The sequence below is a fragment of the Ornithinibacillus xuwenensis genome, from assembly GCF_039614845.1.
In the GTDB taxonomy this organism is placed as follows: domain Bacteria; phylum Bacillota; class Bacilli; order Bacillales; family Amphibacillaceae; genus Ornithinibacillus; species Ornithinibacillus xuwenensis.
The window spans coordinates 115,343-173,013 of record NZ_JBDIML010000004.1; the positions used below are offsets into that span (position 1 = coordinate 115,343).

The window sequence follows — 57,671 nt, forward strand, 5'->3', positions numbered from 1 at the left end:
GGTTCTGGTGGAGACCCATCTTCTAATGAGGGTTCTGGAAGTGAAAGTGGGAGTTCCAACCAAGAAACAATTGATAATGCACTAAATGAATTAGAAAGCATGGAGCAAAATTTACTTACCCTACAAGAGCAGGTCAATGGTGTTCAAGATTCATTAGCAGATAAACAAGCAGAAGTAAATGGAATACTTTCTACTATGAAAGAACGTACCGAAGCAGTTAATAAGCAGGTTGATGCATTTGTAATCGAATATAAGGAAAGCATTGAACCAACCATTCGGGAAGAGGTAGCAGTAGCAAAGCAAACCTTATCAGATGCAAGAGGTATTTTAGCTGATATTCAATCTACGATACCGGAAGTAGAGGATATGCTATATCGTACCGAGGCTAATTTAAATGATGGCAAGGACATGCTTCAGTACATCAATAATGAGTTTCCTTATGTCAATGACAAGGTAATGGAGCTAGCAAATAAAATACGATCCGTTCAAGATGAAACGGATATTAATGAGATTATTAATCTTCTGCAAAATGACCCAGAAGCAGAACGAGGATTTTTTGCAGAACCTGTCGTTCTTAATGAGAATTCGATATTCTCCGTTCCTAATTATGGAACTGGTATGACACCATTTTATACGATTCTTGCTATTTGGGTAGGTGGATTGTTACTTATCTCCTTATTATCGACTGAAGTTCATGATAAGAAAGACTATTCAGGAAGACAAGTTTACTTTGGGAGATTATTGACATTTATTCTCATTGGTGTTTTTCAAACCATGATTGTCACGGTAGGAAATATCGTTATTCTTCACGTGGAAATAATGGAGCCATTCTGGTTTATTCTTTTTGGATTACTATGTAGTTCCGTATTTATTATGATTGTCTACACCCTGGTATCTGTTTTTGGAGATGTAGGAAAAGCGCTTGCTATCATCTTATTAGTACTTCAAATTGCCGGGTCTGGTGGGACATATCCAGTTGTATTGCTGCCTGAGTTCTTTCAAATGATTAACCCTTTCCTACCGTTTACGTATGCAATAGACCTCATGCGTGAAGCGGTTGGGGGAATTGTTTGGAATCGGGTAATTCATGATTTAATATTTATCATTCCCTTTGGAATCGTTGCCTTAATTCTAGGAGGTTTCATGAAGGAAAGCATCAATAAGCATACAGATAAACTTAAGAAGAAATCGAAGGAATCAGGATTATTTCATTAACCTTAACAAAAGGGTGCCACTCTTATTTAGAAGGGCACCCTTTCGTATGTTCAATAAAAAATGCTCCATTCTAAAGACTAATCACCTCTTGGTTGAAGCGTTCAAACTAGTAATCTATTAAAAATAAGGTATATAATAAGTTGGGAAAATGCTGACTAACATTGGAGAAAAAAATGAATGAAGAACTAATAATTTATATGCTGATGATTGTCTTTGCGGGAGCTTTAAGTTTGTTATTATGTATCTTTTCTCATATTAAATTGAAGGATACTCCAGGTGTACGACCGTATAAGATCGTTACATTATTGTCGGCAATTTTTACGTTTTCGTATGCATTTGAATTAGCAAGCGGTACGCTAGAAGAAATCAAATTCTGGTTGGGTCTGGAGTATTTAGTGATACCCTTTATCCCAGGCTTTTTATTATTAATGTGCTTGGAATATGTAGGCATATCATTAAGAAAAAAATACATAGTATTTCTATTTATTGCGCCAATCATAACGGTTTTTACCCACCATACAAATGAGCTCCATCATCTTTATTACGAGTCTGTTGCATTACAACGTGATGCCCCATTTCCAATTGTTGAGCTAACGTATGGCCCGTTCTTTTATGTGCATTCTTTCTATCTATTTCTTTGTTTGGCAATTAGTATTACCATTTTACTGATCCAGTTAAAGAAGTCGTTGTTCTGGTTTCGAATACAAATTATAACGATGGCGGCTGGATTGTTTTTACCAATTGTAGCAAATTACTTTTACTTGAATCATCATAGTCCTTACGGGATTGATCTTGGACCGGTTTCTATGAGCCTGTCCTTTATCCTCCATGGTGTGGCACTATTCTCCTTTCAAATGTTTAACATTATTCCAATAGCAAGAGACAAAGTGTTTGAAAGTATGCTTGAAGGGGTTATTGTCTTAAATCAAAACGATGCCATTGTGGATTTCAATCAAGCAATTCTACCGGTGATGCCGATGTTGAGTACAACTTCTATCGGAAAGCCGATCCGAAAGGTTCTTGCTAATAAGAAGAAGCTTTTGGAAATAATCGATAGTGGTGAACAATCGGATTATGAATGCATGGTTTGCGCGAAGCGATCACATTATCAGATTCGGTTTTCCCCAGTGATGAAGGAAAACAGGATGATTATTGGCAAAATCATTACATTTATTAATATAACAGAGAGAGTTGAGCTGCAGGAGAAGCTAACAATGCTTGCGAGCTATGATGGCTTGACACAGGTGTATAACCGAACGTATTTTATGGATCAATCGGAAAAACGATTAGCAGCTATGACAGACAAAGGAAAAGATGCAGCACTACTCCTGTTTGATATCGATCATTTTAAAAGGATAAATGATACATACGGACATGAAGCAGGAGATAAGGTCCTTTGTCATATTGCAAATATCGTGAAAAATAGCTTGCGATCAACTGATTTAATTGGGCGTTATGGTGGTGAGGAATTTATTATTTTCTTGCCAGAAACTAGCCAGGAGGATGCCGTTGATCTAGCTGAAATAATTCGAACTAGAATTTCCGAAAGTAATGTCTTTATTTATGAGAACAATATTCATGTAACTTCGAGTATAGGGATTTCGCAGATTAACACGGCATCCGATAACCATTATGAAGCAATTAAGCTTGCAGTTAGAAAGGCAGATCATGCCCTTTATGCAGCGAAGAGAAGTGGTCGGAACAACGTTCAAGTGAATGAGGAATTAGAGTTTGTTTAGTGTATTGATAAAATCGAGTATAATTTTGAAATAGGGATTTGAATGAGACCTAACTCATTAATCCCTATTTTTTTATCTAGATTCCTTCTTAACACTTACTCGTTAGAAATTTTTTCAACAAGTATTTTAAGCGCTACTTGGGGATTATATAGTGTGTGTATAAGGAGGAACAATATGTCACAGTCAAACAAAGAAGAAAAAAATATGAAATGGTGGCAATTATCTTTATTTGGGGTAGGCTGTACGATTGGTACGGGTTTCTTTTTGGGTTCAAGTGTAGGTATTCAGCAAGGCGGTCCATCACTTGTAATCGCAATTATTTTGGCTGGAGTCACTACTTATATTGTTTTTGATGCATTAGCTAGATTAACGGCGAATCATCCTGAAAAAGGAGCGTTTCGTGCCTATGCGAAGATGGCCTATGGCCACTGGGCAGGCTTTAGTGTTGGATGGATTTATTGGTTCTCTGAAATATTAATCATGGGCAGTCAGCTTACTGCGCTATCTATTTTCTCGAGGTTTTGGTTTCCGACTATGCCCTTATGGCTTCTTGCTCTAGGCTATGCGGTGCTCGGACTTTTCGTATTACTAGTAGGCGCGAAGAAATTAAGTAGTATTGAAAATATTTTTGCGGTTATGAAGCTTGCCGCTATTATCATGTTTATTGTCATCGCAGCAGCATTTGTTTTTGGACTAGTTAAAGGAGTTAATCAGCTACATACGCCAACAAGTATAAAGGAGTTCTTTCCGACAGGATTCCTTGGGTTTTGGTCGTGCTTAATTTTTGCTTTTTATGCTTTTGGAGGAATTGAGGTAATGGGTCTGATGGCAGTTCAGTTAAGGGAACCAAAAGAAGCCCCGAAATCAGGTAAGGTGATGATTCTATCACTTGTTACCATATACACCTTAGCACTTGCTTTAGCGCTTTTATTAGAACCTTGGGATGGATTTAATACAGATAAAAGTCCATTTATTACAGCATTGAAGGACTTTGATTTAGGATTTGTTCCGCATCTATTTAATGGTGCATTAATCATTGCAGGTTTTTCCACCATGGTTGCGTCTTTTTATGGGGTGACAACTATTCTGGTTTCACTTGCACAGGACGGGGATGCTCCTGCTGTATTTGCAAAAGAAGGAAGGTTGGCTGTACCTATACCTTCCTTGGTGTTACTGATTGCGGGTATTGCTGGGTCCATTATTATGTCGCTCCTACTTCCAGAGAAGATCTATACCTATATCACCACAGGTGCCGGGTTAATGCTGCTCTATAATTGGTTATTTATTATTTTATCTGCTAAAAAGCTTCAAGAAGTTAATGTGAAAGAGCAAATAAAATACTATTCCGGCATAGCACTTTTGATAGCAGGTATTAGCGGTACATTGCTTGATAAGACAAATCGTCCTGGATTTTTTATTAGTGTAGGGATTGTTGGCATAATTGGGATATTTGTGTTCTTTTTGAAGAAAAGGTGGAGCCAGGATACGCAGGCATCCTAATTGTTGGTTAATAACAAGACACCCTGCCAGCCAAAATAAACCCCAAACCCAATAAGTGCTACCCCTGAAATGACTGCGATACTTGTCAGTACGCGGTCATTTAGTATTTTACGAAATCCACTTGAAACGAGAGCCATAATAATATCCCACGTTAATAAACCGATAAAAATTGCGCAGCTATATAAAATTAAGGCACTGCTTTCATAATTAGTGGCCGTTTTAGCCAGTACGGAACCATAAATACCTAACCAAAACAGGATGGTTAATGGATTTGTTATCGACATGATAAATCCGGTGAAAAAAGACTTATATAATGGTTCAACACTCCGACGATTACTGGCTTTTATCTCCTTAGCGCTGAACATGCTTTCTATTCCGGTGTAAATTAATACAAATCCCCCGAACAGCCATAAGAACGTTTTTATAAAGGGTGTATCGATAACATGTACAACTCCTAAATATACAATTAACATATAAAATGCATCTGCTGTAACAGCGCCAAGGCCGACAAACCACGCTGGGAAAAATCCTCCTTTAATACCACGATCCAATTGGGCAGCATTTACTGGTCCAATTGGTGCTGCAAGTGATAGGCCTAATAGAATATAACTAATGAACACACCCAACTCTAACACTCCTTTAATTTTACAATGTATCTATTTATGTCTATTCAGAAGGGGAGGCTTGTACGACAAAGAATTCTTAATGTACACACGTTGTTTTGTAGATAAAATGAAATCAATTGGGCATTTTATTCAATAAAGGAGGAGGTTATGTATGATTAATCGAGACTTTGATGAGCTGGTCAAATACCAGAAGAAAGAGAAAACAGATTATCTAGGTCATGGTGAACGTGCTGAAAATTTGGATCCCAAAACAAATAATCGTAAGGTTTCCAATGAAAACCCAGGGGCAACTGGACGAGAAGTATAAGGTTTTCTTTTTTTCATAATATGATGAAGAAAGCTCACATTTTCTAAGTGAAAATGTGAGCTTTTTTGGTACATAGCTTTATTTGTTTTCCTCATTCCCAATTAAGCTAAGTTTCGTTATAATAGGAAAGTATGTATTTCTTTCAAACTGTAAAGATTGATGCTAAGTGCATTTAAATAAGAAGAGAATTCGAGGGGAGGAGCAATCATGACAACGACAAAGAAAGAGACCTATATCACAGAAATTCGTGATTTAGATAAAAGAGGCTCTGGTCGTGCAGTTGTTTGGCGTGATGTTGGACAGGTTAACCCAAGAAAATTGAAGTTAACAATCCCACAAACACTACCAGGTGAAAAAGTACGTGTAACCGTTGAACAGCCAGAGCGTAAACGTACGAAGGTAATGCCGGAAGAAATCGTGGAGGCACACCCTGAACGAGTTGGTCCTGATTGTCCACATTTTGAGCGCTGTGGAGGATGTGTATGGCAGCATTGGCAGTATTCAGGACAATTAACTGAAAAGACGAATCATGTTAAAAAAGTAATCGAAGACGAGGGCTTTGATCCGAGTTTAGTTCGCAATACAATCGGAATGGAAAACCCGTGGCATTATCGAAATAAAATGGAATTTACCTTTGCGAAGGATGGTTCACTAGGTTTACATGAGCTAGGAAACTTCCGCAAAATAATATCCTTGGAAACCTGCTTAATTGCTGGAAAGGATATGGTAGAAGCAACAATGGAGGTAGCAGATTGGGCGAAGAAACATGCTTTATCCGGATATGATAAGGATAACCATGAAGGACTTCTTCGACATTTAATGGTACGACAATCATTTGCTACTGAAGAGATAATGCTTGGACTATTTGCAACAGAAGGACCAGAAGGAGAGTTATCTTCTGCAGCACAAGATTTAGCAGAAAGAATTCGTGAGAAATTTCCTAAGGTGAAAAGCTTGCTATGGCTTGAAAACAGAGATTGGGCTGACCGTACGCAATCTGAAAACACACATGTCTTAGCAGGTCGTGATTTTATTTATGATGAGATGCTAGGTTACCGTTTTCGTATCTGGTTCGATACTTTCTTCCAAACAAACCCAACACAAGCACAAAAGCTTGTTGAACTGGCATTAGAAATGGGTAAGCCGAAGGAAACGGAAAAAATGATTGACTTATTCTGTGGAGTTGGAACATTCTCCCTACCATTTGCAAGTCGAGTAGGAAAGCTTGCTGGTATTGAGATTGTGGAAACCTCGATTGAATCAGCAAAACGTAATGCCAAGGATAATGGCATATCGAACACGTATTTCCTAGCAAAGGATGCTAGACGTGGAATTGATGAAGTATTAGAAAGCTTCGGTATACCAGAGCTTCTACTTCTTGACCCACCTCGCTCTGGAGCCGGTGGAAAGGTTATGCGTCGTATCGGTCGTTCACAGCCTGAACGAATTGTCTACGTATCTTGTAATCCTGATACATTTGCAATCGATATTAAGGAATTGGAACCGTTTGGCTATGAGTTAAAAGAAGTGCAGCCAGTAGACTTATTCCCACATACGATGCATGTGGAGTGCGTAGCTATTTTAGAGTTAAAACAAAATAATAATTAACAGTCGAGCTTGAAGCAGATAAGTATCCTGTAAAACCCTTCCTTAAGGAAAGGGTTTTTTTTGTTTTTACTATGGCATTAAATAGTTGATTCACTTTGATGGGTTGACAATTGTATGTATCTTTCATAAAATATGAATGTATTCATAAATGAATTGATTCATTTTTATTGGAGGTTTTATCATGGCGGGTTTACGTGAGGATAAGAAGAGACAAACACTTTTACGGATTATGGAGTCGGCTAAACATATATTTTCTCAAAAAGGTTTTCAACAGGCATCAATGATTGAGATTGCTAAGGAAGCGGAAGTGGGAACTGGAACAATTTATAATTACTTTCCTTCAAAAGGAGCCTTGCTACTTCGTATTTTTTCCGAAGAGGCTGAACTAATACAAAAGAATGATCAACATTTTTGGTTTACGCATCTTTCTGAAGTCGGTGTTGTTGATAAGATTATTCAATTCCTTCATCAGTTTACAGAGTTTTTTAGTCACTATCCAAAAGCGTTTTGGCGAGATCTTTTTCATGTGATGACGGAGGAAGTAGAAGAAAGTATTCGCCTACGTGATGGATTATTTGGACTTGATGAGCAGGTGATGGAACTGATCAAATCAATGATTAAAAGTGAAGAGGGAAGTTTTTTATTTCCTGTTAACGCAGAGGAAGCTTCCTATGCAATATATGGAGCAGTCTTGACAGATACAATGCTTTATATTTATAACGAGTCGATGACAAATGAACAGTATAAGGAACAAATTACACGACATATCCAATTTATTTTTGCAGGGAAAATTAACCAGAGAAATGGGGAATCGTGATGAGTAGTATTGTGAAAATAGAAGCTATAAACAAAAGCTATCAAAGTGGAAACTCTTTCTTCCAAGCATTATCAAATGTCAGTTTACAAGTGGAAAAAGGGGAGATTGTAGTTGTTTTAGGGCCATCTGGTTCAGGGAAATCAACGATGTTAAATGCTATTGGAGCAATTGATGAGGTTGACTCAGGTAAAATATGTATTGATCAGCAAGATATTACACAGTTTAACAATCATCAGCTTGTAAACTATCGAAGAGAAGAAATCGGATTTGTTTTTCAAATGTATAATCTCATTCCTAACTTAACTGTTTATGAAAATATAGAATTGACTGCGAATATTTGTAGCAATCCACTGCCAATTCAAGAGGTGATTGATGCTGTAGGATTGAATGGCATGGAGGACCGTTTTCCACGGGAACTTAGTGGTGGTCAACAACAACGTGTTTCGATTGCTCGTGCTGTCGTAAAGACTCCGAAATTATTACTTTGTGATGAACCAACTGGAGCTTTAGATTCAAATACATCAAAAGAAATCTTAAATCTAATTGAGAAGATTAACAAGGAATATAACACAACGGTACTTATTATTACTCATAATCAGGCTATAAGTGAAATGGCAAATCGGGTGGTTACGCTCAAGGACGGTAAAATTGAATCCGATGTTGTGAATGAACATATTAAATCAGCTGAAGGGATTGAGTGGTGATGCCTTTAAGGAAAAAGCTTATTCGAACGATACTAGAAAAAAAAGCCCAATTTCTATCAGCATGGCTTCTTATTGTCATGAGTTCAATTGTCTTTTATTCTTTTACTTCAGCTGGGGCTAATTTGATTGATAATCTAGATTATTTTAACAAGACGAATAGAGTGGAGGATGCTCATTTTATTGTTGAAAAGCCCCTAGCGGATTTGTCACAGTTTGAAGAACGATTTCAGGTGAAAATCGAAAAAAGATATAGAGCAGATGTCTCATTTTCAACGGATACCACGTTACGATTGCTAGATGAAACAGGGAAAATCAATCTATCTTCTGTTGTAAAAGGGGAAGCACTAGATTCTGAAGAGGATATATTAATTGATCAAGGATTTGCAAAAGCACACGAATTATCCATTGGTGAAGACATTCAGCTGAATGACAAAACCTATCATGTGACTGGATTCATGGCTATTCCTGATTACATCTATCCATTAAAAGAGGAGTCAGGATTTCTGAAAAATCCAGATGCCTTTGGTGTCGCAGTTGTAAAGGAAAGTGAGTTAGAAAACTTGAAAGAAAATCTTGTATACTATTCTGTAAGATTTTCAGAGAATAATAGAGGTCAATTTAAGGCTTTCTTAAATCAAAACAATCAACTAATAAATTGGACAGATAAAAAAGACAATAATCGTATTTCCTTCATCAGAGGTGATATAGAAGGTATTAAAAAGATGGGTGAGTTTCTTCCAATAGCTATTCTTTTTATTAGTATCGCAATTATTCTAATATTATTGTGGCGTCTAATGAAAAAGGAATATTCTCAAATTGGAACACTATATGCACTTGGATATAAAAAAAGTGAAATTATCCGTCATTATTTATCTTATGCTAGTATTCTTGCAATCTCGGGAAGTGTAGTAGGAACATTCCTCGGTTGGTTGTTTTTGCATCCATTACTCTCTGCTTTTGCCAGTTATTATAATTTACCAGTACTGGTCGTTGAGCCTCATATTGTCTTATTAATAGTTAGCTTAATGCTACCACTAGTTTTCTTTATTCCATTAACGTATTATTTAGTGATGCGTGTCTTACGCATTACGCCTGTGAGCTTAATTAAGGGTGGGGAGCTAAAAGTAAAAGTAAATCGACTTGAGCGACTACTGAAATTAGATAAACTGACTTTTAAACGAAAGTTTGTAATACGTGAGATTATACGTAATCTACCACGTGCCCTATTTTTAACCATAGGAGCTATATTTGCCACTGTACTATTATTATTCGGATTTATTAGCAAAAACTCAATGGAATATCTAGTGACGGACAATTTTAACAGTGTCTATCACTATGAGTATAACTATATTTATAGTAGTCTACAGACAACACTACCTGACTCAGGTCAAATAGGGTCATCTGCTCCTTTTACGATTAATTATAAGAATGAAAAGCAGAGTTTAACCATTAATGGTTTGGAGCCTAATAATACAGCGATTCAATTACAAGATATAGATGGAGAGAGACTTAAATATGATTCTGTCATTATTAATAAATCGCTTGCGGATAAAATTGGTCTTCAAAAAGGAGACACAATTCACGTTACCAATCAGCTATCAAATACAACATTTGATATAACGATTGATCATATAGCAAATTCATATCTTGGAGATATGATATACATGCCGTTAAATCAATTTAATCAATTAAATGGGTATCCATCTGGTAGTTACAATCAGGTTTTCACCAATAAGGAATTAGATATTTCAAAGGAAAATCTTGTTTCTGTAACCAAATCATCCGATACAGTTGATGGCTTTAAACAGATGATTAAACCTTTAAATTATGGAATAGCGGGTATCGCATTAGTCGCAGCTATTATTTCTGTCATAATTATCTATATTTTAATATCATTATTAATTGAAGAGAATTCCTTTAAAATTTCATTGATGAAAGTTATTGGGTATAACAGGGGCAGTATTAGGAAAATGATGATAGGTTATAATATCTGGTTTATTATTATTGGATTTCTAATTGGTATTCCCATTACGACATTATCAATATCGGCATTTATGAATTCTATCACAGCGGAGATGAATGTATCATTTCCTGTAAAAATAGATTGGTTTAGTATCATTATCAGCTTCAGTATTCTCATTTTGTCTTATTATATTTCGCTTTGGCTGAACAATAAAAAGCTGAAAAGCATTCCAATGACTGAAGCAATCAATAGAAGTACAGAGTAAGGAATGGATAGAGGAGGTAGAATTTCAACCAGATTGATTTTTGATTAATGCTACATGTGAATGTGCTGAACTGATGAAGCAATATTTCTTTTAAGAAACTACTTCCGCATTAGGAAGTAGTTTTTTTTTGAACTTCTTGTATATAAAAATCCATAAGAACCAAACTAAAGGCAAAATGAGCTGTATTCGGAGGATAAAAATGTCTGATAAAAAACAACCCAATCCTGACAATAGAAAAAATAACGTGGAAAGACTACATGATATGATTGAAAATACCCAACAAAAACTGCAGGATGCTGAGATGAGCTTAGAGCATGCAAGTCCTGATGAACAGGAAATAATTAAACGGAAAAACAAGAACCGTAAAAAATCCATTGAGGCAATGAAGGAAGAGATGAAGGATGAAATGGCTGCACGTAGAAAGGGTGATTGTTGATTCCATTCAGTTCCTACCGTCTACATTCTTTAACAAACATAAATATTAGAAAAAATAAAAGTATGCTTTCTTTGAGTGTTGTTTCATATCGAAATAACAAAACCTCAAAAAGCATACTTTTAAAATTATTGGATGTCACTAGTGAGCTAACATTCATATTACTTCAATGAAAGATGAGATTAATTATTTTACCCTAAATAGTTTATTGATTGCTTCGATCAGAATTCTGTCCGGAATTGTTTTCATTACTTTGTTGATTCTCTTCTTGACTTGGTTTATTCTGTTGCGCTTCTTTAGATGGATTATCATCATTTTTTTGATTTGATGCATTACCTTCCTGGTTCTTCTCCGGAACATTTTCATTTGATGGTGCCTGCTGCTTATTTGGCATTTGTTCTTCTCCTTCTTTTGAAGGGATGTCTGTACCATTTTTAGAATTTTGTTCCTTCTGTTTTAATCCTTCATTTTCTTGTGAATTGTTATTCTTCTCCGGTAAATCCTTTTGGTTTGATGAAGAATTACTTTGTTCCTTGTTTTGATTACTCGATGTATTATTTGGTTTTTCTTCTTGTTTATTAGTAGCAGCTTCTTCTTTCTGATTAGATTGCTTATCATCTGAATTAGTAGAATTTCCTCGATTTGGAACGACTGTTTCGACTGTATCATCATTATGCTCATTTTGATCTTCTACAGCATTCTTGTTGTTATTAGAGGAACGCATCATTTGTAGCTCACTTAAACTTTTTCCGTAAATTTCTTCAACATCATATACGATACCTTGTTCTTGAAGAATTTCATACTGCTTATAATAGTTAATAGTAAGTTTTTCTTTTTTGGCTTTTTCGTATTTTTCTTTGCTCTCTTTTGAAACCACAACAGAAACATTTTCATTTCCTAAACTTGTTTTAATAATTGAATCAATTTCTTCAACAGAAGTCCGAGCTTTATGTTTAATAGGAACAATTGTGGTATAGATGAGGGGATTATTTTCAAAATAACCGTCACCTTCAGCTTGTTTGACAATCTTAGATAGTGCTGTCGAGACTTCAAGATTTTTATTTTCGATGTGGAGTTCTTGTAATAAATTTTCCCCATCCTTGTTTAAGCCCGTTATCTTCGTTACTTTATCTGAACCATTAACCGTTAATTCAATACTAGGATTTATATCAATGACTAACAAATAAGATGATTGTGCAGATGAATACATCGTGTAAGAGAGAATTCCGATAAAGAGAAGTGCTGCAATGGAAAGGTATTTCCACCAATTTCTTCTGGAATCATTTTCGATGTATGAGAATGATTGTCCTATCATTGGAATAGTATCAACACGGTCAATCGGAATATTTTTAAAAGTACCACCCTTTTGAAGTAGAACAACATATTGATCTGTAACTTTTAAGACGATGCCTTGATAAGTTTTATTTTTCATACGACTTCCACATCTCCATTTCAATCATTCATAAATCTTGAGAGGTGAGTCCATTGTGGATTTAATTTGAGTAGAATAAGTGCAATTAAATATTTTCTATGCTTTTCCATTGTTTTCTTGGGATAACCAGTCTTTTTGCTAAACAATGTAATTGGCAATCGCTTTTTTACAAGAAAACTTTGCTTACATTCTGAATCTCCAATAAACTGATTTGCAACCTCATAAAGCTTTGCCCGCGTATCCGTATGTTTCGGTGAGCAATCTTCCATCTCATCAAAGGAAACCTTGTATTTTTGTAATTCTTGATCGTATTCTAGTATCTCCTCAACTAGTTCACCAGAAGCGACTTCCTTCTCGTGAATGTCCAGAGACTTTTCTATCTCGAGAGGATTTGTATGGTGCTCTTCTTCGGTACTTGAATAATTCAATGATAAATGCTGTTCGTTTCGTTCTTTTCTAAAATAATCTATTAAATCTCGTTTTATTAAAAGGTAAGCGTAGTTTAAAAAACTTCGTCCACTATTTTCTTCAAATGTATCAATCGCTCGGTTAAAAGCAATGAGTGATATACTAAATTCTTCATCACTCCAACTGATATACCTTTTACATATATGACCGGCAGTATTCAAAACGTAGGGACGATAATGGCGTATAAGTCGTTCTCTTGCTGTTTGACTACCCTGATGTGTTTGCTTCATAAGCGTAAGGAACTCATCCCTATTCATAAGAATCACCTACTTCATGTAACATTACAATTAATAGTAAGGGAGATTACTTCGCCGGTAAAGGTTATTTTACATAAAGTTAATTAGTAAAATTTAATTTTTTTGCTAAATTCTTCTATTAGGGACTGATTTGATTTGTAATTTTCTACCTTTGTCATAAAAGTAATGATCTGTGTTTTTGTTCCTTCTTTATACAGGGAGATATCAGAACGAATACTTTCTTTACGATTGGTTTGAAAAGATAATTGAGTATCACTTTCTTCTAAAACGGTAATGTCTCCTGCGCTTGTTTTTAAATCCTGCTTTAGTGTGGCAAAATCGTTATCTTCACTTATAACAGTTATAATAGCCTTAAGCGTACCATTCTCAAATACTACGTTTGAATCCTGTTCCTCGATTAACGTCCAACCACTAGCGTCCTCAACCTTGATTCCTTTCTCTTTGCTATCAAATAAAAATGTAGCTTTTTCGTCTTGTGTATTTTCTTTTTCGTTAGTTGTTGTATTCGAGCTTTCTTCGGTTCCACATGCTGCTAGTAAAAGAAAAGAAATCAATAGTATTAATTTGCGCATTCTAATCACCTAATTTCTCTAGAATTCTGATTCTTGGTTGTTTAAAATAGATTGTTGTTCTTATCAGGAATGGAATGAAAGAACCACCACTTTCATGGCAGTTCTTTTATAACTTAAGTCTATTTTTGAAAATTATTGTTCATCTGTATTAGAATCTTCGTTTTCTTCATTCTGTGCTTTCTCTCGAGCTCTTTCAGCTTCTTCTCTAGCTTTTTCTTCCGTACGTTTAGCTTCTTCTCTAGCTTTTTCTTCCGCACGTTTAGCTTCTTCTCTAGCTTTTTCTTCCGTACGTTTAGCTTCTTCTTTGGCTTTTTCTTCCGCACGTTTAGCTTCTTCTCTAGCTTTTTCTTCCGCACGTTCAGCTTCTTCTCTGGCTTTCTCTTCCGCACGTTCAGCTTCTTCTCTAGCTTTTTCTTCAGCCTTTTCTGCTTCTTCTTGAGCTTTCTCGGCAGCTTTTTCAGCTTCTTCTTCAGCCTTTTCAGCAGCTTCATTCGTGTCATCTAAATTTTCTTCGACTTCATCTTTATCCTTGCTTCCATTGTTGCTATTTCCGTTCATCATGGCTAATTCAGCTTTTTCAAGTGCCTTCGCAAAATTTTTCATTGCTCTTGCTTGATTTTCTAAAGCTTTTGTAATACCTGCTTTTGCTGTATCAGGAAGATCTTCCCTTTCCAGTAACGCTAATAAGTTCTCCTTGAGATATTTGGCGTTTTCTTCAACAATTGTTTCTAGGTTAGAAATGTCCTCATTGTCATCTACCGCATTTTCTATTGACTCTTCTATATGTTGTACTTGTTCATCATATTCATTTAATAATTCTTCAGCTGACTCCTCGTCACCGTTTTCTAGTTGTTCTACAGCCTCTAGTAGACGTTTTTCTGCATAGTCATCTTGGAGAATAATTTTCTCCTCTGGAGATTCTGTCAAGGAATATTCAGTGTCCTCCATTACACGAACTGTTTCATATAACTCCGAGTCTGCACTAATAATTTCTGGGGATGTCTCTTCTGCTGAAACAGCAGTACTTGCCACAAATAAAGACCCTAATACAATTCCTGATGCTAGTAGTTTCTTCATGCAAATCACCTTCCTAATTTTAGTAATTAATAGATTAGAAAAAAGAATAATAGAAAGGTTACCGTTTGGCAGCTGGCAAGCATAAGTCAAAGACTGTTAGCTCCTATAGCTTTGCGTCACCACTTTTCAATGGCTTTGCCTTTCACATTATTATTATTTCTTATCTTTCTATACGGTAATTGAATTCATTTTGGGAGGGTTTTTTAGATTTTTAATAGAAAATTATTTTTTCATTTCTATAACAGTATGATAGCTCATATAAAAGTAGAGGAAGGAGATACTATCGAATTTAGTAGAATACATTTTATGATTAGTAGTTGTAAGTTAGATGAATCGATTGCTTATATTTATGAGAACAGACAAGTAAGGTTAAATAAAAAAATAGCGTGTTAAGAGCACGCTATTTTTTCATGCTATTTGATCTATCTTATTTCACAAAACAATCTAGGACGAGTTCACCGTTTTTAACTTGGTTCTTATCATGGGTATCAAGCTTATTAACTTTATCCATATTGGTTATAATAACAGGGGTTATCCGAGTAAAGCTCTGACACTAGGCTGATAACCTTTTTATTGAACACCATTGATTCTTGAAAATCTCTGACAAAACCTGCTGTGGTTCCAGAGGTTAAGAATACGGTCTGACGACTATCTCGAATTCTCTTTGCAATCTCATACACCTCTCGTGTATCCATTCGTTTATCTAGCTCAATAATCATTTCGTTAATTTCTTTCGTAAGTGTTTCACGGTAGTTATCTCTTTTTGCATATCGCATATAGGATTCATACCGATCATCATAGCTTGAGAATTCATGTTTTAAATCTAAAAAATTCTCATAACCAATTGATTTGCAAAACCTTCTAACACTAGACCTTGAGACAAAGCATGCTTCTGAAACCTCATAGATATTTAAATGACTTAGCTCATGATAATGATTTAAGAAATAGTGTGCTAAAACATAATTTGTGTCGTTTTCATCGTTTTCGTTTATGACCGAAAACAACGAATGGAGAAGACTGATTCGATTTGCTTTCAAAACTGATACCCTCCTTGGTAGTGTTTTCATTATGTTCTTGCAAGCACTTTCATTATCTACTTTCATTCTAACAAGTAGATTTTTTTGAGGGGGTGCAAAATCTGACTCCTAAAAAAATACTGAAAAATAAGGAATATATAAAAGTGCTTGCTTACTAATTGATTTCATAGTTCAAGCATAATTCTATACGTATAGTATGGGTAGGGAAGTGAACTATCAAACCGGTTATTCATTCGAGCTTGAAGGATAGTTGATATTAAAGTGCAAGGCATTCATGGAACGGAAATCCATTCGAAATTTGTCGCTTGAAAAATAAAGCGTAATGAAACGACATATGGTAAAATTAACCTGTCTTAATCGTGTGAAAATTGGCGATAAGGCAATATGTTGTTATAGGAGGTTGATAGGATGAACAATGCATTCGTTGTTTTCGTAAAAAATCAAAAGGGGATAACGACTAAGTAACCTAGTTGATTAGCGTTTCCCCAAAATTCGAGAGGGGAAAATTGATTGAATCAAGCATTAGTTATTATTGATGTGCAACAGGAATTAATAGATGGAAATCAAACTGAAAGTGGAGTTTACCAAAAAGAACAGCTTATTCAAACCATAAATAGAGTAATTCATAAAGCGATAATGGAAGAAGTTCCGATTGTATTTGTACGAGATTTAGATGTTGCAGAAGGTAAGGGAAGCGGCTTTGAGATACATCAAGAAATAACAGTACCTAAGGATGTAACGATTTTTGATAAATATGCAACCAACTGCTTTCACGGAACCGGGCTTCTAGATCATTTACAAGAACAGAAAACGGAGCATATTGTCATAATGGGCTGCAAAACACAATTTTGTATTGACAGTGCAGTTAGAACAGCGACCACATGTAGGCTAGATGTAACATTAGTTGGTGATGGACACTCAACCACAGATAATGATGTTCTATTAGCAGAACAGATTATTAACCATCATAATCGGACACTTCATGGTCATGATAATGTTGAGCATTTTTCATTGGTCAGAAGCTCTGATGAGGATTTGTTTCAACCAACTCATTATCGTTATCGATAGTTTCATCAAGGCTGATATATTCTTAATGGAATGGCGTGACAAGAGCACGCCATTTTTGTTTCGAATAGATTCTAAAGGGTTGCTTTCTTCTCATGATGAGCGATAAAGGTGTAAAATAGAAATAGACTATCAAAAAAGTAGTTAGTTGTTTGGTTGTATAAGAGGGAGTGAAAGTAGATGGAAAACATCCAATGGTTAGATGAAGTTATGAAAAGAAAAGAAGATTTCATCAAAGATTTACAGGGATTACTTCAAATTAAGAGTGTGTTAGATGAAGAAGGTGCCACTCCTGATGCACCACTCGGACAAGGAATAAAAGATGCTTTAAATTACTTGTTAGAACTAGGTCAGAAAGATGGTTTTATATCCAAGAACGTTGGCAATCTTGCAGGACATCTTGAGATGGGTGAAGGAGAAGAGCTTCTTGGCATACTGGGTCATGTGGATGTCGTACCTGAAGGTGATGGCTGGAGTGTCGATCCATATAGCGGAGTAATTAAGGATGGAAAAATATATGCTCGTGGCTCAAGTGATGATAAAGGGCCAACCATAGCAGCATATTATGGTATGAAGATTGTCAAAGAATTGGGGTTACCACTAGACAAGCGAGTACGATTAATTATTGGTACAGATGAAGAAAGTGATTGGCGTTGTGTGGAACATTATTTCGAAAAAGAAGAAATGCCGAGTATAGGGTTTGTACCAGACGCAGACTTTCCAATTATTTATGCGGAAAAGGGCATTTCTGATTATGATATTGTCCAGCCTGTTCAAAAGGAACAAGAGAACTCTGAGGTAGAATTATTGTCATTCCAATCAGGACGTCGGTACAATATGGTTCCAGATTATGCAGAAGTACATATTAAAAAGCATGTAGAAGAGAGTAGTCTAGCAAAACGCTATCAAGGTTTCCTTCAGGAAAATCAATTAGAGGGAAATGTATCAGAGCGTGAGGGCCAACTAATAGTTACATTAGTTGGAATTAGTGCACATGGTGCAGAGCCACGAAATGGAAAAAATGCTGGTATCTATATGGCACAGTTTTTACAATCAGTAGCACTAGACCTAGCAGGAAAAAGATTTGTAGAAACAGTTGCTTCATTCTTTAAGCAATCAAGAGGAGAGGTATTTGACATTGCCTATCAGGATGATGTATCTGGAGATTTAACGATAAATGTAGGGGTGATGGATTATCGAAGTGAAGCTGGTGGACGTATTGGTTTGAATATGCGTTATCCAGTTACATTTGATATCGAATCAGGAAAAGAAACCATACAAGCTAAATTAGAAGAAAAAGGATTACAATTAGCCAACTTTTCTGATGCGAAGCCAGCCTATGTGAAGAAAGATGATCCACTCATTCAAACGTTACAAAAAGTTTATGAAGAACAAACTGGAGAAAACGCGGAGCTATTGGCAATTGGTGGGGGAACCTATGCACGAGCATTAGATCATGCTGTTGCATTTGGTGCTCTATTTCCAGGGCGTGAGGATGTCATGCACCAGAAGGATGAATATGCCATTGTAGATGATTTATTAAGGGCAACCGCCATTTATGCACAGGCTATTTACGAACTAGCAAAAGCAAAATAGGAAATTACATTTCCATTTATTGGTAATTTCTTTATACTATAGAAAAAGGGAGAGTGAAGTAAATGAAATATGTGGATACTTGGGATTTAGAGGCTATTTTTCCTGGAGGTACAAAGTCTGAGGAATTACAAACAAAGCTAGCGACAATACGAGAAGAACTTAAAGACTATAAGCGTTTATTAGAGGAATGGAAGAGTGATAAAGCTGTATCTGCAGCACCTTTTAAGATGATTCTGGAAAAACAAGAAACAATAGGAAAAGGCTTAGGACAATCTGCGACATTTGTGCAAATGTGGCATGATGCTTACATGAATGATGAACATGCCAATGTTGTGATGGGGCAGATTATGGATTTGTTCAGTGAAGGTCAAAAGCTTTCAAACACCTTTACGAAAAAACTTGTCGCTATTCCTAACACAGAATGGCAGAAACTATTAGAGGACAAAGCGTTAAATGAAACTGCTTTTGCATTAAATGAAATTCGTGATCAAGGAAAGCGCCTTCTATCAGAAGAAGAAGAGAAACTGATTGCGGAATTAAATAAAGACGGTTTAGCAGCATGGAGTAAATTGTATGATACGGTTGTTTCCATTATGACCATTCCATTTACCGACCAAGATGGTAAAGCAACAGCGTTATCAGTTGGACAAGCAATGAACCGGATGTATTCAGATCCAGATCCAGAAGTACGTAAGCAGCTTTTCGAAAATTGGGAAGCGGCATGGACGAAATATGCGCCAATATTTGCGGATACCATTAATCATCTAGATGGCTACCGAATCACCTTGCAAAACGCACATGGTCGCAACGGACATTTAGATGAACCATTAGAGTACAACCGCATGACTGGAGAAACACTTGATGCAATGTGGTCAGCAGTTGCGAATAATAAACAGCCGTTTATTGATTTCCTAAGCCAAAAGGCTAGTCTTTTTGGAATGGAAAAGTTAGGCTGGCAGGATGTAGATGCTCCAGTGGCATTAGGAGATGTGAAGCCAACTCGCTTTACATATGATGAAGCATGTGATTTTGTCATTGAAAATTTTGCTTCCTTTGGTCCGAAGCTAGCTGACTTTTCTAAGCACGCCCTTGAAAATCGCTGGGTCGAGGCAGAGGATCGCTCCAATAAACGTCCTGGTGGATATTGTACTGGTCTTCCGGAGTTTGGAGAATCACGAATCTTTATGACATTTACCGGTTCACCTAGTGATACGAGTACTTTAGCACATGAACTAGGCCATGCATTTCATAGTCATGTGTTGAAGGATCTACCGACATTAAATCGCCGTTATGCGATGAATGTTGCTGAAACAGCTAGTACCTTTGCTGAAACCATTATTGGGAATGCAACAGTGGCAAATGCTAAATCGAAGGAAGAAAAGATAGGACTATTAAATTCGAAAATAGAAAATGCAACAGCAATGTTCTTAAATATTCACGCACGATTCTTATTCGAAAACTCTTTTTATGAGGAGCGCGCGAAAGGGATTGTATCTGAGAAACGTTTGAATGAATTAATGGTTCAAGCGCAGAAGGAAGCTTATGGAGACAGTCTTTCTAGCTATCATCCACATTTTTGGTGTAGTAAGCTGCACTTCTTTATGGACAGTGTTCCTTTCTATAACTTCCCGTATACATTCGGTTACTTATTTAGCCTAGGTATCTATGCGGAATATTTAAAGAAACCTGAGGGCTTTGAGGATAAGTATATTGCCTTATTACAAGACACGGGCTCTATGAAAGTGGAAGAACTAGCTGAAAAGCATCTAGGAGTAGATTTAACCAAACAAGATTTCTGGGCAGCAGGAATTCAATTAATGAAAAAAGACGTGGAAGAATTCATCCGTTTAACAAATGAAGTACGCTAATCACTAAACATAATGCTTGTCCATCTTGAATAAGGTGGCAAGCATTATTTTTTAGGTTGAATAGCAACGAATTGTTAATTGTTCTTATATCAACTGCACGAGAACCAATTTAGCTTTCAACATTTCGTTTTCACTTTTGCATATAAATGGATAAGATAAATTTATAAATGGTTAAAACTATATTTATTTACCCGTATCTTTTCCTTTCCTTAAGCCGTTATAGCGGATAAGAGAGGTTTTAAAAGGAGTGAACAACAAATTGATTAGCAGAGGAAGCTTGTTTACCGATGATGAGATTCAGCTAACGGAAGAGAAGTTAAATCAACTGTACGTAGGACTTCAAAAGTATTCCTTTTTTCTTGCGCAAAACAAATGCGAAGCAGATGACTTGGTTCAGGAAACTGTCTTGAAGGCGATTCAGTATTATGGTGTCTCGGAATTGAATGCAGCCCTTTTGAAAAAAATCGCCTATCATCAATGGATTGACGTTATTAGAAAAAGAAAAAACGAAGTATTAGGGGTGCTTGAAGAGGAACTGGTAAAGGATACACCACAGCATGATGAACTCTTGGATACTGTGAAGCTTTTATTGAATAAGTTGACCCCGAAGCAGGCTGTAATCTTGGTGATGAAAGAAGCGTTTCGATTTCAAATAGTGGAGATTGCAGATCTGATGGATACGACGGAGATGGCTGTCAAATCCTTACTCCATCGAGCGAAGAAACGATTGCAAAAGGAATCCTCACTTCGAATGATAGATGACTACCTGAGTATAGAGGAACGGGAGATGCTATCTACAACCCTTTACAAAGCCCTTCAAGCGGAAGATCCTACTGTATTGATTGATTGTATAACAAGGATTCCTTCGTTGGTGCAAACTCCACAGCTGGTTAAGCAAAAGCAATCTGGTTCACCTCTCAACCTTTCTTGTATAGCAGCTTAAAGAAGGAGGAGTTATATTGAATACGATTCCATATGTAATTGAACAATCAGATCGTGGTGAACGTTCCTATGATATTTATTCTCGTCTATTGAAGGACCGCATTGTCATTATTGGGGATGAAATAAATGATCAGGTAGCGAATAGTGTTGTTGCACAGTTATTATTTCTGGAGGCTGACAACTCCGAAAAAGATATTTCAATTTATATTAATAGCCCAGGAGGCTCAACGTCAGCTGGCTTCGCTATTTTTGATACGATGGAGCATATTAAACCAGATATTAATACGATTTGTACCGGGATGGCTGCATCCTTTGGAGCACTACTATTACTAGCAGGAACAAAGGGCAAACGCTATGCACTTCCCAATAGTGAAATCATGATTCATCAACCAATTGGAGGCGCAAAGGGTCAGGCAACTGAAATAGAAATTTCAGCAAAGAGAATTCTAAAGCTAAGGAAGCATATCAATGAAATAATTGCAGATCGTACCAATCAACCAATGGAAAAAGTAGCAAATGACACGGACCGTGATTATTTTATGAGTGCAAATGAGGCTCTTGAATATGGGATTATTGATAAGATTGTCAATTAAAAGAGGAAGGGCACAAAAGCTATTTTTTGTGTCCTTCCTCCATATCGTTATTCATTACCAAACAAATTCATACTTAGGTATCGTTCTCCTGTGTCAGGTGCAATACAGACAATTTTCTTTCCTTTTCCTAATTTCTTAGCTACTTGAATTGCTGCAAATACTGCCGCGGCACCGGATGGTCCGATAAATATTCCTTCCTCATGCGCAAGTTTTCGAAGCATGGCTAATGCATCTTCATCTTCAATTTGAATGATTTCATTATAGATGCTGGTATTGAGGATGTTTGGAACAAATCCTGGACTAGTCCCAACTAGCTTATGCTTTCCGGGCTTTCCACCAGATAAGACTGGTGATCCTTTTGGCTCGACAACGGCTATGTGGATGTTTGGGAGCTTTTCTTTTAGTGCTTCACCAGTACCAGTAACTGTTCCTCCGGTTCCTGCCGTGCATACGAAAGCATCAAGGCTATTATCCATTTGCTCTAATATCTCCAGTGCTGTTGTAGTACGGTGAATATCTGGGTTTGCATGATTTTCAAACTGCTGTGGGATGAAGCTACCCGGTATTTGTTTTTGTAGTTCTAATGCTTTTTTGATGCATCCGGGCATCTTTTCCTCACTTGGTGTAAGGACAACGTCTGCACCATATGCCTTTAAAATATTCCGTCGTTCCATCGTACTATTATCAGGCATCACTAAAATGGCTTTATAGCCTCTAGCTGCTGCATTCATTGCTAAACCAATACCAGTGTTCCCGCTCGTAGGCTCAATGATAGTATCACCTGGTTTAATTAGCCCCTTCTCCTCAGCAACCTTTATCATATTAAATGCAGCACGGTCTTTAACACTCTTACTAGGGTTAAACATTTCTAATTTTACATAGACCTCTGCAGCTTGATCTGGAACAACATTATTTAATTTTACAATAGGTGTTTCACCAATTAATTCGGATATATTTTCAACTACCTTCATGTTTATCCAACTTTCTTAATATAATAGAGGACAAGTAGTATTTGTCCGCATATTTTTTTATTATTGTACCATGCTTCCGTACATAAAAGGAGAAATTGAATTGGGTACTGTTTTCATGACAATTATCACATTTATTGCAACTGGTTTAGATGAAATGATTATGTTAATCTTATTGTTTTCGCTTACGAAAAGCGATCAAGATGTAAGAAATGTTTATATTGGACAGCAGATTGGAATGAGTGTTGTACTGTGTCTTGTATTGTTAGGAGTTTATGGGATAGCACAATTCACAGGGAAGTGGATTGGTCTTTTAGGATTCATCCCAATTGTGCTCGGGGTTATGGCGTTATTCATTGGGGAGGATGATGACGATGAAGAAAGGCTATTTAACAAAACGGCATTATTTAGTAATGTCGTGATAAGGGTCATAATCCTTGCGATTGCTGGTGGTGCAGAAGAGCTAGCAATTTACATCCCTTATTTTTCGTCATTAGTGTCAACAGAAGTTATTCTTGCATCCATTACGTTTATCATCATGATTCCGATTTGGAGTAGCATTTGTAGGAAGCTAGCAGCATTTGGAATGATTCCCCACAAACTTGAAAAGTATCAGCGGTTTATTGTCCCAATCCTTTTTATTGGTATAGGTGTTCATATACTGATAGAACAACACACAATTTCGGATATCCTTACTTTCTTTCTGTAAATGGGTGATGCATATAGCAACAGTGTTCCATTTTCTTATGCTATAATGTGTTATTGGAAGTAAATAATAGTATTGTAGTAAATTGTTTATTATATAAGTATTTGACTTTATAGTAAGAACGATTGGATTTAGTTCCTGTAGGCTTGTAAACTTTTACAAGCTTTTTTGATTTCTTACATATATGAAGTGTAATACTGGTAACAATAGAACTAGCAACTAAAAGGAGAATTGAGACATGGCAGAAAGCATAGTAAAAGCGAATGAAGGCGATATGATTCAAATCACCAATGGTGATTACAAAGGGAAAAAAGGAAAGGTTTTAATTGTAAGAGAGAATTCGGTTATCGTTGAACTAGGACGTAATGTTGAGCGTGATGAGCCAATAAAAACCGTAATTAATCATAAGAATTATAAGCAAATTTAATGTATAACTTGAAAAAAGTCCATTTCGAAAGGAAGTGGACTTTTTTTGGTTATAGGAATACGCTATACGCTGATAAAAATGGTGTTCGCGCTGATAAATTCTGCTATTCGCTGATATATCGCTTGGGGCCGCTGATAAATCAGTAAGAAGCGCTGATAAAAATAGTTATTCGCTGATAAAATAATCTCCACCAATCTTACAGCTCATGCTTCACACAATAGTTGTCAACAAGCTGCTCGATTTGATCATTTTCCGGGTATTCTCCATGAAAGGAAAACGTAATTTCATCTACAAATTCCCCATTATGATAGACATGAATTGCACCGTTTTGCTCAATTACACTAAATTCTGGTTCAAAACGATATCCACTACGTTCAATCGCACCCAATTCTTTTCCACTCCTTATCAGTCCAGATTGTTTTAGTATTTCACTAGTTTGTCCAAAACAATTCATAGGATAAATAATGCTAAATCTTCATATTTATGAATGGAGGAGGTAATGAGGATGTCGGATAAACGAGATCATAATGAAAAGGATGAACAGCTAGAGATATTTCGGGTAAAGGATAAAGGAAAATACTTAACAACCAATCAAGGACTGAAAATGTCGGAGGATGAATTCTCTTTAAAAGCAGGAGAACGTGGTCCTACACTGATGGAAGATTTTCATTTTCGCGAAAAGATGACTCATTTTGATCATGAACGAATTCCGGAGAGAGTAGTTCATGCCCGCGGCTTTGCTGCACATGGCGAGTTTCAGTTGTATGAAAGCATGGAACGCTATACGAAAGCAAAGCTATTTACCAATACTTCTAAAAAAACACCAGTATTTGTTCGATTTTCAACGGTAAATGGTTCGAAGGGCTCTGGAGATACGGCACGAGATGCCCGCGGCTTTGCGACAAAATTTTATACAGAGGAAGGAAATTATGATTTAGTCGCCAATAATATTCCAGTGTTTTTTATCCAAGACGGAATCAAGTTTCCAGACGTTGTTCACGCATTTAAACCTGAACCCCACAACGATATTCCCCAAGCGGCTACCGCGCATGATAATTTTTGGGATTTTGTCGCAAATAATCAAGAGTCCGCCCATATGATTATGTGGATAATGTCTGACCGAGCGATTCCACGAAGCTTTCGAATGATGGAGGGGTTTGGTGTTCACACCTTCCGATTTGTAAATGAGCGTAGAGAAGCATTTTTTGTGAAATTTCATTGGAAACCGACGCTTGGTACTCATTCATTGCTATGGGAGGAGTCTCAAAAGCTAATGGGGATTGACCCAGATTTTCATCGGAATGACCTTTGGAATGCAATTGAAAGAGGGGATTATCCCGAGTTTGAATTAGGTGTTCAAATTATTAATGAATCGGATGAATTCAAATTTGATTTTGATATTTTGGATGCAACGAAGCTTTGGCCAGAAGAAGATGTACCGGTAAAATTGATTGGAAAAATGACCTTAAATCGAAACGTGGATAACTTTTTTGCAGAGACTGAACAAGTTGCCTTTCATCCAGGGCATGTGGTACCTGGGATTGATTTTACCAATGATCCACTTTTACAAGCTAGATTATTTTCCTATACCGATACCCAATTAATCAGACTTGGTGGCCCCAACTTTCATGAACTTCCAATCAATCGACCAGTTTGCCCATTTCATAATAATCAACGTGATGGTTTTGGACGCCAGACCATTAATGTTGGAAAAGTGAATTATCACCGCAACTCCTTAGCTGGAAATACACCAGCGCCAGCAAGTCCAGCTGAAGGTGGGTATATGAGTTATCAGGAGAAGGTAGAAGGGAGAAAGGTTCGAGCGAGAAGTGAAAGCTTTAAAGACCATTTCTCACAAGCAACATTGTTTTGGAACAGCATGAGCGCTCCTGAAAAGCAGCATATTATGGACGCATTCAGCTTTGAAGTAGGGAAGGTAAAAAGTAAATCTGTAAGGCAGCAGGTCGTGGATATGTTTGCAAATGTTAATTTAGGTTTGGCACAAGCGGTTGCTAGAAATGTTGGAGTTACACCACCTCATCACGGTGGCTCTCCTGTAACAAAGTCTTCTCCTGCGCTTAGTCAGTTAAACACGGAAATGACTCCAAAGACAAGAAGAGTAGCTGTCATCTTAACAGAGGGTTTTAATGGACCTGAAGTGAAGCGGGTATTAGATAGTTGGAAAGCAAATGGACTTGTTCCAGTAATAATAAGTGAAAATATTGGTGTCGTAACGGGCACAAATGGAATCAAACTTGAGGCAACTGAAAATTTATTAACAGCAGATTCCGTATTATTTGATGCGGTTTATATGGTTCGTGGTAGTGACAACAGTATGAAATTTAATAAGGAAACGGCTTATTTTCTAGATGAAGCCTTTAACCATCAGAAGACAATTGGTGCTACACATGAAGGGAAGAAATGGCTAGAGATTAATCAGTTTGTTCATAAGCCTGGCGTGTTAATTGGTGACAATATGGATTGGTTTGCGATGGATTTTATGAAGTCATTAGCCAAACACCGACACTGGGAAAGGCAAGTGGTGTAAAAAATAGCGAAATGCGTGTTAAGCATTTCGCTCCTAACTTATTTCAGTAATTCTTGAAAGAAATGAATATTTTCATCAAACGTGGGGACCGTTTTTCATATTCTGCCTTGTTCACTAAGCTAACTAATAAGTCGTTAAAAGGAGTTGGTACGCCAACTTCTTTTCTTTTGGTTGAAACAACGCCATTAATAATTTTCTTTGCTTTTCAAGGTATTGAAGCATACTAGCTCGTAACAATGCTAGAGGAGCAAAGGCTATTCTTGCAAAGCCCATAGCTGTTGGTAAGTTACTATTATCAGCTTCTAGCCTCAAAATTTCCAGGTTAAAGCCCGCTAATTCAGCAGACTCAACTCCTAAAGCTGGTCCAACACGTATTTTCTCATCCCAAGACGAACTGCGCTTTCAACAGTAACATCGTCATTTTAAACGGTGATAATAATTAATTATTGAGTTAGATAATATATTAGTATTTTCGCTTATATCATAATAGGAATATACTAGTGGCGGGAGGTGTTTCGAATGGAGTATATCATTATCTTTATTACTGGTATCATTGCCACAACATTAGGAACGTTAGCAGGTGGTGGTGGATTAATCAGTCTACCAATGATGTTACTGTTAGGTATGCCAGTTCATTCAGCAATTGGAGCAAATAAGGTTTCGAATACCGTTAGTTCATTTTCAAGCTTCCTTCATTTGTATCGACAAAAGAAAATTGCTTTAAAAGAATGCTATTGGATTATTCCAGTAAGTCTATGTGGAGGGCTTAGCGGTGGATTTATCGCGTCTTTAATTTCTGAACAGCATTTGTATGTCATCGCTATCATTTTATTACTTTTTGCATTTGTGACATCTGTGATTGGAAAACGAGATTTTGCTGGTAAACATGCTTTGCAGCCAAGTAAGGTAAGTATTCCTGGTCTTTATGGTATTGGTATTTATGATGGGCTTTTTGGTCCAGGACAAGGAACATTAATGTTTTATCTCTTTGCTTATTTAAAAATAGATTATATTCGTGCAGTTGCTTATGTTCGACTAGCTACCTTTTCTAGCTGTGTCGGTGCAGCAATGATGTATATTGTATCTGGAAAAGTAATTTGGGGGCTTACAATTGCATTGCTTTGTGGATCAGTAATTGGCGCGCAGATTGGAGTTCGGATTGCAGCCAAGCTTAAACCCAATTATATAAAACCGATATTACGAATCGTAACATTGGCCATTATTATCCAAGTATTCGTTGAAAATGTGTTATAAATGGAAAGCATAGAGAAAGTACTATTGCCGAGAAGTACGCAAACCATAAAGCCAGCTCCTATATAGAACTGGCTTTTGGTTAGCTATACTCATCATATACAATTATTCCATCAACCATGGTGAAAAGTACGCTTGCATCTTTAATTTCCTCTTTTGGAACAGCGAAAAGGTTACGGTCTAGGGTTATGATATCAGCAAGCTTCCCTTCTTCCAATGTCCCTAATTCGTCTTCCCTAAAAGAACCATAGGCAGATGCAATTGTGTAAGCTTTTAAGGCTTCACCTAGCGTAATTTTTTCTTTCGTATGCCATACAATCTCATCATCGTCTAAACGAGTGACTGCACGGTAAATCCCATGTAACGGATTGAGACCAACTACGGGATAATCACTTCCATAAACTAAAGTTGCTCCAGCATCCTGTAATGTTTTTTGAAGCATGTATCGCTTCATTCGATCAGAGCCTATTAATTCTTCAAAAACCTCATAGGAGGAGCCATTAATATGCTCCGGTTGAATCGATGCTAGTACACCTAAGTGACTAAGTCGCTCAATATCATCTTGCAGAATCATTTCAATATGCTCAATTGCATGTCTGCTATCACGTTCGCCATTTACTTTTCGTGCTTCTTCAAATGTGTCGAGAGCGAGTTTCACAGCGCCATCACCGATACAATGAAAACGAACTCGAAATCCTTCACGGTCAGCTTCAATTGTCCATTCTTTTATGAGTTCAGCAGGATAAACAGTTTCACCACGTATCGCTGGTTTATTAGAATAAGGTTCCTCTAGATAGGCAGTGTAACTCGTGATGACACCATCGATAAATTGCTTAAACCCACTAAATTGAACCATATTGGATTGGTATGTTTCCCTTAATCGTTTTGCCTCACTAATATCACCGTTAAGAGGTGCAACAAAATGAATTCTAGCTGTTAGCTCACCACTATTTTCAAACTTTGAGTAAATAGCAGCTTCTTCTGTGCTCATTTCGGGTAAACGTAATAGGTCATGAGTAGAGGTAACACCATATTTGGCTGCCTCTTGCAAAAACTGTCTTAAGAGCTGTTCCTTCATGGTTACATCTAATGGAATTGCCTTCGTAACTAGTCCGACAGCATGTTCAAGTAGAAGTCCTGTAGGTTCTCCGTTAGCATCCTTAATTACTTCACCAAACTCAGGGTTTTGGGTTTGCTGATTGATTCCTGCTAGCTCAAGTGAGGCGGAGTTAACCCATACACTATGAAATTCTGCCTGATATAAGATGACTGGACGATCTGATAAAACATCATCTAAGTATTTTTTGTGAACAGTCTCTTTTAATTCCCAAGCATTATTATCCCAGCCACTACCAATAATAAAAGGGAGTTCAGGATTTTCTACTGCATATTGATACACAAGATTAGCAACTTCTTCAGCAGATTTGGCATCATGAAGCTGCACACTATTCGTTAGCATACTGCCTAAAAGTAAGTGAATATGAAAGTCATGAAAACCAGGCAGGACTAATTTGTCACCAAAATCCAATACTTGTGTATTCTCAGTCAAGTAAGGTGTATAACGTTCTTTTTCCATTACTTTTATAATTTTATTCTTGGCTATTAGAATTGCAGCAGGTTTTGGGTGTGTTGACGTACCTGTGAAAACAGCATTACTAGTGATGATTATATCTGGTGATAAGGACATAAATGTTCTCCTTTTAGAATAATTATGAGTTAAATAGCCTTCCTGTAATTCAATACCTTTATTGTAATATAAAATGTAAAGGTAAGGAATCGTTGATCATTTAAATGAAAATGATTATCATTGACTATTGGGCTAAAACCCAATACACTAGAGGTATTGGTTAGAAAAATATCTATATCGTCATATAGATATTTTTTATTGGCAGAATAAGTATAAAGAAATCATTAATAAGCAGTTATGATGCTAATGATGTAGAGGAGAGAATCCAATGCAGACATTATCTACAAAGGATTTAAAAGTTAGTTACGGGGATAAAATTATAATAGATGACTTAAATATAACCATTCCTAAAGGAGAAATTACCGTTTTAATTGGGGCAAATGGTTGTGGGAAATCCACACTATTACGATCCATGGCAAGATTATTAAAGCCAAAAAGCGGTGGCGTAATTTTAGATGGCCAGGATATTGCGAAGATGAAAACGAAGCAGGTTGCCAAGAAGCTATCTATTTTACCACAAAGCCCGATTTCTCCAGAAGGATTAACAGTTTTAGAACTTGTGAAGCAGGGAAGACATCCTCATCGTGGGTTTATTAAGCAGTGGTCTCCAAAAGATGATGAGGCGGTTCAAGAGGCACTTGAATTAACAAATACGATTGACCTAAAGGATCAGACAGTAGATTCTTTATCCGGTGGACAACGACAACGTGCTTGGATTGCGATGACATTAGCACAGGAAACAGATATCATGCTATTAGATGAGCCGACCACTTACTTGGATATGACCCATCAGATTGATGTATTGGATTTATTATATAATCTTAATGAAAAAGACGGCCGTACCATTGTAATGGTTTTACATGATTTAAATTTAGCATGTCGATATGCACACCATATAATTGCTATACAAGATAAACAAGTTAGCGCACAGGGCAGACCAGAGGAAATTGTGACCTGTGATTTGGTCGAGCAAGTATTCAATTTAAAATGTGATGTATTATTTGATCCAATCTACGGAACGCCTATGTGTATTCCGCATGGCAAGGGACGTCAAATACTGCCACCTAGCTCCAACATTAATAGAAAGAAAGTATAAAGCCCGCTAGTGGGCTTTTTTTCATTTACCGGAATCATTAAATGTGATTGACAAATTAACTAGATGCTCTATAATTATAAATGGAATTGAGAATCATTATCATTTATAGGGTGGTTTTAAAATGAATTCACCTTGTGATGATAAGTTTTAAAAAATCTACATAAAGTCAGGGTTGTTGTAACCGCTTTAGGATGTAAGGTAGCATCGAGCAGATCGTTATTTCTCTCATGAGAGAAAGGATTTAACGGGATAGACGTTAGCTAGTCGCAATCCTAATTGAAAGCAGTATTGAAGGGTAAAGCAGATCAAACGGAGGAGAGATTAGGATGAAGAAAATATGGACTTTATTAATTTTTACATTGGTTTTAGTATTAGCAGCATGTGGTTCTGATAGTGATTCCAACGATACTGAAAAAGGAAAAGATTCGGCTGATACAAATACTGATGGTAGAACAGTAACAATAGAAGATGTTTATGGGGAACAAACAATTGAAGGAACGCCCGAACGCATTGTTGTTCTGGAATGGACGTATGCAGAAAATCTACTTGCGCTTGGTATTCAACCAGTAGGAGTAGCCGATATGGATGGATTCCATCAATGGGTAAATATTGAGGAAGAGTTTGATGCGTCTGTTGAGGACGTTGGAACCCGCCAGGAACCAAATCTGGAAGCAATATCTAGATTGAATCCAGATCTAATTATTGCGGTTGATTTTCGTCATGAGCAATACATTGATAGCTTAGAGGGTATTGCACCAGTCGTAACATTTGCACCATATGGGGAAGAAGCAGTACAGGATCATTACGAAAACATGATTAACGAGTTTAATACAATTGCAAAAATTGTGGACAAAGAAGCAGAAGCGAAAGAAGCACTTGCTGATTTAGAAGCATTTACAGAAGAACAAAAACAACGTGTAGCTGATGCTAATATTGAAAGCACAACCTATGCAGCAACACAAGCATACTCAAATCAAAACACACCAGTAATTCGTCTATTTACCGATAATTCAATGGTTGGAAAAATTATGAGTAATTTAGGATTTGAAAATGCTTATCAATCTGATAAAGTTGAAGTGTATGGTTATAGTGAAGTGACGGTAGAGGCACTTCAAAATTTCCAAGATGAAGATTTACAATTCCTCTACATCGTTCAAGAAGAGGATAATATTTTCGAAAATCAACTAAAGGGTAATCCTGTATGGGAAAACTTAACCTTTGTGAAAAACGGGAATACACATGCACTCCCAGGAAATACTTGGACATTTGGTGGTGTATTATCTGCAGAGGTTTTAACAGAACAACTTGTTAACTCTATGGTAAATGAGTGATGAAATGAATGTAACAATGCAAAAATCTATAAAAGCGGTTCTTACCTTTGGTGGTGGAACCGCACTTTTATGTATTTTAACACTAATCCATATCAATCAAGGGAGCATTTCGATTCCGCTTCGTACTGTGATGGATGCGATATTTCAACCACAGGATATTATCGAGCATCATACGATACGAGGATTAAGACTTCCAAGAGCTGTGATGGGTATTATTGCTGGTGGTGCATTAGCTGTTGCCGGTGTGATACTGCAGAGTGTAACACGAAACCCCTTGGCATCTGCTAGTACGTTAGGGATTCACTCGGGTACGTATTTTGCGGTCGTGCTTAGTACCGTTTTCTTTCCGGCTACACTGATGGGGAATGGGATAATAATCGCTTTTTTAGGTGGAATCATCACTTATTTTATCGTTTTTATTTTGTCTGGTGGTAATAAAGCGACACCAGTACGCATGGTGTTAGCGGGAATGATTGTTTCTCTGTTATTTTCATCTCTTACAAGTGTTCTACAGATATTCTATGAAAACGAAACAGCTGGTTTGTTTTTATGGGGATCTGGGACACTTGTACAGAATGATTGGTCTGGCGTACAATTTGCACTCCCAATCGTATTAGTTGGATTCGTGCTTCTTATCGTGATGGCGAATCCATTAAATACACTCTCATTAGGGGATGATGTCGCAACATCTTTGGGCCAAAATGTAGCAATTATTAAGCTAAGTACGGTTATTATTGCTGTCTTATTAACATCTGTTACGGTAAGTGTTGTAGGACCAATTGGATTTGTAGGGCTCGTTGCACCTCATATTATTAAATTACTAGGGTTTCGTAAGCATTTAACGCTTTTAATAGCTTCCTTCATCTGGGGTGGCAATGTCCTGTTAGTTGCTGATATATTAGCGAGAATAATCGATCCATCATTTTCAGAATTACCAGTTGGAGCAATTACTGCATTAATTGGTGCTCCTTGGTTAATTTATTTGGTTTTGCGAATGAATAAAGCAAAATATGGAGATGAAAATACATCCGTAATTGCTGGGAAAAGTCAGTCTAATTATCCGCTTGGTGTAATTGTTGGAATACTTACTTTATCCATTGTTATGGTATTGGCTATTAGTTTAGCATCCGGAAATTATGGATTTGAGCCAATTGTAACCTGGCAGGCCTTTTTTGGAGAGGGTAATGAATTTTTAAAGAATATGATCCTAGACATTCGCTTACCTAGAGCGATGGTTGCTTTACTTGCGGGAATGGTATTAGCAGTAAGTGGTTTAATATTTCAAGGTGTTTTACGTAACCCTCTGGCTGATCCTTCCGTGATTGGAATTACATCAGGTGCTGGAGTAGGAGCGTTAATGACAATGTTCGCATTCGGAGTATCTGCCGTATGGATTCCCATTGGTGCGATTATCGGTGCTTTCCTATTCTTTTTACTGGTCATGATATTTGCGATACGAGCTAAATTTCAGCCGACGATATTAGCTTTATTAGGTGTAGGAATTTCTGCGCTTGGTTCTGCTATCATACAGATATTGGTTGTACAAGCAGACATGGCTGTTGCATCTGCCTTAACCTGGTTATCTGGTTCCACCTATGCACGTGGTTGGTCTGAGTTATTTCAATATTTAATTTGGCCAGTTGTCATTGTTTTTCCAATTTTAATTGTGAGACTAAGAGGAATGGACATATTATCTTTTGGAGATGATACGGCGAAGGGATTAGGCGTGAAGGTAATGTCCACTCGCTTTGAATTAGCATTCTTCGCTACCGTCTTGGCTGCATTCAGTGTCGCTGCTGTTGGTACGATAGGATTCGTTGGTTTAATAGCACCTCATTTCTCCAGATTACTAGTTGGGCCATCAAGTCAACGATTATTACCGGTTACCGCATTGGTTGGCGGATTACTTTTATTGATTGCTGATGTGTTCAGTCGCACCCTATTAGCACCTAATGAGATCCCATCAGGTATATTGGTAGCCATTATTGGAGCACCGTACTTTTTATGGTTAATGAAGACAAGAGCATAATAGAGCAGGTTAGTTAGAGAGCAGTGATACAGTCGTATCGCTGCTCTTTTATATAGCAATATATAAAGGGGAAGACTACTAGCGGAAAAATAGTAAGGAACTTATGGAAGTGTGGATATAAATTGATAGGCAAAGATAAAGGTTGTTTAAATTAACGCGATGAGATGGTAGATGAATGAATTTTTAAAACTAAAAAAATAAGCTAAACCCAAAAGGGTCTAGCCCATCATTATAAAGCAGTGGTTTTCGCTGATTCTTTAACCATTTCAATAAATAACTGAAGGAATCTAGTGTCTGCCGTAAGTTCTGGGTGAAATGCACTCGCCAGGATATTCCCTTGCTTAGCAGCAACAATATTGCCATTATATTGAGCAAGAATCTCAACCTCTTCACCAGCTGACTCGATATATGGCGCTCGAATGAAGACAGCGGAATAAGGCGTTTCGATACCTTTCACTTCCAGTGCAGCCTCAAAGCTATCTCTTTGTCTACCAAAAGCATTCCGTTTTACGCAAACATTCATAAGGCCTAGATGTGCCTCCTTCGATTCAGATAGTTTATTCGCAACAAGAACCATTCCAGCACATGTTCCAAATATAGGCTTTTTCTCATTACTAAATTCAATTAAGGGTTCAAAAAAACCATAGCGGTCGATGAGCTTTCGCATGGTTGTACTTTCGCCACCCGGAAGAATTAGACCATCGATAAATGCAAGCTGTTCTGGCCGTTTTACGATCAGGCCGTTACAGCCAAGTGCTTCGACCTGCTTTATATGCTCTGCAACTGCACCTTGTAGCCCCAGAACACCAATTGTTAGATTACTCATTTTCACACGTCCTTCCATATGGTTGTTGCCACCAAACGTTGGTGGAACTACCAGCCGCGTTCCTGCATTCTTTCTTCTAGACTTAGTTTTGAGATGTCGATTCCCTTCATCGCTGTTCCAAGTTCCTTCGAAAGCTTCCCAATTAGTTCATAGTCATTATAATAAGTAGTTGCTTGCACAATCGCACTTGCAAACTTTTCTGGGCTCTCTGATTTAAAAATTCCAGAACCAACGAAAACACCATCGGCTCCTAACTCCATCATAAGTGCTGCATCTGCAGGGGTAGCAACTCCGCCGGCAGCAAAGTTTACCACTGGTAATTTACCAGCTTCTTTAATTTGTCTCAAGATTTCATACGGTGCTCCTAGAATTTTAGCTTCGGTCATTAACTCATCATCACTCATCATGGTAACCTTACGCACCTGAGCTTGAACCTTACGCATATGACGGACAGCTTCTACAATATTTCCTGTCCCAGGCTCTCCTTTTGTACGTAGCATGGATGCACCTTCTCCAATTCGTCTTGCTGCTTCTCCTAAATCACGACATCCACAAACAAACGGAACGGTAAAGTCACTTTTTAATAGATGGAATTCCTCATCAGCAGGAGTAAGTACTTCACTTTCATCAATGTAGTCAACACCCATTGCTTCCAATACACGTGCTTCTACAATGTGTCCGATACGCGCTTTTGCCATTACAGGAATCGATACAGCGTTCATAACCTCTTCCACTATACGTGGGTCAGCCATTCTAGCGACTCCACCAGCAGCACGAATGTCAGAAGGAACTCGTTCTAGAGCCATTACAGCAACTGCACCAGAGGCTTCAGCAATTTTTGCTTGCTCAGCATTTACAACATCCATAATGACGCCACCCTTTTGCATTTGCGCCATACCTCGTTTTACGGTTTCTGTTCCTAGCATTTTATCCAAACCAAACACCCCTATCAATAAAATTAGTTGATTAAAATCAATTTTAATTTATTATAAATAGTAGTTGGCATTGTTAAAAGTGTCAGTTTTATAGAATTTAATGATGTCAGGGAAGAGGGGTACTGTATGGAGATGCTATCCTGTGATTTAAATCGTACTAGTAATATACCGCTATATGAACAGCTATACGCTTATATAAAAAATGAAATTATGGATGGCCGGATTCCGTATGGAACAAAGTTGCCGTCTAAACGGAAGCTTGCGGAATTTCTTAAGGTCAGTCAAAATACAGTGGAAACTGCCTATGAACAATTAGTAGCAGAGGGCTATGTAGAAGGAATTCCTCGAAAGGGATATTTTGTATTGACGTATGAGGACTTAGAGTATGTTCATACAACAAATCGAATGCAAAAACAATCCATTGATTCACAAGAAGACGTCCAATATAATTTTCACCCAAGTTGGATTGATACAGAGAATTTTCCATTTGCAAAATGGCGGAAGCTTGCGAGAAATATCATTGACCGTCAAAATCATTCCTTGCTTTTAATGGGAGACAGGCAAGGGGAGTATGTGTTACGAGAAGAAATCAGGGATTATCTTTACCAAGCAAGAGGTGTCCATTGTTCTCCTGATGAAATCATATTGGGTGCCGGAATTGAAACATTACTTCAGCAGCTTATACTTCTTCTAGGGAAAAACGTCACTTACGGAGTCGAGGATCCTGGGTACCATGTTATTTCACGAATTCTTAAGAACTATTCAAATGATGTTTATCCGTTAGAAGTGGATGAAAGAGGAGTAAAGGTTGAATCGATTGAAGATGGGAATATTGACGTTGTCTATGTGACACCTTCACATCATTTCCCTTATGGTTCCGTACTTTCTGCAAATAGAAGAGTGAAATTATTGAACTGGGCTACTAGTAAGTCGGAACGTTATATAATTGAAGATGACTATGATAGTGAATTTCGGTATAGCGGGAAATCCATTCCTTCCTTACAAAGTATGGATCAAAGTGATAATGTCATTTACCTTGGGACATTTTCAAAGTCGCTCATTCCATCCATTCGTATTAGCTATATGGTCCTTCCAAAACCCTTGATGGAGCGCTATCAAAAGGAGCTTTCTTTTTTTCAATGCACAGTTTCTAGAATAGATCAACATATTCTAGCTCAATTTATGAAAGAAGGAGAATTTGAAAAGCATCTAAACCGAATGCGGAAGATATATCGTAGGAAAATGGAGAAGACGTTAGAGCAAATTCGAATGCATCCAAAGGAAATTGATATTATAGGTGACTTGTCAGGATTCCATGTTGTGCTTGAGGTGAAAAATGGTATGGGTGAAGAAGAACTTGTGCAAAGAGCGGAGGATGCTAACATTACCATCTATCCTATCTCTACGTACCTCATGGAGAGTAAATATGAATCGCCACCTAGAATCATTCTAGGGTTTGCTGGGATAGCTGAAGCAGAATTAGAAGTCTCCATAAAACGTTTATTAAGAAGCTGGGAAATCGCTTAACGGTCGTTTCTACCAAATTTTAAAAATGCAAGGGATGCTCCTTGCATTTTTTTTATAGGGTTTTTAGTAACAATTTTTTTAATAGCGGTGCAAAATGCTCGGGGAGCTCTGACACACTTGGTATCATCACACGTTCTCTCCCGTATATATTTTGCATGGTGATATCTTCTCGTTCATCAATTTCTCCATTTGCTAAAAACATGCCAATGACATCAATACCCTTTTTTCGTGCATCTGACACAGCAATATTGGTATCGATAGTGCCGTTTTGGTCATAATTTGCAGCGGCCGGTTCTCCATCAGAGAACACAAGTAAGAACTTGTTCTTTTCTCTTCGGGCTTCCAATTCCTTTGTTACCACGCGTATACTAAAGCCGTCTCGGTTATCCTCCTGTGGTTCTAGCTGCATGATTTTAGGCCCGTTACTCCTGTAGAAGGAATCGGTAAAGGCATGAATTCGGTGAAAGTAATTTGGCTGGTAATTTTCCTTTACTTCATTCGCGTCCTCCCAAAATCCAATAATCGAATGTGGGATTTTTAAATGGGTTAAAACTTCATGGAAAAGCACAATGCCTCGTTTTGTTTCGTCCATTTTGTTATGCATGGAAGCAGAGCAATCCACAAGAAGGGTGAACGCGGCATCGAATTGCTTGGATTCCTCATTTTTCTTATAAAAGACTCTTGGATTTTCATCAAGTACGATTGGCAATAGTTTTTTGGATAGTCTTCCGAAAACTAAGTCCTGCCTTGGCTCATTTTTTTTATGCTCAATTGTTTTTTCAATTGTAATTGCTAGCTTTCGTTTAAATGGCTCAATATCCATTACCAGCTCTTGATAAGCCAATATATCCTCTTTTGTGGATTCGTTTGCTTCTAAATCGATTTTGACAGCATTTTTATTTTCTTCACCGTATTCACTGGATTGATTGCCTCCACTTGGTGATTCATCTTTTTCCAAGGCTTCGTTCTCTGAATAATCATTTTGCTTACTCTGACCGGATGATCCTTGGATGGAGGCCATTGCCTGATCACCATCTTCGGTTTCACGTGCTCCGCCACCCATTATACTTGTTTTCGTCCCTTGTTCGAGTTCGAATTGAAGGAAATTCTGCTTTTTGTTTTCATTTTTATTCTCGCGATGCCATGTAGAAAACTTCTCATCAAAAAGTTCACTTTCCTCTTGATCTACTTCCTCGAAATCATCATTTGCTAATGCATCTGTCCGTGTAAGCTCATCAAATAAAGTGTTTTTTTCGTATTTTTCGAGATGGCTAATTGGAAAAATGAAATATTCATTGAGTGTATCCTTGTAATTACTTAGGCGAAATACAATTTGCTCGGTAATCCTCGTAATAGCTGCCGTGGTTTTTGCTTCAAATACACTGTAAAGAAGTGGCTTTAATTCTTCTAATTGCTGTAATTGAGAAGCAGTAGCCTTTGGGAAAATAGGATCTGGGCGATTGGAGACTAATTGTAAGTAAATCAAACAAAATAATTCATCTAATGGAAACCCTCTTGTAGCATTTACGGCTAGCTGGGACTGAAAGTAATGCTCATATGCTTCGGTTCGTATCACAAAGGCTTTTTTTGTACCTGGACGTTCTTGTTTAATAATTTCTTCGAGTCGTATATCTTCCAACAAACCAAAGAGTTGATAGGCAAATTTAGGAATTGTTATTTCATGTATATTTTCTACAAACTCCTTCATTTCAGGTATGGTGGAATACCTTAACGTCCCGATAGCCCGTAAGTAAACATCTGTTTTTAAGCCAGGTTCTTTGACTGCTTCTGGAGTATTATCCCAAAAACGGCTTGCAGTAAGCTTAAAGTCGATTAGGTCTATTAGTGAACCGTAATTATATTCGAATTTTATTTCTGGATTACCAGACAAGACAGTAGCTAGATCTTGAAGCTGTAAAAACAGGTGTGTATCCACCCTTGAATCATTAAAGCGTTGCATCTAACATTCTCCTATCTAGAAAAGTGTCTCGGCCAGATTTTTAACAAACTCTTTTTCTCTTTCTTCATCTAATTTATCAACAATTGCACGTAGAATTGCGCGTTTTGGTGGTATCAACATACTTAAATCACAAGCATCTAATAATGCTCGGATCGAAGCCGCATCCTCTGCTAATTTACCTTGAGATACTGCTTGAATAAGATCGGTAGATAATTGAACGAATAATTTAATTGTTTTTTCATCGTCCAACCTTGTATTTGCTTGAATTAAGCGTTTTAACTGGTCACCTTCTATATAAGGAACCTCTAACACGATAAAACGATTTTTTAATGCTTCGTTTAGAGGGACAGTACCAATGTATCCTTCATTTATGGCAGCAATTACACCAAATCCACCCTTTGCGGTAATCACTTCATTCGTAAATGGATTGGTTATGGTTCTGCGATAATCCAGAACACCATTAATAAGTGGTAATGTCTCTGGCTTTGCCATGTTTACCTCGTCAATATAGAGAAAGGTTCCATGCTTCATCGCATTGATGACAGGTCCTGGCATAAAGGTTATGACTTGTTTTTCTCCTTCGTATGATAGTGTCTTAAATCCAAGTAGGCTTTCTGCATCCAAATCAACGGAGCAGTTTACACTAAACATTGGTTGGTTAAATAAACTTGATAGTGTTTCTGCAAATTTTGTTTTTCCAGCGCCTGTCGGTCCTTTTAATAAAACGTTCTTACCCATACTTAAAGCGGTAATGGCATCTATTAATAAATCCATGTTAGGCGGCATGAAACCACCTTGACGAATTAACTCCTGGAATGAATCTGTATGGTTCTGATTTTGTTTTAAAATCTCCGTAATGGAATCGGGTAATGAATAGTTTACAGTCATGTTGGTAACTCCTTTCGTAAAACATTGTAATCCTTTTTATATGGAATCACAAAGGAAACTCATTGGTGTATTCATGATAAAATCTATAAAAAAAACCAAGCTAAATTCATGCGCCTTTAGCTTGATTCTTCAAACCATGCCTTTGTTGGTCTTGTATTGGGATAGCCATATGTTTCTCGATAGATTTTCCGTTCGTTTGTAAAATCAAACCATTGGCGCTTGCTATCAGGATAATTCGCAAAATGTATCACACAACGTATTTGATCTTCCACACATGGGTCGGTCCAAACTCCAAGCTTAATCTCTAAAGCATCGAATAACCTTGCACCATCTTCCTCTCTTATAGCTGCAAGCGAAAAAACTTCTAGCTCGTATACTAGTTTTTCTGCTAATTTTTGGCCAATCGATGGTACTTGTTGAAATTCCGCTAGTCCTTTTAGTTTTATAGCCCGTTGTATGGAGCTGCCAATAGTGTCACGCAATTGATTTGTTGAAAGTGATGTTATGTCCGCTAATGTAATTTTTTTCTTCCTCAGCCTTGCTTTTTCTTCTAATGTTAAAGGCAGTTTTGGTACTTTCATCGTATACGCCTCCTATACACTTTAGTAATGATTATATAAGCATATACGCTCTGCAACAAGAAAGCTAATCTCGTTCATGAATTTTTCGTTTTGGATAAGGCTAACTATCATGAAGACTTAAAGGAGATTGCATATGAAGCAAGTTTTTCTACTACTATTGATGTCAGTGATTATTAGTGTTATTTCCTTTATTTCGGAGATTGAAACAGAAGCGATCGATATTCAGGAAGATAACATGGAAATAAAAAAACTCTTGTTACCAGAAGCTAATTCAAAGCCTAGAAGCTTTCCGATAACACATATTATGCTTCATTTCATAAGTAATGTTTATCAGAAACCGGACTGTCCGTATCGTGTTGTGGATATTTACGATCTATTCTACAAAGAGGGGTTATCATCTCATTATTTAATCGATCGTGATGGGGAAATATTTCAGCTTGTTTCAGAGAACCGTGTAGCCTACCATGCTGGAAAGAGCAGTCTTCCCGATTTACCTTTCTTTGAACATATGATGAATGAATATTCCATTGGAATTGAATTAATGGCAATTGGAACAAAAGAAGAAATGGTCACCATGATAACAGAGACAACTTATGATGCACTTGATCCAGCGGCTATTGGGTACACCGAGCAGCAATATACAGCACTTTCTAAGCTCCTACAGCAGCTATATCATCGCTATCCTACTATCTCTCAAAGTAGATTTCATGTAATCGGGCATGAGGATTATGCAGCAGGAAGAAAGGTTGACCCAGGGGAGTTGTTTGACTGGGGAAAAATAGGCTATTAATATTTAGCTAAATGAAACTTAAGTCAAGCGATATACGTACTAGTGAGTAGCAACTATTTACGGGGGTTATGTCGTGTGTGAAAAGAGGAAGAAGAATTTCTCCAGTAATGGAATGGCGATTGGAATTGCATTAGGTGTGGTCTATGGCTTGGTATTTGATAATTTTGCTCTGGGCATGGGTATCGGAGTTGCCATTGGTGCAGGAATAACAGTTCCAAATAAAAATAAAAAATATTAATGATGGATGTGCTAACGTTATTTGCCAGTAACCACCAATGGGAATTTTATGTTTAAGGATTTCAGACGCGTTATTGTAATGATTGTGTAATGATGAGTATTGTATCATATAGGTATCTCACTTCTGACAAGTTCTTTTAGTAATAGGGTAATGCTAATGCAACAAGGGGTGATGGGTTTTGAAAAAGAAAAAACCACCATACAGCCGTTATAGTAAGCAGATAAAGCTAGAAGCAATTAGACGTGTCCTTGAAGAGGACCAGCCTGTCCAAGAGGTAATTAAGGACCTGGGAATCAGACACCGTGACAACGTCTATGAGTGGATCAAAAAATATAAACAGAATGGTCCTACTGCTTTCGATAGGTCTTTTCAACAATTAGATAAAAAAATCGAAAAGGTCTCGGTTGAACAGCAATTAGAAGAATTAAGGACAGAAATAGACGCGCTTAAGTCTTATTTGGAAATCATACTACAATGTGATGAAGAGAAGTATAAAGCAATTCAAGTGCTAGAAGGACAATATCCAATTGAAATTTTATGCCATGCTTTAGATGTGTCACAGGTAGGTTTCTTAGAATATAGACAGCGGCAACGCGCTAACTAAATGTCTTCTTTTCAGAAAAATACTGTCATGCCATGACAGTATTTTTTCCGTGTTTGAATTTATTCCATTGTTTCTGATATTTTATGTAATTTAGATTCGATTTGCTGCTGTATGGTTAAGAGCCAGTCATCATATATATCGAGAAACATTCTTTCTTGATAGGTATCTTCTAGCTCCTTAAATAATACTCTCTTTAAGCTTGGATCGCGCTCAACCTCACACTTATCAAGCAACTGCAAGTAGTTCGTCAAATCAAATGAAATACTTCCAACTAAACGAATATCCTCACGTCCGATTTTTAAAAAGGAATCTAAATGATGCTTTTGTAAAATACGCTTTAGGTGATTGATTGCAACACGTAAATTGTTTTTTGCACTAACCAAATCGGACTCTCCCCAAAATTCATTGATTAAATCCTCTCTACTGGAAGGATTGTGAAAGGCTAGATAAGCAAGTAGATTTTTTGCTTTTCGCTGGTTCCATTTTCCTTTTATCTCATCTCCCTTAAAGTTAACCTTGAACCCATTAATGATAGCAATCTCTAACGTATCGAATGTTTGCTTCAAGATTGTCGTGAAATCCTCTGTAAAGACTTGTTCCATAACGGAAATAAATTTGTTGGATATACCTTCTTGAATAAAATGTCCAACCAATTTAACATATATTTCAGGGCTATCTAAGGGGACAAGATTAGAGGAGTTCGGTACAACATAGCTGAAGGATTTTTGAAGGTGACTTTGATACAGGTTTGTTTGTTGAATTGGAAAAAGCGGGTCTTTATCGCCTTGAATCAACAGCACTTCCTTATCGATTTCCTTTAAATCTTCCGAGGTAACGGTTTCTGTAAGCATTTGAAACATATTAAAGTATGTACGCTGCTCAACCTTGTCATATGCTTTTGTTAGTAATAATTCATTTTCAGGAGTTGGAATATAACAAATTTGACGAATCATATTCTTTGCAAGATCAGACATCTTGCCATGACTAATAAGTTGGTTTCGTTTTTCAAGCTCTTTGATGGCTACATTTTTTGGAAAATACATATAAACGGAAGTTAAAATTAATGATTTAACTTTCTCTGGATATACCTCATTAATCTTAATCGCTAAATTACCACCGAATCCATAGCCAGCTAAGTGGAATGTAGAGATATCTAAAGATTGAATGAGGGAATGGAAATCATCCAATAAAATATCCCAGGTAATCGGATTAGCTTGTCCCTGTGTTTCTCCGTGTCCTCTCACATCAAATGTTACAATATGGCAGTATTCTTGAAGATGAGGAATAAGAGGCTCCCACATCGTTAAATCTAATCCTAAACCGTGTATTAAAACTAAATAGTCAGTATTATTTTTTGGGGAATTATATAGCTTATAGTGAATACGAATATTTTCTAAATTCATTTGCATTGTGTATAATTCTCCTGTACATTATTGTAAATCCTTAGTATTTAGTAATTATAGTATAAATAGGACAATTTTACTATTGGTTATTTTGGTATAGTTAGGATTGGTCATTCACTTGTAAGTAATAAAATGCTAAGAAGGATGGTGTTCATAGTGTATGTAACAATCGCTGAACTAGCAGAGTATTTATCCATGAATGAAGCGAAGGTGAAATCTTTAGTCCTACAAGGGAGGATTCGGGCAATTCACGATGGTGAACAGTATCTGGTAAATAAAGAGCAGTTTACTACTCATTTTGAACAAGTTGAAAAATATCGTACGTTGATTCAGGAGTATTTAAGTGAACCAATTCCTGAAGATCTTGATGTCAATGATGAAGATTAGGAGATAAATGGATGTCTTATAAAGGAAAAAAAGCAACGCCTAACCGAAAGGGTACCTTAAACTTTAAAGTAGAGGATAACAAGGAATTATTGCCATTTCTATTAGAAAAAATGTCTAGTAGAAGCAGAAACTCCGTTAAATCAATCTTAACGAGAGGGCAGGTTAAAGTAGATGACCATATTGAAACGAAGCATAATTATTCACTTCGTCCTGGTCAAATAGTGAGTGTGTTAAAAAACAAGGTTGCAGTAAAGGAAAGCACCTTAATTGGTATGGAAATCCTGTTCGAAGATGATTCCATTATTGTCATACAAAAGGATGCTGGTCTGCTGTCAATTGCCACTGAAAAAGAAAAAAGACAAACAGCTCTACATCAATTGATGGAGCATGTTCGACGTGATGACCCAAGAAATCGTGTGTTTGTGGTCCACCGCCTTGATAAGGAAACGTCTGGTGTCATGCTATTTGCAAAGAGTGAAAAGGTGAAGCACAAGCTACAAGATAACTGGAAAAGTATGGTCAAAGAACGTACCTATGTCGCTTTAGTGGAAGGGACTCTGAAGCAATCAGATGGTATGGTAAAATCGTATCTGAAGGAAAGCAAAACACATAAAATGTTCTCCATTCCAGACAAAAATGGCCAGCTGGCTATCACACATTATCGTAAGTTGCAGTCCAATAAGCAATTTTCATTGGTCGAAGTAAAACTAGAAACTGGAAGAAAAAATCAAATTCGTGTTCATATGAGTGACTTAGGACACCCGATAGTAGGGGATAAGAAGTATGGTGCGAAAACAAACGAAATTGGAAGGTTAGGACTTCATGCGAAAATTCTATCCTTTACCCATCCGGTTACTGGTCAACTCTTGTTATTTCAATCCGATGTTCCAAAATCCTTTATGAACAAATCAAGGTAAGTTTTTGTTTGGTGAGGGTTCGTAATGTGAAGAATGCATTGCGCCAATTCGATATAGACTAATGGCACCACTAGCGTTAAAGTGGTGCCTTTTCAATTGTTCTGCCACGCTGGCCAATTGTCGTTTCCGCATACTTTAATGAATTGATAATTGCTTCTTCAGTTGCCTCTACAACAGCTTGAAAGAGCTGATTCATAGCCTGGTTATCGTCTCGAAGCGCAGCTATCGTATGGAGGTGAGCATTCGCATTATGGGGATAAGTATTAGCTGTTGAGAATGCAATCGCAATATCGCCACTGCCATTATCGAAATGACTGCCAGTTCGACCTAATCCAGCTGCTGTTCGTTTTGCCATTCGTTTCAACTGTCTATCATACAATGGAGCATCTGTCGCTATAATCATGATAATAGAACCATCTGTATTATTAGGATTTTTCTTCTTTTTTGGAAAGCTGGTGAACAGGGCATCATCACTTTTGCCGAAATTACTTAAGACTAAACAACCTACCGTGTATTTTTCATCTGCTGATGTGACAATCCGAGAAGCAGTTCCAATTCCACCTTTGTACCCAAAACAAACCATCCCTTTTCCAGCCCCAACAGCGCCTTGTTCAGCAGACCTTCCCTTCGCATTTTCAATAGCTTCAATTGCATGAGCTGGTTTTATCGCTTGTAGTCGCATCGAGCTTAAGTAGCTATCATTACACTCACCGACCAAGACATTAAGTGTACCAGCTGCGTCGCCTATTTCTTTGTTTTGCTTCAGCATGTATGTAACTGTACCTTCCATGACTGGTCCAACACTTAATGTGTTCGTTAGCATGATAGGAGATTCGATTAAACCAAGCTCTTCTATCTGAACGAGTCCACTTGTTTTTCCATATCCATTAATAACGTGACATCCAGCGCGGACTTTTTCATAAAAAAGGTTTCTGGGATGTGGCAGAATTGCTGTTACTCCCGTACAAATCGTTTCATCATCATTGAGCTTTTCGTATAATGTTTTATGCCCAACTAATACACCTGAAACATCTGTGATACAATTTTCACTTCCCTTTTGTAGTGGCATCTCTATTCCTCCCAATTATCATTTATTACCTATTATTATGTACGATAATGATTGGATAATCACGTTTGATGGTCTTATTCTTCCTTATTACGTATAATTGGAAAATATTATTGAGGAAAATTAGTTGCATTGTTTTTCAAATCAACCTATACTAAACTCAATTCAATATCTTATTGTATTCCTTCGGGGTCGGGTGTAATTCCCAACCGGCGGTGATGAAGTGTCTATACTTCTAAGTCCGTGACCCGTATGATTCATGTTTCATACGGTGGATCTGGTGAGAATCCAGAGCCGACAGTATAGTCTGGATGGGAGAAGGGATTTGGTGAAGCACGAATTGATTTTGATGTACTTTTTTGTACCCTTGTACAAAGCTGTACGTTTGTTTTGCTTCCGAAAAATTCTGCCCTTATGCCTCTGAAGATACTTCAGAGGCTTTTTGTATGTTGATTATTACTTTTTACAATGAAAGGGTGAGATAGGTGTTTACAGGGATAATAGAGGAAAAAGGATCTGTTAAGAGCATTCGAAAAGTATCTGCACAATCCATTGAAATGACGATTGGAGCGAATAAGATAGTAGAAGATATAAAGCTTGGCGATAGTATTTCCGTAAATGGTGTTTGTTTAACAGTTACTGGTTTTACGCAACATGATTTTCAAGTAGATGTGATGCCGGAAACCATTAAGTCTACGTCACTAAACGACTTGAAGGCTGGTTCACGCGTGAATCTAGAACGTGCAATGGGAGCAATGGGAAGGTTTGGGGGACATTTTGTCTCAGGTCATGTCGATGGAACTGGTAAAATTATACGAAAGCAAAAACATGAAAATGCAATTTATTATGATATCCAAGTACCTGGAGAACTTGCAAAATTCATGATGATAAAAGGCTCCATAACAATTGACGGTACAAGCTTAACAATTTTTAAACTGAATCAAAATATCGTGACGATATCGTTGATTCCACATACCGTGCAAGAAACCATTATTGGTGAAAAAGGCCAAGGGAACATTGTGAATATTGAATGTGACATGCTTGCCAAATATGTCTATAATCTTTTGAAACCTAACCAGCAATCTAGTGATGAAAACAACATTTCTTTAGATTTTCTCAGCCAGACTGGTTTTATGTAGAGGGTGAAAAAATGTTTAACAGAATTGAAGAAGCTATAAAAGCATTACAGGATGGTAAACCAATTATTGTAGTAGACGATGAAAATAGAGAAAATGAAGGCGACTTTGTTGCCTTAGCTGATAATGCTACACCGGCTGTGATTAATTTTATGATTACACATGGAAAAGGACTAGTATGCACGCCTATACAGGCTGATTTAGCAGCTAAATTAGACCTATCGATGATGGTCGGTCAAAGTACAGATCCTTTGCGGACAGCATTCACAGTAAGTGTTGATCATGTGAGTACGACAACAGGTATTAGTGCATACGAACGCTCGAAAACTATACAAGAAATGGTGAATCCAAGTGCAAATCAGACAGATTTTAAAAAGCCTGGACATATCTTTCCGTTAATAGCCAAAGAAGGTGGGGTTATTACTAGACCAGGTCATACGGAGGCTGCGGTTGATTTAGCACGATTATGTGGGGCGTCTCCAGCTGGCGTCATCTGTGAAATTATAAAGGAAGATGGCACAATGGCCCGTTTGCCTGATTTAGTAAAAATGGCTAAGGAACTGAACTTAGTGTTGATATCAATTGAAGACTTAGTGAACTACCGTAAACGTCAACAAGATTATATAAAAACTACTTAATGAAGAATAGGAGTGATAAAATGGGACAAATATTTGAAGGGAATTTAGTTGGAACAGATTTAAGAATCGGGGTTGTTGTTGGAAGATTTAATGAGTTTATAACAAGTAAGTTGTTAGATGGAGCCCTCGATACGCTGAAAAGACACGGGGTACAGGAGGATAATATTGATATTGCTTGGGTACCAGGTGCATTTGAGATTCCAATCGTTGCACAAAAGATGGCGAAACAGGATAAGTATGATGCTGTCATCACCTTAGGAACGGTTATACGTGGTGCAACACCACATTTCGATTATGTATGTAGTGAGGCAGCAAAAGGGATATCTCGTGTGTCACTTGAAACAGGTAAACCAGTTATCTTTGGAATTCTTACGACAGAAACGATTGAACAAGCGATTGAACGTGCCGGTACAAAAGCAGGGAACAAAGGAGCGGAATCTGCAGTGTCAGCAATAGAAATGGCAAATATCTTAACACGATTTTAAGCATGGGCGGGGGTAGCAGTTACGCAAACTGTTACCCCATTTTGTTTCGAACGAATGGTCAAATCGCCTGTTGTCATGTAAACTAATGTATAGATTAATAATAGGGGGAGTTACCTTATGAAACCTATGCTGTATCAAATTTTTGCCATGGCAGTAATCTGGATTGGCATGGTATTTTTTTATCAAGAGATGGACCAAGTTAGTAAATTTATCTTTTATTTAGTATCATCATGGCTGTTATTATTAATTGTTTTATTCGTCAAACAGATACTGCGTAAACGTAACCAAACAAACTAAAGATAGTTTAGTTGAGGAAGTGCTATAATGCTAACAATTGAAAATTTACATAAATCCTATGGAGACAAGATTTTATTTAATCACATTAGCTGTACCATTACTAATCACGACCGAATCGGAATCATTGGTGTAAATGGGACGGGAAAATCTAGTCTATTAAAAGTCATTGCAGGGATTGATATGCCAGAGGATGGTTCCATTCAAGCACCGAAGGATTATCGAATTGAATATCTTTCACAAGATCCACATTTAGATCCTGGCTTAACGGTGATGGAACAAATATATTATGGTGAATCGACCATAATGAAATTAATGCGGGAGTATGAGAGCACGCTGCAAAGGCTTCAGCATGATCCAGAAAATATGACCATTCAGGATTCGCTGATGAAGCTTCAACAAAAGATGGATGAGCATGAGGCCTGGGAAGCAAATACTGCTGCTAAAACAATCTTAACGAAGCTAGGTATCACCGAATTCCATCGGCGAATAACCGAGCTTTCTGGTGGACAACGAAAACGTGTTGCGATAGCAAAAGCATTGATTCAGCCTGCCAATTTATTAATATTAGATGAGCCAACCAACCATCTTGATAATGAAACAGTGGAATGGTTGGAAAAATATTTGCAAACCTATAAAGGCGCACTATTACTCGTAACACATGACCGATATTTTTTAAACCGAGTGACAAACAAAATTTTTGAATTAGATAAGGGAAATCTTTATGTTTATGAGGGAAATTATGAAATCTTCCTAGAAAAGAAAGCAGAACGCGAAGAATTGGAGCGAAGCAACCAGCAAAAGCATGCCAACACGCTTAAACGAGAACTAGCATGGTTAAAGGCTGGTGTAAAGGCAAGAACAACGAAACAAAAGGCTAGAATTGATCGTGTTCATGAATTGAAAGAAAAGACATTTAACACGGAACAAAAAAATGTAGATTTTCAAGTAGGTTCAACTCGCTTAGGGAAAAAGGTAATGGAATTACAAGAGATAGAAAAATCATTTGAAGGTAGACAATTAATACAGAACTTTAGCCAGTTAATTATTCCAGGCGACCGAATTGGAATTATTGGTCCAAATGGATCAGGTAAGACCACCTTACTTCATATAATGGCGAAACGCATGGAACCAGATAATGGTGTGGTTATGATTGGTGAAACGGTTAGAATTGGCTACTATACGCAGGGTGATGAAGAGCTAGATGGTGATATGCGAGTTGTGGATTATATTAAGGAAGTAGCCGAGGTTATTCATACAAAAGACGGTACTGTTATTACTGCAGAGCAGATGCTGGAGCGTTTCTTATTCCCGCGTTCGGAACAATACAATTACATTCGTAAACTATCTGGTGGAGAGCGTAGACGATTATACTTATTGAAAATATTAATGGGTGAACCAAATGTGCTCTTTTTAGATGAGCCTACCAATGATTTAGATACACAAACTCTAGGTGTACTAGAGGATTATTTAGATCACTTTCCCGGTGTTGTCATCACAGTATCACATGACCGATATTTCTTAGATCGTGTCGTTGAGAAGCTATTCGTTTTTGAAGGTAATGGAAACATAACGTCGTTCTTTGGAAATTATAGTGAGTACCATGAAAAACATCAAGTAATCCTTAAAAACGAGGCAAAACCAACTAAAGTAGAAGAAAGACCGAAGCAAAAGAAAAAGCTTTCCTACCTTGAGCAAAGAGAATGGGATGGGATTGAGGAAGAGATTACGAAGTTAGAAGAAAAGATTGTTGAGCTTGAGGAAGGTATTGTGGAAGCTGGAAGCGATTCTGAAAAAGTTCAAACATTATTTGCTGAACAACAAAAGGTTCAAGAAGAGCTAGAAATTAAAATGGAGCGATGGGAAGAGCTTTCTCTGCTAGTCGAAGCGATAGATAATTAATGTGGTTAAACAGGATAGAATCTGGTGTTCTATCCTAGTTTTATTGTTGAGCAAGGGATGAGTCGTATGAAGAAGATTTATAGTGATGTTATACAATTTCGTGGTTCACATTATGATTTTGGCCGGATGCAAGGAGAATTATTAAAGGATTCTTTAACCATCGAAAATAGAAAACGAATATGGAAAATTAGAAGGCCTCACTTTATCATTGAGGAACAAGAGGTCAAACAAGCAATTCTGCCATTTGCTCCTCCGATTTGGGAAGAACTGTTAGGACTACAAGATGAACTACAATGGAATATGCAAGAGGTACTACAGGAATTTGGTGGCTATCGCCTACATTATATGCGTAGCGGATGCTCTATTTTTACCAATACTGATTATATGATTCGTAATTATGATTACCATCCAAAAACATATGAAGGTCGTTATACACTATTTGCACCATCTGACCAGGGCTATGCGGTTATTGGGCCTTCCCAACGAATCACTGGTAGGATGGATGGCATGAATGAAAAAGGTCTGGCGATGGGGTATAACTTTATGCATCGTAAAAAGCCAGGTGATGGGTTTATCTGTAACATGATTGGTAGGATGGTGCTGGAAAACTGTGCAACCGTAGATGAAGCTGTTCAGATGCTGAAGGAGATTCCACATCGCCATTCATTTAGCTATATTGTCTTGGATCAAACAGGGGAAACTTTTATTGTAGAAGCGACACCACGAAGTATAGAGGTTCGTCAATCAAACGTTTGTACAAATCATTTTGAACTACTGAAGCATGAAAATCGTCATCATTTAGATGATTCCTTTAAACGGATGGATGCGATTGAAAAGCATCAGGTAAAGGTAACCAATGCCTATCAAGCCTTTCGTATGTTAAATGACTCCGATAAAGGTGTATTCTCCAAGCAATATAAAAACTGGTCTGGAACGATTCATACGTCAGCATATTTTCCCAAAGAATTAAAAGCGTGGTTTGCTTTAGGTGGGGACCGCGAACCGGTTATAGTTGATTTTGCAAAATGGTTACAGGGTGAGCGGATTAGCATGAAACGAATTTTAGGAGAAGTTGAAACAGACCTTCCGTTTGTGCATATGGATCGGGATGTGCGATAATTTTCATTAAGTTACATTTTTTATGTTTAAAACCTTTTTTGTTACAAAAGATAAAGGTAGTAATTATTAATTTTTATGTAAAATATTTTCCTAGGAGGCAGTCCTATGAAGTTACTTCAGGTTCGGAAAGGCCAATTTGTTTTTTATCAAAATGAGTTACACAAGGTATATGCGGTAAAGCCTATGTTCAAAAAATCTGTCCATCTGTATCGATTAAAGGATATGAAGCAGATATTAACGAGCGCAAATGAAATTTCACTTTATAAACCGAAGCATAATGATACATTCATTTTCTATGGGAAGCGGTATACAATTGATGAAAATAGAAAACCAGCACCTGGTGATTACATATTAATTACCAAGCCTGCACCAGATTTCCTTGATCATTATTCATTGAATTCGATTGAAAAGGTTGATAGTGTTGAGGATGGTAATGTGGTGACGACAAGAGATAACGGTGTCAAGCACCATGAGTATGTTGTCATGGTTCCAGGTAAGGCTGATGCGAGTCAAGAGATTGCGTATTATGACAAAAGCTTAGTACCGGAATCTCAACAGCTAGAAGATGAATCCATTACTTATTTAACAGACAGCGATGAAGATGTCGTGAAGCCTGTTGTTGGTGACGTCTTTTTGGATGTTGACCAAAATACGAAAGCAATGGTTGTAGCCATGACAGAAAATGAAGTTATCTTTGGACATGGTAAGCAGGTACATGTCACTGATTTGTTAGATGAAACAAAATATAAAATAGTCTTTCGGATTGAAGAAGACCTTTAGAAAAAAGTGCTCCCGCATTATGTGTGGGTGCACTTTTTTAATTAACTCGAAAAGTTGATTCGCTGATATAGTTTGCCGAAACACTGATATATTGGGGAATTCGCTGATATATAGAAAGAATCGCCGATATATTTATCAAAGCGCTGAATTATCTCTCACCCCCGCTGATAAAAGTTACAAAAAAATATTTTTTATTTTCCTACAAAAACCGACAAATAAATTTGAGCAGTCTCGTATTTTATGAATGAAATTATAACAAGGGGAGGAATTATTCTTGAAATTATCCATGAAGTTAACGAGTGTATTGACAGGTACAGCCTTAGCAACGTTAGTCGTAACATCACCTGTCTTTGCAGAGGAGAGTAATCAAGACAGTATGACGATTACCGAATCACAGGAAGAAGCAGCAACTGTAGATGAGGACGCTGTCGTACAAGAGGGTAGTGAAGATACTCAAGGGGATGTAGGAGAAGATTCAACTGAAGAAGCATCAGAAGAGCCATCTGATGAAGAAACAACTGATACGAAAGATGAAGATCCAACAGAAGAAGAATCTGCGGATGAGGTTGACTCAGGTTTAATTCCCGGTGATTTTTTCTATTTTGTTGAAGTAATACAGGAAAAAATCCAGCTTGCGTTAACTTTTGATGATTACAAAGAAAGCCAATTACTAGCAGAATTTGCTGCTGAACGTATTGCAGAAGCGAATGCGTTAATTGAAGAAGGGAAATACGAAGAGGCTGGAGAGCTACTTCAGACAGCACTTGATACACAAGAAAAAGCTGAAGGAAAACTTGACCAAGGAACCGAAGAGAATGCTGATCAAGAAGCAGTGGAAGAAAATGCATCAGATAGTCAAGAAGATACAAACGCCACTGAAGAAGTGACCGAAGAAGATGGAACAGAGGAAGTAGCAACTGAAGAGGCAGCTGAAGAAGTTGAAGATAAAGAAGAAACAGATGATGTTCAAGTAAAACTTGCTAATAATATCACTGCTTTATCTGCAGTCTTAGCAAAGGTTGATAACCCAACCGCGCAAGAAGCAATTATGAAAAATATTGAAAAATCATTCGCAAAGTTAGCTAAAAAAATTGAAAAACGTGCAAATAAAGCAGTTGCATCAGAAGAAGTAGAAGACACAGAGGAAGTAGTAACAGAAACTGAAGAAAAGGATACGTTAACCGTAGAAGCTCCAGTTGCTGATAATGAGAATGAAATTTCTGAAGAAGAGCAAGTGGAATCAGTAGAAGCAGCTGTAGCGGAACCAGTTAAGAATGATAAAACTGAAAAAGCACAAGAAAAAGCAGATAAAAATGCTGAAAAAGCAGTAGAAAAAGCAGATAAAAATGCTGAAAAAGCAGTAGAAAAAGCCGAAGAAAAAGGTAATAATGGAAACGGTAAAGGCAACCAAGGAAATGGAAATGGCAAAGGCAACAACGGAAACAACGGAAACAACGGAAATAAAGGCAACGGCAAAAATTAATTTGTAATTAGGATGAGTGCTCCCGTAATATGTGGGAGCACTTTTTTAATTAACTCGAAAAAGTTGATTCGCTGATATAGTGTACCGAAACGCTGATATAGTGGGGAATTCGCTGATATCTCCGTACATTCGCTGATAAATCCACCATTTGCGCTGATATATCCTACCCATACGCTGATAAATGTAAAAAACGCTTAGAGAAGCATTGAACTACACCCCCAATTGTGTCCAACAAATGGGGTTATTTCAGCATTCATCTAAGCATTTTTTAGCTAACTTTATAGCTTCGAGCGTATCTCCCAGAGCTCTGGGAAAAAATAATGATCGAGTACTTTTTTGAGATAGCCGACTCCAGATGTACCCCCAGTACCGGTTTTGTGTCCAATAATTCGCTCAACTGTTTTCATATGGCGGAATCGCCACTGCTGAAACCAGTCCTCAATATCAACGAGCTTTTCTGCTAATTGATACAGGTCCCAGTATTTATCTTTGTTTTTATACACCTCTAGCCATGCGTCCTCTACGGTTGAGTCTTGCTCGTATTTTTTTGAGAAGTCACGCTCAAGGATGCTTTGATTAATGAAAAAGCCATTCTTGGCAAGTGCTTGTATGGAAACATCATAAAGACCGGGAGCCTCAAAGGCTTCCTGAAGTCGATGGTGTAACGCTTCGTCTTTTTCATATATTTTAACAATATGTGGTGTTTTATAGCCTAATACAAACTCGACTAAACGATATTGATAGGACTGAAATCCAGATGCATTTCCTAGGTAGTTTCTAAATTCCATGTATTCAGCCGGTGTCAATGTAGATAGAACATCCCATCCGTGTATGATCTGTGATTGTATTTTCGACACACGTGATAACATTTTAAACGCACTTTGGAATTCATCGTTTTGGATAGCATTCGTTGCAGCCTCTATCTCATGGATCATGAGCTTTAGCCAAAGCTCACTTACTTGGTGAATAACAATAAATAGCATCTCATCATGATGGTCTGATAAGCGCTTTTGGCTATCTAATAAGGAATCAAGCTGTAAGTAATCACCATAGGTCATTTTCTCTTTAAAATCAGTGTATGCACCATCTGATGGTATATCTCTTCTAGTATCACTCATGACCATCGCCTCCTTTAAGAGGACGTATCACTGCACGAACTGGACTCCCATCAGCTCCAACAATTTTTAACGGTAAAGCAATCAGTTCGTATTCTCCAAATGCAACATGATCTAGCATAAGGTTTTCCAAAATATGCACGCCATGCTTCTCTAAGGCATGATGTGTATCAAGCGTTTTACTATCGACCGGATCAACCGATGGCATATCAACACCTAGCAAGAAAATTCCTTTTAATTGTAAATATGGTGCAATACTCGGATCGAGTATTGGTAGCTGCTTTGGAAAGCTTTTTGGGTTATTTGGCAGGGAGGTGTGTAGTAATAAACGCTGAACCCCCTCCAAGTCATAAGATTCTAGAACAGAGGCACTAATCGTATCATAGCTACTCACATCGATAACTTTAGCCTTGCCAATGTAAATGTCAACGGACAGCTGATCAATCGTTCCGCCATCATTATCAAAATGATAGGCAGCGTCTACATGGGTTCCCATGTGAACGCTTGTCGTTAATTTCCCAACATTAGCTGATCCAGTTTGTTCTTTTGTTGCACTGATAGCAAATGAAAATGGTGTATCCCCTGGCCAATGTGCCATATCGTTAGTTAAAGGCTGTGTAATATCAATCCACTTTGTCATTATGCAATTACACCTCTTGTGTTCTCGAATTTTTTATAGCGTTCTTCTATCATGATTGCTTTAAGGGTTTGTACGGTCTTCCAGACTTCTTGAAAGGTATTGTATAGAGCAACAGGCGCTAGACGTATGCCATTAGGGCTTCGGTAGTCTGGAACAATTCCCTCTGCTTTCAATGCCTTACAAATACTAGCAGCACTTGGATGTGTAAGGAATATATGTCCTCCTCGCATTGAATCCTCACGTGGAGAGGACAGCTCAAATTGAAAATCACGTAGCTCGGTCTCTACAAGGTTGATTAGATAATCAGTTAATTGCAGTGATTTCTCACGAATTTTCTCAATTCCAACCTCTGAAAAGATTTCCAGTGAACCGATTAATGGTGCAATACTTAAGATATGAGGCGTCCCAATTTGATAAGCGCCTGCTGTTTGGGCAGGTGTTAGCTCGTGTTCTAAGTCAAACTGTTTGTCTTTTGCAGAGCTAAACCATCCAGTAAGTCCGGGTATCTTGGACAAATGCTTCTCATGAACATAGATTCCAGCTACGCTACCAGGGCCACCGTTTAAGTGTTTATAGGTACACCAAAAGGCGAAGTCAACTCCCCATTCGGAAAGAAAATGCGGGATGGAGCCGATGGAATGACATAGGTCAAATCCAATTAGAATCCCACGTTCCCGTGCTGCCTGAGTAATGGTCTTCATATCTAAGATTTGACCACTTCGATAAAGGACGCTTGGTAAAACAATGAGTGCGACATCCTCTGTCATGGCATCCACAATATCTTCTGTATGCAATGTATTTCCATCTTTACTTTTTACTTGCACAAGATGTTCAGTGGGAGAAAATCCATGTAATTGAAGCTGACTTTGTAAGGCATAGATATCCGAAGGGAAATTTAGTTCGTCAGCAAGAATTTTTGTTCTTTTTCCTTTTGGTTCGTAAAAGCTAGCTACAAGCTGATGGATGTTAATGGTTGTAGATCCAGTTGCAATTAACTCTTCAGGTTTAGCTCCCACTAGGGGTGCAAATTCTTTCCCGATTTTCTCTGATAGATAAAACCAAGGATATTCTCCATCTGTCCATCCATCAATTGCATGGTTTTTCCACGCATTTAAAACGGTTAATACCGCTTTTTCAGATCGTTTTGATAAAAGCCCTAGCGAATTCCCGTCTAAATAAATCGTATCCTCTGACACATAGAACTCATCACGATAGGGTGATAGGGAATCCTGTTCATCTAAATGAATCGCATATTCTAACCCTGTTTTCATGTGTAACCACCTCTAGGAAAATAATTTTAGTAAGCGTTTTCTATTTACATTGTAACAAATATATTTAATTTTTTATTAATAATTGAAAATTAAGAACAATACGATTATACTAATGTCAGATATGTGAAATGGCGTTTCATATATTGAAATAGGAGGATGAGGCTATGTATGTGTCGAATAAGGTGAGCGATTTACCACCATACTTATTTTCTAGCTTCCAAAAAAAGAAGGAAAAATTACTCGCCAAAGGTGTGGATGTAATTGACTTAGGGATTGGAGCGCCAGACTTACCAACCCCGAAATTTATACTCGATAAATTTTGTGAAGAGGTACAAAACCCAACGAATCATCGTTATTCCCCATATGATGGTAGTGCAGAATTTCGAGAAGCGGTGGCCTATTTTTACGAGCATCATTATGGTGTGAAGGTAGACCCCAATACAGAGATTTTAACTCTAATTGGATCGAAGGAAGGCATTGCAAACCTTATTCAAGCTGCTATTAATCCAGGCGATACAGTAATCATTCCAGATCCTGGTTATCCAGTGTACAAGACAGC

The 57,671-nt window shown here is 37.4% G+C and carries 54 protein-coding genes, 1 pseudogene and 2 riboswitches (2 of these 57 running past the window's edge); of the genes and pseudogenes, 36 read left to right on the forward strand and 19 right to left on the reverse strand.

Features of this window, described 5'->3' with window-relative positions; translation table 11 throughout:
• The 3 genes from ABC228_RS13300 to ABC228_RS13310 form a co-directional block, all read left to right on the forward strand.
• On the forward strand, positions 1–1,215 hold the 3' portion of the coding sequence (locus ABC228_RS13300; RefSeq protein WP_345825633.1) for a YhgE/Pip family protein. Its footprint begins 1,002 nt before the window's first position; the window shows 1,215 of its 2,217 coding nt (coding positions 1,003–2,217); its start codon lies beyond the left edge, outside the window; its stop codon occupies positions 1,213–1,215.
• A 173-nt stretch (positions 1,216–1,388) separates the two neighbouring features.
• Positions 1,389–2,954, forward strand: coding sequence for a histidine kinase N-terminal 7TM domain-containing diguanylate cyclase (locus tag ABC228_RS13305; RefSeq protein WP_345825634.1), 1,566 nt, complete (start codon positions 1,389–1,391; stop codon positions 2,952–2,954).
• A 174-nt stretch (positions 2,955–3,128) separates the two neighbouring features.
• Entirely contained in the window at positions 3,129–4,454 is a 1,326-nt protein-coding gene (locus ABC228_RS13310) for an amino acid permease (protein ID WP_345825635.1), read from the forward strand.
• Here ABC228_RS13310 and ABC228_RS13315 read toward each other — a convergent pair.
• A complete protein-coding gene (locus tag ABC228_RS13315; protein ID WP_345825636.1) occupies positions 4,451–5,080 on the reverse strand; it encodes a LysE family transporter in 630 nt (209 codons plus the stop codon). The genes ABC228_RS13310 and ABC228_RS13315 overlap by 4 nt on opposite strands.
• 151 nt (positions 5,081–5,231) lie before the next feature.
• Between ABC228_RS13315 and ABC228_RS13320 the strand changes: the two genes are divergently transcribed.
• The 6 genes from ABC228_RS13320 (at position 5,232) to ABC228_RS13345 (ending at position 11,180) form a co-directional block, all read left to right on the forward strand.
• Complete coding sequence (locus ABC228_RS13320) at positions 5,232–5,387, forward strand: hypothetical protein (protein WP_345825637.1); 156 nt, start codon at positions 5,232–5,234, stop codon at positions 5,385–5,387.
• 207 nt (positions 5,388–5,594) lie between these two features.
• On the forward strand, positions 5,595–6,995 hold the full coding sequence (rlmD, locus tag ABC228_RS13325) for a 23S rRNA (uracil(1939)-C(5))-methyltransferase RlmD (RefSeq protein WP_345825638.1): 1,401 nt from the start codon (positions 5,595–5,597) through the stop codon (positions 6,993–6,995).
• 181 nt (positions 6,996–7,176) lie between these two features.
• Positions 7,177–7,812 carry a TetR/AcrR family transcriptional regulator gene (locus ABC228_RS13330; RefSeq protein WP_345825639.1) on the forward strand — a complete coding sequence of 212 codons (636 nt, stop codon included), beginning with the start codon at positions 7,177–7,179 and terminating at the stop codon, positions 7,810–7,812.
• Positions 7,812–8,516 (forward strand): ABC transporter ATP-binding protein, encoded by a 705-nt coding sequence (locus tag ABC228_RS13335; RefSeq protein ID WP_345825640.1) that lies wholly within the window; start codon positions 7,812–7,814, stop codon positions 8,514–8,516. Before ABC228_RS13330 ends, ABC228_RS13335 begins: the two co-directional genes overlap by 1 nt.
• A complete protein-coding gene (locus tag ABC228_RS13340; RefSeq protein ID WP_345825641.1) occupies positions 8,516–10,744 on the forward strand; it encodes an FtsX-like permease family protein in 2,229 nt (742 codons plus the stop codon). Before ABC228_RS13335 ends, ABC228_RS13340 begins: the two co-directional genes overlap by 1 nt.
• Positions 10,745–10,943: 199 nt before the next feature.
• A complete protein-coding gene (locus tag ABC228_RS13345; protein ID WP_345825642.1) occupies positions 10,944–11,180 on the forward strand; it encodes a small acid-soluble spore protein Tlp in 237 nt (78 codons plus the stop codon).
• A 202-nt stretch (positions 11,181–11,382) separates the two neighbouring features.
• Here the strand turns inward: ABC228_RS13345 and ABC228_RS13350 are convergent, their stop codons facing one another.
• The 5 genes from ABC228_RS13350 to ABC228_RS13370 all read right to left on the reverse strand — a co-directional run bounded on the left by ABC228_RS13350 (position 11,383) and on the right by ABC228_RS13370 (position 16,020).
• Positions 11,383–12,609: an anti-sigma-I factor RsgI family protein gene (locus tag ABC228_RS13350; RefSeq protein WP_345825643.1), complete on the reverse strand. Its 1,227-nt coding sequence runs from the start codon at positions 12,607–12,609 to the stop codon at positions 11,383–11,385.
• Between the two features lie 20 nt (positions 12,610–12,629).
• Positions 12,630–13,334: an RNA polymerase sigma-I factor gene (gene sigI / locus ABC228_RS13355; protein WP_345825644.1), complete on the reverse strand. Its 705-nt coding sequence runs from the start codon at positions 13,332–13,334 to the stop codon at positions 12,630–12,632.
• Positions 13,335–13,417: 83 nt separating this feature from the next.
• Positions 13,418–13,906, reverse strand: coding sequence for a hypothetical protein (locus ABC228_RS13360; RefSeq protein ID WP_345825645.1), 489 nt, complete (start codon positions 13,904–13,906; stop codon positions 13,418–13,420).
• A gap of 132 nt (positions 13,907–14,038) precedes the next feature.
• Entirely contained in the window at positions 14,039–14,983 is a 945-nt protein-coding gene (locus tag ABC228_RS13365; RefSeq protein WP_345825646.1) for a DUF5667 domain-containing protein, read from the reverse strand.
• 64 nt (positions 14,984–15,047) lie between these two features.
• Positions 15,048–15,133: riboswitch (cyclic di-GMP riboswitch) on the reverse strand.
• Positions 15,134–15,486: 353 nt separating this feature from the next.
• A complete protein-coding gene (locus ABC228_RS13370) occupies positions 15,487–16,020 on the reverse strand; it encodes a MurR/RpiR family transcriptional regulator (protein ID WP_345825647.1) in 534 nt (177 codons plus the stop codon).
• 510 nt (positions 16,021–16,530) lie between these two features.
• Here ABC228_RS13370 and ABC228_RS13375 point away from each other — a divergent pair.
• From ABC228_RS13375 to clpP, 5 genes are all read left to right on the forward strand, one after another.
• Positions 16,531–17,088 carry an isochorismatase family protein gene (locus ABC228_RS13375; RefSeq protein ID WP_345825648.1) on the forward strand — a complete coding sequence of 186 codons (558 nt, stop codon included), beginning with the start codon at positions 16,531–16,533 and terminating at the stop codon, positions 17,086–17,088.
• A 177-nt stretch (positions 17,089–17,265) separates the two neighbouring features.
• Complete coding sequence (pepV, locus tag ABC228_RS13380) at positions 17,266–18,681, forward strand: dipeptidase PepV (RefSeq protein ID WP_345825649.1); 1,416 nt, start codon at positions 17,266–17,268, stop codon at positions 18,679–18,681.
• Between the two features lie 62 nt (positions 18,682–18,743).
• Complete coding sequence (locus ABC228_RS13385) at positions 18,744–20,549, forward strand: M3 family oligoendopeptidase (protein ID WP_345825650.1); 1,806 nt, start codon at positions 18,744–18,746, stop codon at positions 20,547–20,549.
• 259 nt (positions 20,550–20,808) lie between these two features.
• Complete coding sequence (locus tag ABC228_RS13390) at positions 20,809–21,492, forward strand: RNA polymerase sigma factor (RefSeq protein WP_345825651.1); 684 nt, start codon at positions 20,809–20,811, stop codon at positions 21,490–21,492.
• Positions 21,493–21,508: 16 nt separating this feature from the next.
• A complete protein-coding gene (gene clpP, locus ABC228_RS13395; RefSeq protein WP_345825652.1) occupies positions 21,509–22,084 on the forward strand; it encodes an ATP-dependent Clp endopeptidase proteolytic subunit ClpP in 576 nt (191 codons plus the stop codon).
• Between the two features lie 47 nt (positions 22,085–22,131).
• On the opposite strand, the gene cysK is transcribed toward clpP, so the two are convergent.
• On the reverse strand, positions 22,132–23,055 hold the full coding sequence (cysK, locus tag ABC228_RS13400) for a cysteine synthase A (protein ID WP_345825653.1): 924 nt from the start codon (positions 23,053–23,055) through the stop codon (positions 22,132–22,134).
• 100 nt (positions 23,056–23,155) lie between these two features.
• Here cysK and ABC228_RS13405 point away from each other — a divergent pair, with 100 nt between their 5' ends.
• Both ABC228_RS13405 and ABC228_RS13410 read left to right on the forward strand, forming a co-directional pair.
• Positions 23,156–23,761: a cadmium resistance transporter gene (locus ABC228_RS13405; RefSeq protein WP_345825654.1), complete on the forward strand. Its 606-nt coding sequence runs from the start codon at positions 23,156–23,158 to the stop codon at positions 23,759–23,761.
• A 235-nt stretch (positions 23,762–23,996) separates the two neighbouring features.
• On the forward strand, positions 23,997–24,185 hold the full coding sequence (locus ABC228_RS13410; protein ID WP_345825655.1) for a DUF2187 family protein: 189 nt from the start codon (positions 23,997–23,999) through the stop codon (positions 24,183–24,185).
• Between the two features lie 196 nt (positions 24,186–24,381).
• On the opposite strand, the gene ABC228_RS13415 is transcribed toward ABC228_RS13410, so the two are convergent.
• Positions 24,382–24,573: a YbxH family protein gene (locus ABC228_RS13415; protein ID WP_345825656.1), complete on the reverse strand. Its 192-nt coding sequence runs from the start codon at positions 24,571–24,573 to the stop codon at positions 24,382–24,384.
• 117 nt (positions 24,574–24,690) lie between these two features.
• Between ABC228_RS13415 and ABC228_RS13420 the strand changes: the two genes are divergently transcribed.
• Together ABC228_RS13420 and ABC228_RS13425 are read left to right on the forward strand one after the other, a co-directional pair.
• Positions 24,691–26,733 (forward strand): catalase, encoded by a 2,043-nt coding sequence (locus tag ABC228_RS13420; protein WP_345825657.1) that lies wholly within the window; start codon positions 24,691–24,693, stop codon positions 26,731–26,733.
• Positions 26,734–27,252: 519 nt separating this feature from the next.
• A complete protein-coding gene (locus tag ABC228_RS13425) occupies positions 27,253–27,987 on the forward strand; it encodes a sulfite exporter TauE/SafE family protein (RefSeq protein WP_345825658.1) in 735 nt (244 codons plus the stop codon).
• Positions 27,988–28,066: 79 nt separating this feature from the next.
• Here the strand turns inward: ABC228_RS13425 and ABC228_RS13430 are convergent, their stop codons facing one another.
• On the reverse strand, positions 28,067–29,671 hold the full coding sequence (locus tag ABC228_RS13430; protein WP_345825659.1) for an amidohydrolase: 1,605 nt from the start codon (positions 29,669–29,671) through the stop codon (positions 28,067–28,069).
• A gap of 268 nt (positions 29,672–29,939) precedes the next feature.
• On the opposite strand from ABC228_RS13430, the gene ABC228_RS13435 reads away from it, so the two are divergent.
• The 3 genes from ABC228_RS13435 to ABC228_RS13445 all read left to right on the forward strand — a co-directional run bounded on the left by ABC228_RS13435 (position 29,940) and on the right by ABC228_RS13445 (position 34,127).
• The gene (locus tag ABC228_RS13435; protein ID WP_345825660.1) at positions 29,940–30,767 is read left to right on the forward strand and encodes an ABC transporter ATP-binding protein; all 828 of its coding nucleotides are present in this window, start codon (positions 29,940–29,942) and stop codon (positions 30,765–30,767) included.
• A gap of 326 nt (positions 30,768–31,093) precedes the next feature.
• Entirely contained in the window at positions 31,094–32,098 is a 1,005-nt protein-coding gene (locus ABC228_RS13440) for an ABC transporter substrate-binding protein (protein ID WP_345825661.1), read from the forward strand.
• 4 nt (positions 32,099–32,102) lie between these two features.
• Positions 32,103–34,127: an iron ABC transporter permease gene (locus tag ABC228_RS13445; protein ID WP_345825662.1), complete on the forward strand. Its 2,025-nt coding sequence runs from the start codon at positions 32,103–32,105 to the stop codon at positions 34,125–34,127.
• 229 nt (positions 34,128–34,356) lie between these two features.
• Here the strand turns inward: ABC228_RS13445 and pdxT are convergent, their stop codons facing one another.
• Positions 34,357–34,953, reverse strand: coding sequence for a pyridoxal 5'-phosphate synthase glutaminase subunit PdxT (gene pdxT, locus ABC228_RS13450; protein ID WP_345825663.1), 597 nt, complete (start codon positions 34,951–34,953; stop codon positions 34,357–34,359).
• A 47-nt stretch (positions 34,954–35,000) separates the two neighbouring features.
• A complete protein-coding gene (pdxS, locus tag ABC228_RS13455) occupies positions 35,001–35,879 on the reverse strand; it encodes a pyridoxal 5'-phosphate synthase lyase subunit PdxS (protein ID WP_345825793.1) in 879 nt (292 codons plus the stop codon).
• Between the two features lie 135 nt (positions 35,880–36,014).
• On the opposite strand from pdxS, the gene pdxR reads away from it, so the two are divergent.
• Positions 36,015–37,415 carry a MocR-like pyridoxine biosynthesis transcription factor PdxR gene (pdxR, locus tag ABC228_RS13460; RefSeq protein ID WP_345825664.1) on the forward strand — a complete coding sequence of 467 codons (1,401 nt, stop codon included), beginning with the start codon at positions 36,015–36,017 and terminating at the stop codon, positions 37,413–37,415.
• Between the two features lie 52 nt (positions 37,416–37,467).
• Here pdxR and ABC228_RS13465 read toward each other — a convergent pair whose 3' ends face one another.
• From ABC228_RS13465 to ABC228_RS13475, 3 genes are all read right to left on the reverse strand, one after another.
• The gene (locus tag ABC228_RS13465; protein ID WP_345825665.1) at positions 37,468–39,375 is read right to left on the reverse strand and encodes a vWA domain-containing protein; all 1,908 of its coding nucleotides are present in this window, start codon (positions 39,373–39,375) and stop codon (positions 37,468–37,470) included.
• 15 nt (positions 39,376–39,390) lie between these two features.
• Complete coding sequence (locus ABC228_RS13470) at positions 39,391–40,263, reverse strand: AAA family ATPase (RefSeq protein WP_345825666.1); 873 nt, start codon at positions 40,261–40,263, stop codon at positions 39,391–39,393.
• Between the two features lie 116 nt (positions 40,264–40,379).
• Positions 40,380–40,844, reverse strand: a complete 465-nt coding sequence (locus ABC228_RS13475; RefSeq protein WP_345825667.1) for a helix-hairpin-helix domain-containing protein — start codon at positions 40,842–40,844, stop codon at positions 40,380–40,382.
• 133 nt (positions 40,845–40,977) lie between these two features.
• On the opposite strand from ABC228_RS13475, the gene ABC228_RS13480 reads away from it, so the two are divergent.
• The 3 genes from ABC228_RS13480 to ABC228_RS13490 all read left to right on the forward strand — a co-directional run bounded on the left by ABC228_RS13480 (position 40,978) and on the right by ABC228_RS13490 (position 42,476).
• Complete coding sequence (locus ABC228_RS13480; RefSeq protein WP_345825668.1) at positions 40,978–41,634, forward strand: N-acetylmuramoyl-L-alanine amidase; 657 nt, start codon at positions 40,978–40,980, stop codon at positions 41,632–41,634.
• Between the two features lie 73 nt (positions 41,635–41,707).
• Entirely contained in the window at positions 41,708–41,872 is a 165-nt protein-coding gene (locus ABC228_RS13485; RefSeq protein ID WP_345825669.1) for a glycine zipper domain-containing protein, read from the forward strand.
• Positions 41,873–42,050: 178 nt separating this feature from the next.
• A complete protein-coding gene (locus ABC228_RS13490; RefSeq protein WP_345825670.1) occupies positions 42,051–42,476 on the forward strand; it encodes a transposase in 426 nt (141 codons plus the stop codon).
• Between the two features lie 59 nt (positions 42,477–42,535).
• On the opposite strand, the gene ABC228_RS13495 is transcribed toward ABC228_RS13490, so the two are convergent.
• Positions 42,536–43,885 carry an alpha/beta hydrolase gene (locus ABC228_RS13495; RefSeq protein WP_345825671.1) on the reverse strand — a complete coding sequence of 450 codons (1,350 nt, stop codon included), beginning with the start codon at positions 43,883–43,885 and terminating at the stop codon, positions 42,536–42,538.
• A 150-nt stretch (positions 43,886–44,035) separates the two neighbouring features.
• Between ABC228_RS13495 and ABC228_RS13500 the strand changes: the two genes are divergently transcribed.
• A complete protein-coding gene (locus ABC228_RS13500) occupies positions 44,036–44,266 on the forward strand; it encodes an excisionase family DNA-binding protein (RefSeq protein WP_345825672.1) in 231 nt (76 codons plus the stop codon).
• An 11-nt stretch (positions 44,267–44,277) separates the two neighbouring features.
• The gene (locus tag ABC228_RS13505) at positions 44,278–45,183 is read left to right on the forward strand and encodes an RluA family pseudouridine synthase (protein ID WP_345825673.1); all 906 of its coding nucleotides are present in this window, start codon (positions 44,278–44,280) and stop codon (positions 45,181–45,183) included.
• A gap of 76 nt (positions 45,184–45,259) precedes the next feature.
• Here ABC228_RS13505 and ABC228_RS13510 read toward each other — a convergent pair whose 3' ends face one another.
• Positions 45,260–46,252, reverse strand: coding sequence for a DmpA family aminopeptidase (locus ABC228_RS13510; protein WP_345825674.1), 993 nt, complete (start codon positions 46,250–46,252; stop codon positions 45,260–45,262).
• Positions 46,253–46,427: 175 nt separating this feature from the next.
• Positions 46,428–46,576, forward strand: a riboswitch (FMN riboswitch).
• 158 nt (positions 46,577–46,734) lie between these two features.
• Here ABC228_RS13510 and ribE point away from each other — a divergent pair.
• The 8 genes and pseudogenes from ribE (at position 46,735) to ABC228_RS13550 (ending at position 54,086) form a co-directional block, all read left to right on the forward strand.
• Positions 46,735–47,388: a riboflavin synthase gene (gene ribE / locus ABC228_RS13515; protein WP_345825675.1), complete on the forward strand. Its 654-nt coding sequence runs from the start codon at positions 46,735–46,737 to the stop codon at positions 47,386–47,388.
• A gap of 11 nt (positions 47,389–47,399) precedes the next feature.
• Positions 47,400–48,011: pseudogene (ribB, locus tag ABC228_RS13520) on the forward strand (3,4-dihydroxy-2-butanone-4-phosphate synthase); the annotation flags it as partial.
• Positions 48,012–48,043: 32 nt separating this feature from the next.
• Positions 48,044–48,508, forward strand: coding sequence for a 6,7-dimethyl-8-ribityllumazine synthase (gene ribH / locus ABC228_RS13525; protein WP_345825676.1), 465 nt, complete (start codon positions 48,044–48,046; stop codon positions 48,506–48,508).
• 117 nt (positions 48,509–48,625) lie between these two features.
• On the forward strand, positions 48,626–48,805 hold the full coding sequence (locus ABC228_RS13530) for a hypothetical protein (RefSeq protein WP_345825677.1): 180 nt from the start codon (positions 48,626–48,628) through the stop codon (positions 48,803–48,805).
• Between the two features lie 27 nt (positions 48,806–48,832).
• The gene (locus ABC228_RS13535; RefSeq protein WP_345825678.1) at positions 48,833–50,704 is read left to right on the forward strand and encodes an ABC-F family ATP-binding cassette domain-containing protein; all 1,872 of its coding nucleotides are present in this window, start codon (positions 48,833–48,835) and stop codon (positions 50,702–50,704) included.
• A gap of 66 nt (positions 50,705–50,770) precedes the next feature.
• Positions 50,771–51,823, forward strand: coding sequence for a C45 family autoproteolytic acyltransferase/hydrolase (locus tag ABC228_RS13540; protein WP_345825679.1), 1,053 nt, complete (start codon positions 50,771–50,773; stop codon positions 51,821–51,823).
• Between the two features lie 105 nt (positions 51,824–51,928).
• The gene (locus ABC228_RS13545; protein ID WP_345825680.1) at positions 51,929–52,603 is read left to right on the forward strand and encodes a hypothetical protein; all 675 of its coding nucleotides are present in this window, start codon (positions 51,929–51,931) and stop codon (positions 52,601–52,603) included.
• A 274-nt stretch (positions 52,604–52,877) separates the two neighbouring features.
• Complete coding sequence (locus ABC228_RS13550) at positions 52,878–54,086, forward strand: DUF5667 domain-containing protein (RefSeq protein ID WP_345825681.1); 1,209 nt, start codon at positions 52,878–52,880, stop codon at positions 54,084–54,086.
• A gap of 278 nt (positions 54,087–54,364) precedes the next feature.
• Here ABC228_RS13550 and kynA read toward each other — a convergent pair whose 3' ends face one another.
• From kynA to kynU, 3 genes are read right to left on the reverse strand one after another with little or no spacing between them, the layout of a single operon-like run.
• Complete coding sequence (kynA, locus tag ABC228_RS13555) at positions 54,365–55,204, reverse strand: tryptophan 2,3-dioxygenase (RefSeq protein ID WP_345825682.1); 840 nt, start codon at positions 55,202–55,204, stop codon at positions 54,365–54,367.
• Positions 55,197–55,841, reverse strand: coding sequence for an arylformamidase (gene kynB / locus ABC228_RS13560; RefSeq protein WP_345825683.1), 645 nt, complete (start codon positions 55,839–55,841; stop codon positions 55,197–55,199). The genes kynA and kynB overlap by 8 nt, the downstream gene beginning before the upstream one ends.
• Positions 55,841–57,112, reverse strand: a complete 1,272-nt coding sequence (kynU, locus tag ABC228_RS13565) for a kynureninase (protein WP_345825684.1) — start codon at positions 57,110–57,112, stop codon at positions 55,841–55,843. The genes kynB and kynU overlap by 1 nt, the downstream gene beginning before the upstream one ends.
• A gap of 164 nt (positions 57,113–57,276) precedes the next feature.
• On the opposite strand from kynU, the gene ABC228_RS13570 reads away from it, so the two are divergent.
• Positions 57,277–57,671: the beginning of an LL-diaminopimelate aminotransferase gene (locus ABC228_RS13570; RefSeq protein ID WP_345825685.1), read on the forward strand. The gene runs 784 nt beyond the window's last position; only the first 395 of its 1,179 coding nucleotides appear in the window; it begins with the start codon at positions 57,277–57,279; its stop codon lies off the right edge, out of view.

What these genes read in the sequence shown, in the direction of transcription:
- ABC228_RS13305 (WP_345825634.1), top strand. Translation starts at nt 1,389, where the DNA reads ATGAATGAAGAACTAATAATTTATATGCTGATGATTGTCTTTGCGGGA.
- ABC228_RS13310 (WP_345825635.1), top strand. Translation starts at nt 3,129, where the DNA reads ATGTCACAGTCAAACAAAGAAGAAAAAAATATGAAATGGTGGCAATTA.
- ABC228_RS13320 (WP_345825637.1), top strand. Translation starts at nt 5,232, where the DNA reads ATGATTAATCGAGACTTTGATGAGCTGGTCAAATACCAGAAGAAAGAG.
- rlmD (WP_345825638.1), top strand. Translation starts at nt 5,595, where the DNA reads ATGACAACGACAAAGAAAGAGACCTATATCACAGAAATTCGTGATTTA.
- ABC228_RS13330 (WP_345825639.1), top strand. Translation starts at nt 7,177, where the DNA reads ATGGCGGGTTTACGTGAGGATAAGAAGAGACAAACACTTTTACGGATT.
- ABC228_RS13335 (WP_345825640.1), top strand. Translation starts at nt 7,812, where the DNA reads ATGAGTAGTATTGTGAAAATAGAAGCTATAAACAAAAGCTATCAAAGT.
- ABC228_RS13340 (WP_345825641.1), top strand. Translation starts at nt 8,516, where the DNA reads ATGCCTTTAAGGAAAAAGCTTATTCGAACGATACTAGAAAAAAAAGCC.
- ABC228_RS13345 (WP_345825642.1), top strand. Translation starts at nt 10,944, where the DNA reads ATGTCTGATAAAAAACAACCCAATCCTGACAATAGAAAAAATAACGTG.
- ABC228_RS13350 (WP_345825643.1), bottom strand. Translation starts at nt 12,609, where the DNA reads ATGAAAAATAAAACTTATCAAGGCATCGTCTTAAAAGTTACAGATCAA.
- sigI (WP_345825644.1), bottom strand. Translation starts at nt 13,334, where the DNA reads ATGAATAGGGATGAGTTCCTTACGCTTATGAAGCAAACACATCAGGGT.
- ABC228_RS13360 (WP_345825645.1), bottom strand. Translation starts at nt 13,906, where the DNA reads ATGCGCAAATTAATACTATTGATTTCTTTTCTTTTACTAGCAGCATGT.
- ABC228_RS13365 (WP_345825646.1), bottom strand. Translation starts at nt 14,983, where the DNA reads ATGAAGAAACTACTAGCATCAGGAATTGTATTAGGGTCTTTATTTGTG.
- pepV (WP_345825649.1), top strand. Translation starts at nt 17,266, where the DNA reads ATGGAAAACATCCAATGGTTAGATGAAGTTATGAAAAGAAAAGAAGAT.
- ABC228_RS13385 (WP_345825650.1), top strand. Translation starts at nt 18,744, where the DNA reads ATGAAATATGTGGATACTTGGGATTTAGAGGCTATTTTTCCTGGAGGT.
- cysK (WP_345825653.1), bottom strand. Translation starts at nt 23,055, where the DNA reads ATGAAGGTAGTTGAAAATATATCCGAATTAATTGGTGAAACACCTATT.
- ABC228_RS13410 (WP_345825655.1), top strand. Translation starts at nt 23,997, where the DNA reads ATGGCAGAAAGCATAGTAAAAGCGAATGAAGGCGATATGATTCAAATC.
- ABC228_RS13420 (WP_345825657.1), top strand. Translation starts at nt 24,691, where the DNA reads ATGTCGGATAAACGAGATCATAATGAAAAGGATGAACAGCTAGAGATA.
- ABC228_RS13425 (WP_345825658.1), top strand. Translation starts at nt 27,253, where the DNA reads ATGGAGTATATCATTATCTTTATTACTGGTATCATTGCCACAACATTA.
- ABC228_RS13430 (WP_345825659.1), bottom strand. Translation starts at nt 29,671, where the DNA reads ATGTCCTTATCACCAGATATAATCATCACTAGTAATGCTGTTTTCACA.
- ABC228_RS13435 (WP_345825660.1), top strand. Translation starts at nt 29,940, where the DNA reads ATGCAGACATTATCTACAAAGGATTTAAAAGTTAGTTACGGGGATAAA.
- ABC228_RS13440 (WP_345825661.1), top strand. Translation starts at nt 31,094, where the DNA reads ATGAAGAAAATATGGACTTTATTAATTTTTACATTGGTTTTAGTATTA.
- ABC228_RS13445 (WP_345825662.1), top strand. Translation starts at nt 32,103, where the DNA reads ATGAATGTAACAATGCAAAAATCTATAAAAGCGGTTCTTACCTTTGGT.
- pdxT (WP_345825663.1), bottom strand. Translation starts at nt 34,953, where the DNA reads ATGAGTAATCTAACAATTGGTGTTCTGGGGCTACAAGGTGCAGTTGCA.
- pdxS (WP_345825793.1), bottom strand. Translation starts at nt 35,879, where the DNA reads ATGCTAGGAACAGAAACCGTAAAACGAGGTATGGCGCAAATGCAAAAG.
- pdxR (WP_345825664.1), top strand. Translation starts at nt 36,015, where the DNA reads ATGGAGATGCTATCCTGTGATTTAAATCGTACTAGTAATATACCGCTA.
- ABC228_RS13465 (WP_345825665.1), bottom strand. Translation starts at nt 39,375, where the DNA reads ATGCAACGCTTTAATGATTCAAGGGTGGATACACACCTGTTTTTACAG.
- ABC228_RS13470 (WP_345825666.1), bottom strand. Translation starts at nt 40,263, where the DNA reads ATGACTGTAAACTATTCATTACCCGATTCCATTACGGAGATTTTAAAA.
- ABC228_RS13475 (WP_345825667.1), bottom strand. Translation starts at nt 40,844, where the DNA reads ATGAAAGTACCAAAACTGCCTTTAACATTAGAAGAAAAAGCAAGGCTG.
- ABC228_RS13480 (WP_345825668.1), top strand. Translation starts at nt 40,978, where the DNA reads ATGAAGCAAGTTTTTCTACTACTATTGATGTCAGTGATTATTAGTGTT.
- ABC228_RS13495 (WP_345825671.1), bottom strand. Translation starts at nt 43,885, where the DNA reads ATGCAAATGAATTTAGAAAATATTCGTATTCACTATAAGCTATATAAT.
- ABC228_RS13505 (WP_345825673.1), top strand. Translation starts at nt 44,278, where the DNA reads ATGTCTTATAAAGGAAAAAAAGCAACGCCTAACCGAAAGGGTACCTTA.
- ABC228_RS13510 (WP_345825674.1), bottom strand. Translation starts at nt 46,252, where the DNA reads ATGCCACTACAAAAGGGAAGTGAAAATTGTATCACAGATGTTTCAGGT.
- ribH (WP_345825676.1), top strand. Translation starts at nt 48,044, where the DNA reads ATGGGACAAATATTTGAAGGGAATTTAGTTGGAACAGATTTAAGAATC.
- ABC228_RS13530 (WP_345825677.1), top strand. Translation starts at nt 48,626, where the DNA reads ATGAAACCTATGCTGTATCAAATTTTTGCCATGGCAGTAATCTGGATT.
- ABC228_RS13535 (WP_345825678.1), top strand. Translation starts at nt 48,833, where the DNA reads ATGCTAACAATTGAAAATTTACATAAATCCTATGGAGACAAGATTTTA.
- ABC228_RS13540 (WP_345825679.1), top strand. Translation starts at nt 50,771, where the DNA reads ATGAAGAAGATTTATAGTGATGTTATACAATTTCGTGGTTCACATTAT.
- ABC228_RS13545 (WP_345825680.1), top strand. Translation starts at nt 51,929, where the DNA reads ATGAAGTTACTTCAGGTTCGGAAAGGCCAATTTGTTTTTTATCAAAAT.
- kynA (WP_345825682.1), bottom strand. Translation starts at nt 55,204, where the DNA reads ATGAGTGATACTAGAAGAGATATACCATCAGATGGTGCATACACTGAT.
- kynB (WP_345825683.1), bottom strand. Translation starts at nt 55,841, where the DNA reads ATGACAAAGTGGATTGATATTACACAGCCTTTAACTAACGATATGGCA.
- kynU (WP_345825684.1), bottom strand. Translation starts at nt 57,112, where the DNA reads ATGAAAACAGGGTTAGAATATGCGATTCATTTAGATGAACAGGATTCC.